The organism is Methylobacterium sp. Leaf91 (genome assembly GCF_001422815.1).
Taxonomy (GTDB): domain Bacteria; phylum Pseudomonadota; class Alphaproteobacteria; order Rhizobiales; family Beijerinckiaceae; genus Methylobacterium.
The window spans coordinates 112,980-168,814 of sequence record NZ_LMMP01000003.1 but is presented as its reverse complement, the minus strand read 5'-3'; the positions used below and the strand labels follow the sequence as shown (position 1 = coordinate 168,814).

Annotated in this window: 52 protein-coding genes and 1 pseudogene (1 of these 53 only partly in view); 19 read left to right on the top strand and 34 right to left on the bottom strand. The window is 66.8% G+C overall.

The features are described 5' to 3' along the window. Nucleotides 1–257: 257 nt before the first annotated feature. Entirely contained in the window at nt 258–791 is a 534-nt protein-coding gene (locus ASF32_RS04310; protein WP_056424505.1) for a MucR family transcriptional regulator, read from the bottom strand. Between the two features lie 253 nt (nt 792–1,044). Here ASF32_RS04310 and ASF32_RS24325 point away from each other — a divergent pair, with 253 nt between their 5' ends. Then, entirely contained in the window at nt 1,045–1,296 is a 252-nt protein-coding gene (locus ASF32_RS24325) for a DUF4113 domain-containing protein (protein ID WP_348271045.1), read from the top strand. Here the strand turns inward: ASF32_RS24325 and ASF32_RS04305 are convergent. From ASF32_RS04305 to ASF32_RS26300, 3 genes and pseudogenes are all read right to left on the bottom strand, one after another. Then, nucleotides 1,200–1,580 carry a hypothetical protein gene (locus ASF32_RS04305; protein ID WP_056423993.1) on the bottom strand — a complete coding sequence of 127 codons (381 nt, stop codon included), beginning with the start codon at nt 1,578–1,580 and terminating at the stop codon, nt 1,200–1,202. The genes ASF32_RS24325 and ASF32_RS04305 overlap by 97 nt on opposite strands. Nucleotides 1,581–2,073: 493 nt before the next feature. Next, on the bottom strand, nt 2,074–3,762 hold the full coding sequence (locus ASF32_RS04300) for an MCP four helix bundle domain-containing protein (protein WP_056423990.1): 1,689 nt from the start codon (nt 3,760–3,762) through the stop codon (nt 2,074–2,076). 194 nt (nt 3,763–3,956) lie between these two features. Continuing rightward, nucleotides 3,957–4,212 (bottom strand): annotated as a pseudogene (locus ASF32_RS26300) (transcriptional regulator); the annotation flags it as partial. 709 nt (nt 4,213–4,921) lie between these two features. Here ASF32_RS26300 and ASF32_RS04290 point away from each other — a divergent pair. From ASF32_RS04290 to ruvX, 4 genes are all read left to right on the top strand, one after another. Further along, entirely contained in the window at nt 4,922–6,322 is a 1,401-nt protein-coding gene (locus ASF32_RS04290; protein WP_210166855.1) for an amino acid permease, read from the top strand. A gap of 101 nt (nt 6,323–6,423) precedes the next feature. Continuing rightward, entirely contained in the window at nt 6,424–7,302 is an 879-nt protein-coding gene (locus ASF32_RS04285; RefSeq protein WP_082470448.1) for a transporter, read from the top strand. A gap of 177 nt (nt 7,303–7,479) precedes the next feature. Then, complete coding sequence (locus ASF32_RS04280; protein WP_056423985.1) at nt 7,480–8,019, top strand: SMI1/KNR4 family protein; 540 nt, start codon at nt 7,480–7,482, stop codon at nt 8,017–8,019. Continuing rightward, nucleotides 8,016–8,516 carry a Holliday junction resolvase RuvX gene (gene ruvX, locus ASF32_RS04275; protein WP_018043477.1) on the top strand — a complete coding sequence of 167 codons (501 nt, stop codon included), beginning with the start codon at nt 8,016–8,018 and terminating at the stop codon, nt 8,514–8,516. Before ASF32_RS04280 ends, ruvX begins: the two co-directional genes overlap by 4 nt. Before the next feature lie 13 nt (nt 8,517–8,529). Here ruvX and ASF32_RS04270 read toward each other — a convergent pair whose 3' ends face one another. Further along, nucleotides 8,530–8,730, bottom strand: coding sequence for a hypothetical protein (locus ASF32_RS04270; protein ID WP_056423983.1), 201 nt, complete (start codon nt 8,728–8,730; stop codon nt 8,530–8,532). Nucleotides 8,731–8,748: 18 nt separating this feature from the next. Then, on the bottom strand, nt 8,749–9,810 hold the full coding sequence (locus ASF32_RS04265; protein WP_056424498.1) for a hydantoinase/oxoprolinase family protein: 1,062 nt from the start codon (nt 9,808–9,810) through the stop codon (nt 8,749–8,751). Between the two features lie 27 nt (nt 9,811–9,837). Here ASF32_RS04265 and ASF32_RS04260 point away from each other — a divergent pair, with 27 nt between their 5' ends. Beyond that, nucleotides 9,838–10,521: a HisA/HisF-related TIM barrel protein gene (locus ASF32_RS04260; protein WP_056423982.1), complete on the top strand. Its 684-nt coding sequence runs from the start codon at nt 9,838–9,840 to the stop codon at nt 10,519–10,521. Nucleotides 10,522–10,674: 153 nt separating this feature from the next. Here the strand turns inward: ASF32_RS04260 and fae are convergent, their stop codons facing one another. The 7 genes from fae to ASF32_RS04225 form a co-directional block, all read right to left on the bottom strand. Then, complete coding sequence (gene fae / locus ASF32_RS04255; protein ID WP_018043473.1) at nt 10,675–11,187, bottom strand: formaldehyde-activating enzyme; 513 nt, start codon at nt 11,185–11,187, stop codon at nt 10,675–10,677. A 259-nt stretch (nt 11,188–11,446) separates the two neighbouring features. Then, on the bottom strand, nt 11,447–12,292 hold the full coding sequence (locus ASF32_RS04250) for a triphosphoribosyl-dephospho-CoA synthase (protein ID WP_056423980.1): 846 nt from the start codon (nt 12,290–12,292) through the stop codon (nt 11,447–11,449). Further along, nucleotides 12,289–13,203: a RimK family alpha-L-glutamate ligase gene (locus ASF32_RS04245; RefSeq protein ID WP_056423978.1), complete on the bottom strand. Its 915-nt coding sequence runs from the start codon at nt 13,201–13,203 to the stop codon at nt 12,289–12,291. The genes ASF32_RS04250 and ASF32_RS04245 overlap by 4 nt, the downstream gene beginning before the upstream one ends. 164 nt (nt 13,204–13,367) lie before the next feature. Beyond that, nucleotides 13,368–14,354, bottom strand: a complete 987-nt coding sequence (gene mch / locus ASF32_RS04240) for a methenyltetrahydromethanopterin cyclohydrolase (protein WP_056423976.1) — start codon at nt 14,352–14,354, stop codon at nt 13,368–13,370. Next, nucleotides 14,351–15,520, bottom strand: coding sequence for an ATP-grasp domain-containing protein (locus ASF32_RS04235; RefSeq protein ID WP_056423974.1), 1,170 nt, complete (start codon nt 15,518–15,520; stop codon nt 14,351–14,353). The genes mch and ASF32_RS04235 overlap by 4 nt, the downstream gene beginning before the upstream one ends. 194 nt (nt 15,521–15,714) lie before the next feature. Next, on the bottom strand, nt 15,715–16,608 hold the full coding sequence (locus tag ASF32_RS04230) for an NAD(P)-dependent methylenetetrahydromethanopterin dehydrogenase (RefSeq protein WP_056423972.1): 894 nt from the start codon (nt 16,606–16,608) through the stop codon (nt 15,715–15,717). Between the two features lie 125 nt (nt 16,609–16,733). After that, complete coding sequence (locus tag ASF32_RS04225; RefSeq protein WP_056423969.1) at nt 16,734–17,720, bottom strand: beta-ribofuranosylaminobenzene 5'-phosphate synthase family protein; 987 nt, start codon at nt 17,718–17,720, stop codon at nt 16,734–16,736. Nucleotides 17,721–18,050: 330 nt separating this feature from the next. On the opposite strand from ASF32_RS04225, the gene ASF32_RS04220 reads away from it, so the two are divergent. From ASF32_RS04220 to ASF32_RS04195, 5 genes are all read left to right on the top strand, one after another. After that, nucleotides 18,051–19,130: a hypothetical protein gene (locus ASF32_RS04220; protein ID WP_056423967.1), complete on the top strand. Its 1,080-nt coding sequence runs from the start codon at nt 18,051–18,053 to the stop codon at nt 19,128–19,130. Next, complete coding sequence (locus ASF32_RS04215) at nt 19,124–20,767, top strand: formylmethanofuran dehydrogenase subunit A (protein WP_056423966.1); 1,644 nt, start codon at nt 19,124–19,126, stop codon at nt 20,765–20,767. The genes ASF32_RS04220 and ASF32_RS04215 overlap by 7 nt, the downstream gene beginning before the upstream one ends. A 52-nt stretch (nt 20,768–20,819) precedes the next feature. Then, on the top strand, nt 20,820–21,776 hold the full coding sequence (gene fhcD, locus ASF32_RS04210; protein WP_056423964.1) for a formylmethanofuran--tetrahydromethanopterin N-formyltransferase: 957 nt from the start codon (nt 20,820–20,822) through the stop codon (nt 21,774–21,776). Further along, nucleotides 21,773–22,570, top strand: a complete 798-nt coding sequence (locus ASF32_RS04205; protein WP_056423962.1) for a formylmethanofuran dehydrogenase subunit C — start codon at nt 21,773–21,775, stop codon at nt 22,568–22,570. Before fhcD ends, ASF32_RS04205 begins: the two co-directional genes overlap by 4 nt. Nucleotides 22,571–23,275: 705 nt before the next feature. After that, nucleotides 23,276–24,106 (top strand): porin family protein, encoded by an 831-nt coding sequence (locus tag ASF32_RS04195; RefSeq protein WP_056423958.1) that lies wholly within the window; start codon nt 23,276–23,278, stop codon nt 24,104–24,106. Nucleotides 24,107–24,292: 186 nt separating this feature from the next. Here the strand turns inward: ASF32_RS04195 and parE are convergent, their stop codons facing one another. Together parE and ASF32_RS04185 are read right to left on the bottom strand one after the other, a co-directional pair. Beyond that, nucleotides 24,293–26,383, bottom strand: a complete 2,091-nt coding sequence (parE, locus tag ASF32_RS04190; RefSeq protein WP_244483590.1) for a DNA topoisomerase IV subunit B — start codon at nt 26,381–26,383, stop codon at nt 24,293–24,295. A gap of 298 nt (nt 26,384–26,681) precedes the next feature. Continuing rightward, a complete protein-coding gene (locus ASF32_RS04185; protein ID WP_056423957.1) occupies nt 26,682–28,670 on the bottom strand; it encodes a PhoX family phosphatase in 1,989 nt (662 codons plus the stop codon). A gap of 136 nt (nt 28,671–28,806) precedes the next feature. Here ASF32_RS04185 and ASF32_RS25100 point away from each other — a divergent pair, with 136 nt between their 5' ends. Then, nucleotides 28,807–29,004, top strand: coding sequence for a hypothetical protein (locus ASF32_RS25100; RefSeq protein WP_056423954.1), 198 nt, complete (start codon nt 28,807–28,809; stop codon nt 29,002–29,004). Between the two features lie 172 nt (nt 29,005–29,176). Here the strand turns inward: ASF32_RS25100 and ASF32_RS04175 are convergent, their stop codons facing one another. The 5 genes from ASF32_RS04175 to ASF32_RS04155 form a co-directional block, all read right to left on the bottom strand. Beyond that, nucleotides 29,177–29,887 (bottom strand): di-trans,poly-cis-decaprenylcistransferase, encoded by a 711-nt coding sequence (locus ASF32_RS04175; protein WP_056423952.1) that lies wholly within the window; start codon nt 29,885–29,887, stop codon nt 29,177–29,179. 38 nt (nt 29,888–29,925) lie between these two features. Next, nucleotides 29,926–30,306: a transcriptional regulator gene (locus tag ASF32_RS04170; RefSeq protein WP_056423950.1), complete on the bottom strand. Its 381-nt coding sequence runs from the start codon at nt 30,304–30,306 to the stop codon at nt 29,926–29,928. Then, a complete protein-coding gene (locus ASF32_RS04165; protein WP_056423949.1) occupies nt 30,299–30,910 on the bottom strand; it encodes a hypothetical protein in 612 nt (203 codons plus the stop codon). The genes ASF32_RS04170 and ASF32_RS04165 overlap by 8 nt, the downstream gene beginning before the upstream one ends. A 99-nt stretch (nt 30,911–31,009) precedes the next feature. Further along, nucleotides 31,010–31,738 (bottom strand): aspartate/glutamate racemase family protein, encoded by a 729-nt coding sequence (locus tag ASF32_RS04160; RefSeq protein ID WP_056423946.1) that lies wholly within the window; start codon nt 31,736–31,738, stop codon nt 31,010–31,012. A gap of 17 nt (nt 31,739–31,755) precedes the next feature. Next, nucleotides 31,756–33,258 carry an NCS1 family nucleobase:cation symporter-1 gene (locus ASF32_RS04155; RefSeq protein WP_056424493.1) on the bottom strand — a complete coding sequence of 501 codons (1,503 nt, stop codon included), beginning with the start codon at nt 33,256–33,258 and terminating at the stop codon, nt 31,756–31,758. 319 nt (nt 33,259–33,577) lie between these two features. Between ASF32_RS04155 and ASF32_RS04150 the strand changes: the two genes are divergently transcribed. Further along, on the top strand, nt 33,578–35,212 hold the full coding sequence (locus tag ASF32_RS04150; RefSeq protein ID WP_056423944.1) for a DEAD/DEAH box helicase: 1,635 nt from the start codon (nt 33,578–33,580) through the stop codon (nt 35,210–35,212). Nucleotides 35,213–35,329: 117 nt separating this feature from the next. Continuing rightward, complete coding sequence (locus tag ASF32_RS04145) at nt 35,330–36,397, top strand: GGDEF domain-containing protein (RefSeq protein WP_056423942.1); 1,068 nt, start codon at nt 35,330–35,332, stop codon at nt 36,395–36,397. 51 nt (nt 36,398–36,448) lie between these two features. On the opposite strand, the gene ASF32_RS04140 is transcribed toward ASF32_RS04145, so the two are convergent. After that, nucleotides 36,449–36,826 carry an iron-sulfur cluster assembly accessory protein gene (locus ASF32_RS04140; RefSeq protein ID WP_056423941.1) on the bottom strand — a complete coding sequence of 126 codons (378 nt, stop codon included), beginning with the start codon at nt 36,824–36,826 and terminating at the stop codon, nt 36,449–36,451. Between the two features lie 178 nt (nt 36,827–37,004). On the opposite strand from ASF32_RS04140, the gene ASF32_RS04135 reads away from it, so the two are divergent. Then, the gene (locus tag ASF32_RS04135) at nt 37,005–37,586 is read left to right on the top strand and encodes a Uma2 family endonuclease (protein ID WP_156467677.1); all 582 of its coding nucleotides are present in this window, start codon (nt 37,005–37,007) and stop codon (nt 37,584–37,586) included. Between the two features lie 6 nt (nt 37,587–37,592). Here ASF32_RS04135 and ASF32_RS04130 read toward each other — a convergent pair whose 3' ends face one another. From ASF32_RS04130 to ASF32_RS04105, 6 genes are all read right to left on the bottom strand, one after another. Beyond that, complete coding sequence (locus tag ASF32_RS04130) at nt 37,593–37,973, bottom strand: SUF system Fe-S cluster assembly protein (RefSeq protein WP_056423936.1); 381 nt, start codon at nt 37,971–37,973, stop codon at nt 37,593–37,595. A 113-nt stretch (nt 37,974–38,086) separates the two neighbouring features. Beyond that, complete coding sequence (locus ASF32_RS04125) at nt 38,087–39,331, bottom strand: cysteine desulfurase (protein ID WP_056423934.1); 1,245 nt, start codon at nt 39,329–39,331, stop codon at nt 38,087–38,089. A gap of 76 nt (nt 39,332–39,407) precedes the next feature. Further along, nucleotides 39,408–40,730 carry a Fe-S cluster assembly protein SufD gene (sufD, locus tag ASF32_RS04120; RefSeq protein WP_056423931.1) on the bottom strand — a complete coding sequence of 441 codons (1,323 nt, stop codon included), beginning with the start codon at nt 40,728–40,730 and terminating at the stop codon, nt 39,408–39,410. Nucleotides 40,731–40,732: 2 nt separating this feature from the next. Next, on the bottom strand, nt 40,733–41,485 hold the full coding sequence (gene sufC / locus ASF32_RS04115) for a Fe-S cluster assembly ATPase SufC (protein WP_056423930.1): 753 nt from the start codon (nt 41,483–41,485) through the stop codon (nt 40,733–40,735). A 195-nt stretch (nt 41,486–41,680) separates the two neighbouring features. Beyond that, on the bottom strand, nt 41,681–43,150 hold the full coding sequence (sufB, locus tag ASF32_RS04110) for a Fe-S cluster assembly protein SufB (RefSeq protein ID WP_056423928.1): 1,470 nt from the start codon (nt 43,148–43,150) through the stop codon (nt 41,681–41,683). 74 nt (nt 43,151–43,224) lie between these two features. Then, entirely contained in the window at nt 43,225–44,385 is a 1,161-nt protein-coding gene (locus ASF32_RS04105) for a cysteine desulfurase family protein (RefSeq protein ID WP_056423926.1), read from the bottom strand. Between the two features lie 265 nt (nt 44,386–44,650). Between ASF32_RS04105 and ASF32_RS04100 the strand changes: the two genes are divergently transcribed. After that, a complete protein-coding gene (locus tag ASF32_RS04100) occupies nt 44,651–45,307 on the top strand; it encodes an alpha/beta hydrolase (RefSeq protein WP_056423924.1) in 657 nt (218 codons plus the stop codon). A 133-nt stretch (nt 45,308–45,440) separates the two neighbouring features. Here the strand turns inward: ASF32_RS04100 and ASF32_RS04095 are convergent, their stop codons facing one another. The 4 genes from ASF32_RS04095 to ASF32_RS04080 form a co-directional block, all read right to left on the bottom strand. Beyond that, nucleotides 45,441–45,719, bottom strand: coding sequence for a virulence factor (locus ASF32_RS04095; RefSeq protein ID WP_056423922.1), 279 nt, complete (start codon nt 45,717–45,719; stop codon nt 45,441–45,443). Beyond that, nucleotides 45,719–45,931: a DUF5397 family protein gene (locus ASF32_RS04090; RefSeq protein WP_056423920.1), complete on the bottom strand. Its 213-nt coding sequence runs from the start codon at nt 45,929–45,931 to the stop codon at nt 45,719–45,721. Before ASF32_RS04090 ends, ASF32_RS04095 begins: the two co-directional genes overlap by 1 nt. Before the next feature lie 54 nt (nt 45,932–45,985). After that, nucleotides 45,986–50,104: a Pls/PosA family non-ribosomal peptide synthetase gene (locus ASF32_RS04085; RefSeq protein WP_082470446.1), complete on the bottom strand. Its 4,119-nt coding sequence runs from the start codon at nt 50,102–50,104 to the stop codon at nt 45,986–45,988. A 153-nt stretch (nt 50,105–50,257) separates the two neighbouring features. Next, nucleotides 50,258–50,842 carry a histidine phosphatase family protein gene (locus ASF32_RS04080; RefSeq protein WP_056423919.1) on the bottom strand — a complete coding sequence of 195 codons (585 nt, stop codon included), beginning with the start codon at nt 50,840–50,842 and terminating at the stop codon, nt 50,258–50,260. Between the two features lie 182 nt (nt 50,843–51,024). Here ASF32_RS04080 and ASF32_RS04075 point away from each other — a divergent pair, with 182 nt between their 5' ends. After that, nucleotides 51,025–52,014 (top strand): polyphosphate kinase 2 family protein, encoded by a 990-nt coding sequence (locus tag ASF32_RS04075; RefSeq protein ID WP_156467676.1) that lies wholly within the window; start codon nt 51,025–51,027, stop codon nt 52,012–52,014. 24 nt (nt 52,015–52,038) lie between these two features. Here the strand turns inward: ASF32_RS04075 and ASF32_RS25095 are convergent, their stop codons facing one another. Then, complete coding sequence (locus ASF32_RS25095) at nt 52,039–52,569, bottom strand: XRE family transcriptional regulator (RefSeq protein WP_056423917.1); 531 nt, start codon at nt 52,567–52,569, stop codon at nt 52,039–52,041. A gap of 136 nt (nt 52,570–52,705) precedes the next feature. On the opposite strand from ASF32_RS25095, the gene ASF32_RS04065 reads away from it, so the two are divergent. Continuing rightward, nucleotides 52,706–53,404 (top strand): MOSC domain-containing protein, encoded by a 699-nt coding sequence (locus tag ASF32_RS04065; RefSeq protein ID WP_056423915.1) that lies wholly within the window; start codon nt 52,706–52,708, stop codon nt 53,402–53,404. Between the two features lie 72 nt (nt 53,405–53,476). Next, a complete protein-coding gene (locus ASF32_RS04060) occupies nt 53,477–54,631 on the top strand; it encodes an AAA family ATPase (protein ID WP_056424482.1) in 1,155 nt (384 codons plus the stop codon). Nucleotides 54,632–54,654: 23 nt separating this feature from the next. Here the strand turns inward: ASF32_RS04060 and ASF32_RS04055 are convergent, their stop codons facing one another. Next, nucleotides 54,655–55,695: a hypothetical protein gene (locus tag ASF32_RS04055; protein WP_056423913.1), complete on the bottom strand. Its 1,041-nt coding sequence runs from the start codon at nt 55,693–55,695 to the stop codon at nt 54,655–54,657. A gap of 94 nt (nt 55,696–55,789) precedes the next feature. Then, nucleotides 55,790–55,835: the 3' end of an enoyl-ACP reductase FabI gene (gene fabI / locus ASF32_RS04050; protein WP_056423911.1), read on the bottom strand. 800 nt of this gene lie beyond the right edge of the window; 46 of the gene's 846 nt are visible here — the last part of the coding sequence; the start codon falls outside the window, past its right edge; its stop codon occupies nt 55,790–55,792.

Genomic DNA, 55,835 nt, shown 5'->3' with positions numbered 1-55,835 from the left:
GATCTCGATAGTGTATGGGTGGATCGACGTCTCGTTCATCTTCGCACCATGCCACGGCCGCGTGACTGCTCCTAGGCCGGATTAATTCCGTCAGATTTTAAAACTTAGATACTGCGCGCGGATTGCGCCACTGCTGTCGTAACCGACCAGCGGAACCAGCCCGTGTTGCCCTACGACCCGCCTCAACCGTCATTCGGAGGAGCGACGGGTCGGGTACGCGCCGCGAACGTTGGCCCGACCCGCTTTTATGGCCTGGGTTATTTGGCAGTGCCAGTCTTGCGAGGCCGAGCGGCCTTCTTGGGCTTTTCTGGGACGGGGGTAGCCTTTTCAACGACGGCCTCTTCCGGCGCGACAGCCTTCGCCTTGGCCGCACCATTACGCTGCTGCCCGAGACCGAGTTGCTTGGCCAGGGCAGACCTTGCAGCCGAGTAGCCGGCTGAGGTCATCGGGTAATCGGCAGGCAGGCCATGCTTCGCGCGATAAGTCTCCGGGGTCAGACCGCGGAGCGTTAGATGCCGCTTCATCGTCCTGTAGGGCTTGCCATCCTCGAAGCTGATGAGGTGGTCTGGCGTGATCGACTTCTTGATCTGAGCCGGCGTTGCCTTCTGGATTTTGTCCGCCTCCAGCGCGCTAGATCCACCGCTGGAAAGGCCGCTGATGGCGGCGTGCACGCTGCTCAGCAAGTCGGCCAATGATCCGACTGGAACCGAGTTGTTGGAGACGTAGGCGGCGACGATGTCGGCTGCGAGTTCGATGTAGTTTGCCTGAAAATCTCGGGTGCTGTCAGCCATAGCATTCTCTCTGAGGACCGTAGACGCCCCATAGAGTAAGCTTGGTACGAAACACAACACTTCCAACGAACAGAACTCACGTAGCTTGTTGGATAGCGGCTCCCTGAAGCGATCAACTCCGGTCAGAGCTGCGGAAATCGACATGGCACGGCGCTTCAGCAAGGCCGGCGTCATCGCGACCGCTTTTGCGCTGCCGGAAGAGGGCTCTCGCGCCCTTATCGATTAGCTCCACCGCGAGCGCAGCGCTCCACTGATGACGGCGATGGACGAGTGCAATCGGCGCTTCGGTCGCGGTGCTATCGTGCCGGCCCAGGCGGGCCTGGAAAAGAAGCGGACGTGGTCGACGAAGTTCGAGATGCGTTGCCCGCGTTACACGACGCGAGTGTCAGAATTGCCGACAGCCAGGGCCTACCGCCTCTTCGCCCAGATCGGCACCGCGCCAATCGGCCGGCCGGGCACGTTCCGAAAATACCGCGTCCGCGCGAAGCGGATGAAGTCGGGATGAACCTCAGTCACGAGGTCGCCACTCAGGACCATGGCCCCGCAGAAGTCGGAGCGGATCACGCCCAGGTCAGGATGGACGCCAAAAAGCTGCAACGTCGTCCAGCCAAGCCGGCCGGCCTCGTCGGCATACTTGTCGAGGAAGTCCAGGGACGCCGCGTGAACTGCCTGCCAGCTGACGGGCGTTAGGCCTGGGCAGGGCACCACGCTTGGCTTCATGTGGAGGAAGGCTTCACGCCAAGCCTGGGGCGAGTTCGGTTCGATCTTGGAGGCTGGGGATGCTGACATGAGGCCCGGCGGCTGTGATGGGCCGGACGGGATAGGGGAGCGTGACGCGAGTCGCTATGACTAGGGAGCCACATGCAGTGATGGGGCGGTGGAAGCCCGGCCGGATTACTCCGCGCCGGGCTTTTTTGTTCACGACGCCAGGAACGCATCATCCTGGAAGCACGTAACGTACGGGAACGACTGTCTGTGAAATCAAGGACTTAGCCTAAAGAAATCCTTAACTACGGAGGGCATGAACGCGTTGCAATTGCCAAAGCGGGTTACCACCCGTTGCCGGTTCGTCTTGCGGTGGCCTGTCGACGGAACGACGATGCGGTTCGGGGCCGGTGCGGTTACAAACCGCAGCGCAGGTGGTGCTGGTCGAGGCGATGCCTCCTCTTCGTCCGGCAGTTCGGATGGCCACCTGATGCAGAGGTGGACTTGAAGTCCGCCTGGGTACCCCGCTCTCCGGGTGGGGCTCCGGAACGTCGCCCCACCCTCGTGATCGGTTGCGTCAGGCCGCGCGCACGGTGGCCAGGAACCTGTCGACCTCGGCGTTCAGGTGTTCGGATTGACGCGACAGATCCGAAGCGGCGCCGAGAACCTGGCTTGCTGCCGCTCCTGTCTCTTCGGCCGCTCCCGCCACGCCCGAGATGTTGCTCGTCACCTCGCTCGTGCCCATCGCGGCCTGGGCCACATTGCGCACGATCTCCTGGGTCGCCGCTCCTTGTTCTTCGACCGCGGCCGCAATCGTCGTCGCGACGCCGCTGATGTCCTGGATGCGTGCGGCGATGCTGCCGATCGCCGACACGGCACGGTCAGTGGAGCCCTGGATCTGGTTGATGTGCTCCCCGATCTCCTGCGTAGCCCGCGCCGTCTGGTTGGCCAGTTCCTTGACCTCGGCCGCCACGACCGCGAACCCTCGCCCCGCCTCGCCGGCTCGTGCTGCTTCGATGGTGGCGTTGAGCGCCAGCAGGTTGGTCTGGCCGGCGATCGAGGTGATCATCGTCACGACGTCGCCGATGCGGGACACCGCCGTGTTCAGTTGCTGGACCAGTTCCGCGGTCTCGGCCGCTTCCTGAACGGCACTCTGCGCCATCGTGGCGGAGGTGCTCACCTGGCGCCCGATCTCGAGAACAGACGAGCCGAGTTCCTCGGCCGCCGCCGCGACGGTGTTGACGTTGGAGGCGGCCTCTTCCGCCGCCGCCGCGACGCTCGTGGTCTGGTTGGCGGTCTGGGTCGCGGTGCCGGCCATGCTCTGCGCGGTTGCCTGCAGCTCGGTGGCCGAACTCGTGACCATGGAGATGATGCCCCCGACCGCGTCCTCGAAACGGTCGGCCATGGCCTTCATGGCCGCCTTGCGCTGTGCCTCCGCCCCGGCCCGCGCCAGGACCGTCTCCTCCTCGAGGGCCCGCATCCTGATCAACCCGTCCTTGAACACCTGCACCGCGTCGGCGATGGTGCCGATCTCGGTCCGGGCGCCCTGATGCGGGATCGTCACCGAAAGGTCGCCGGCCGCGAGGGCCTGCATCGGCTGAACCACCGATCCGATGCCGCGCGTGACCCCGCGAACGATCAATGCCGCCGAGAGCGCTGAGATGACGAGGCTGAGCGCGATGGCACCGATCCCCCAGGCACGCGTCGTCTCGAACACGGCCTTGCTGTCCGTCTCGGCGGCGCTGGCCCCTTCGTTATTCATCGCGACCAGCTTATCGAGAGCCGCCGAGGCCGCGCGGCGCGGAATGATGCCTTTCTGCTCATAGAGGTCGTAGGCCTGTGCCTTCTGACCGGCGCGCGAGAGATCGAGAATGGACCGGCGCACCGCCTCGAAGTTTCCGGCTTCACGGGTGAACGTTTCGTAAAGGGTCTTCTCCTCCGGTGAGGCGATCATCGGTTCGTAGGCGGCCTTCTTCTCGTCGAGCTTCTTGCCGAAACGCTCCATATCCTTCTCGATACTGGCGACCAGTGCCGGGTCGGTGGCCTGCGTGTGCCGGAGAACGAGCGCGCTCGTCCGCGCTGTGAGTGTATCGATCTCACCGAGAATACGTACGCTCGGCAGCCAGTTGGTCTCGATCTTGAGCGCCTGCTCGCGCATGCGTTGTGTCCCGAGCAGGCCAAGCACGCCCAGCCCGACGGTAAGGAGGGTCAGGATCAAGAAGGCCGCAACCAGCTTCGTGCGGATGGAAAGATTTTGGAAAGACACGATGATCTCCGAACGCTGCCACTCAAGAATCCATAGGCAGCCGTGCAGGGATCATTATTGGGAATCGTTAAACGAACACCTATTGGTGTTGCGAATACCAAGCGGCGCTCGACATCCCTGAGCCAATAGGCGGGGGCCGTAGCAGGAGCGCTATACCTATGGCCTTGCGGATGCCGTCCGCGTGCCGCCCAACCTTACCGTGGAGATCGATCGGCTTCGTGACTGGGAACATCGGCGGCATCGCCGCTCGGTTTCGCTGCGCTCATCCGGATGGGCCGGCTTCCGAGCGACGTCCCCGACACCCCCGTCGACGACAATGGGCTCGATCTCCAGGCCCGTCGTATCGTCGACGAAGCGAGCGAGATCGACGCCGCGGTTCCGCTGCGCCCAGGCTCCCATCATCAGGACGGGGAGGAAGTCGCGCCCTGCTGCCGTCAGCACATATTCCTCATGCCAACGGCGTCCCCGCATGAGCCGCCCGGCACATTCAATCCAAACGGATTCGAACGAGGGTGCCGGCTCGACACGAATCGTCGGATGAGCGAGGCGGCAAGCAACTGCATGTTCGCCCCGGCGATGCCGTCGCCGAGGCCGGGCGATACGCGGCCCGTCGGATTGTCTTGACGCTCCGTCTCATGGGACGGTCGGCACAGCTTCCCAGCCTCTGCCAATAAGAGCGCATTCCCACGACGCGGAAACCGGCTCGTCGAAACAAGACGCGTCACGACAACAACCGGGAGTCGTATCCGGCCAGACCATATCCGGTCGGATATGACTCTTCTGGTGAGAACCAGACGACCTGTGCTGCCAGATAGAGCTCAGACTCCGTCCTGTAAGTCATGGATGGTCTTTGTGCGGTGGCGATTTAATCGGGAAAAGCTGCCGTTCTGAGATTCGGTGTGTCTGAATATTCAGAGATCGAATGCCGTGTTTGTCGTTTCTATCAAAGCTGTGGGCTGCTAGACACTTACCAGCACTGTGACCGCGCCAATTTCTCAATTGTTGAGGGACGCTTTTTCGCTTAACGCCAAAGCATGCGGTGGGGGCAAATCATCGCTGCGAGGGGCGGCAGGTGATCATGGAACAGTTTCCGCATGGGCTGCGTGGGGAAGAAACCTCCGCAGAGCTTGGGGGCTACCGCCAGGAACTGAAGCGAACTTTGGGTTCGTTTCAAGTCTTCGCCGTTTCCTTTGCCTTCATTTCGGTAGCCGTCGGGATCTTCGGTACCTTCGACGACGTCCTTCGCAGTGCAGGCCCGGTCGGGATCTGGCTCTGGGCGATCGTGGCGATCGGGCAGACCTTCGTCGCCCTCGTCATCGCACAGTTCGCGGCCCGCATTCCCCTGACGGGCTCGTCCTATCAATGGGCGTCGCGCCTCGCCAATCCGGCAATCGGCTGGTGGTTCGGTCTCTTGAGCTTCTGTTACCTCGGCATCGGCGTGGTGGCGGTGGACAACGCACTCGCCAGTCAGGCGCTCATGCCCTTGCTCGGCATGGCGCCCGACGAGCAGACGGCCCGGTGGATCACCTTGGCGATCCTGCTGGTCCAGGCCGTGCTGACCATCGTGTCCACGCGCCTCGTCGGCCTGATCAACGGGACCGCCGTCGGCATCGAGGTGATGATCGTCATCCTGCTCGTGATCCTTCTACCGATCGCGATCGCAATGAACGGGATGGGCTCCTTCGCCAACTTGACCTCCCGCGGGACGGCCGCCGCCGACCCCGATTATTTCAAGGTCGGCGGGGGCCTGATGCTCGCCATGCTGATGGGCCTCTCCACCCTCGTGGGCTTCGACGCCGCGGCCAATGTCGCCGAGGAGGCCAAGGACCCGTTTCGCAGCGTTCCTCGCGCCATCGTCGGATCCGTCGTCGCTGCGGGTGTGCTGGGGCTGCTTTTCCTGATCGCGCTCACCGTCGCCATTCCGGATGTCCAGCGGATCACCCTGAGCGACTCGCCGGTGGCCGAGATCCTGCACGACCAGTTCGGCTCCATGATGAAGACGATCATGATGGCCGCGGTGACATTCGCCTTCTTCGCCTGCGGAATGGTCGTGATGGCGACCGCGGCACGGCTGGTCTACGCGATGTCGCGGGACGGCCGCTTTCCCGCGTCGGGTCTGATGAGCCAGGTCCACCCGCGGACGCAGACGCCGATTCCGGCGACGATCCTGGTCCTCGTCGGGGGCATACTTCTCATGCTTGCGCTTCCGGGCGAGGCGCTTCTGCAATTGATCACGGCATCCACGATCCTGCCGATCCTCAGCTACGGCGTCACGGTCATTCTCTATCTGGCCGTGCGAAAGAAGCTCGACCGACGGGTCGGCGCCTTCGACCTGGGCGCTTTCGAGGTACCCGTCGCCGTCATCGCCCTCGTCTGGCTGATGGGCGCGCTGTTCGTGCTGGTCACGCCCGATGCAGCTTTGGTCCCCGACTTGATCGTGGTGGGGCTGCTCGTCACGGGCGGCGTCTATTTTCTCTACCTTCTCAGGTTCAATCGCACGGTCCTTCAGGTCGAACCGCCCACGGCCACTCTGCCCACGGTCTCGCTGCCCACATCGTGACGCCACAACCGACCGACCGAGATGTGCGTCCGGCGACTCTTTCGCTTCGGGACAACCAGAAAGTGAGCGCCGTGGCAAAGTCAGCGACCAGAATCAGGACCATGCACGTGCTGGCTGCGTTGCTGGCCTCCATCACGGCGACCTTCCTCACCGCTCCGGCACGGGCGGATGAAGGGGGAGCGAACCTGTATCTGGCCGGCTCCTTCGCCAGCATGGCGGCGGTGCCGGGCATGCCGGGATGGTCGACGAGCCTGACCTACTACCACTCGACCGCAAGAGTTCAGAACGTCTCCGAGAGGGCGGACCTCGCTTATGCGGGCATCACCTATTCCCTCCCAACGCCGGTGCTCGACGGGCAATTGTCCCTCAGCCTGTTCGGCGCATTCGGCGGGATGGCCGTCGACATCACCGATGTGAGGAACGATTCCCGGGTTGGAATCATGGACCTGACGCCAGCCGCTTCGATGCGCTGGAGCGCCGGAAATCACAACTACCTCGTCTATACCCTCACGAACGTCCCGTCCGGCACCTACAACTCATCACGCCTGGCCAATTTCGGCATCGGGCATTGGGGCCAGGACGCCGGTTTCGGCTACACCTATTACGATAAGGACTTGGGCTACGAACTCTCGGCCGTCGCCGGCATGACGTATAATTTCGAGAATACCAAGACACAGTATCAGAACGGTATCGACGCACATATCGACTTCTCGGCGTCGAAGTTCATCGGCGACCAATACCAGCTCGGGCTGGTCGGCTACGTCTATCAGCAGGTGACCGGCGATCGCGGACGCGGCGCTACATTTGGCCCGTTCAAGGGCAGGGTCTTCGCGGCGGGACCCCAGGTCGGCTACCTGTTTCCGGTAGGCGACGCCCAAGGGTACCTCAATCTCAAATTCTACCGCGAGTTCGAAGCGGAGAACCGCCCGGCCGGATGGAATCTGTGGCTGACCATCGCGATCTCGCCTCGGGGCGCATGAGAGGACGCGCTGGGTTCCTGGTCGCGGCCCGGGCAAGGCATGGCGTCGAGCTAGGGAACGGGATCGAGCGAACCCAGCGGCGTCACGTCGAGGAATCCTTCGTGGACGTCTGGCGCATTTACGTCCCACGCGGCTATTCCCTCCGGAGTAGGGTCTAGCGCGTCGAGGACAGACATCATGTGGCAGACGGTGTTCACCGAATTCACTGCCGGGCCGAAAGCCGATCCGGCCGATCTCGACCGTGCCGAGGCCGAACTCGGTTTCCCGCTGCCGGAAAGCTACCGCAGCTTCTGCCTCGAATGCGGCGCAGGGCTCGCCTGCGGTTCCATCCGCATCGCGGTTCCGAGTTCCACCGAGAGCGCGGACCTCGTGACCCGCTCGGAACTGATCGCGCACAGCATCGCCTCCGTGATCGAGATGCGGGAGGGCCATCGTTTCGATATCGAGGGGGACGATCCGAGCGTGGTCGAGCGCGCCTGTTTCTTCGGTGAGACCGAAGCGGGCGAGTTCCTGTTCTGGGACGTGGCCGTCGGCGCCGACGAGGCCGGGCTCCGGGAATACGAGATCTGGGTGATGGGTGCCGATCTCGAATCGGTGCGGTTCGGGGGGAGCGACCTTCCCGACCTCATGCGACGGGTTCAGGGCCCCGCCGTGCGCGGCATTCTCGGCATGGGCGCGGAGCCCCTGCCCTCCACTTTCCTGGGCCAGGTCTCGTGACGGAAGACGAGGTCCGGGCGTTCGTCGCGGCGTCTGCAGGCGGCCGACGCCTCATCGGGATCGACCTCGGCACCAAGACGATCGGGCTCGCCCTCTCGGATGTGGGCCGGCAGATCGCCTCGCCGCTCGAGACCATCCGCCGGGTGAAGTTCACCCCCGACGTCGCGCGCCTGCGCCTCCTGTGCGAGGCTCACCAGGTCGGCGGCCTCGTCATGGGGCTGCCCCTCAACATGGACGGTAGCGAAGGGCCGCGCGTCCAGGCCACGCGCTCCTTCGTGCGCAACATGAAGCCCCTGCTCGACCTGCCGGTGCTCTTCTGCGACGAGCGCCTGTCCACGGCGGCAGTGACGCGGGCCCTGATCGCGGCGGATGCCTCTCGGGCCAAGCGCGGCGAGGTCGTCGATATGCTGGCGGCCGCCTACATCCTCCAAGGCTGCCTCGACCAGATCCGGGGGCTGCTAGGGGACGAGGAGCGCGAGGAGCGCGACGCCTACTGAGGGGAGCGGCGCTTCACGCCGCCGCCGGCGGCTCGTCGTCTCCGGGCTCAGCCGGCGAATTGAGGATGTCCTCCAACTCGTCCACCAGCATGTCGATCTGGTCCTGGCTCGCCAGCACCTTGAGGGTCTGGCCACTCTCGGTGGCGAGGGCGAGCTCGATTCCCGCGCCGGAGCGCGTGGCGAGGATACGGGCGAGTTTGTGCGTGGCGCTCATGCGGGTCTCCCGTTCGGTTCAGTGTTGGATGGTTTCGGCGGCCAGCAAGGCCACCGCCACGGCCGGGCCGCAGGTGGAGGCCCAGTCGGCGCCCTCCTCCGCGAGCGACGGCGCGATGAGGTCGGTGAGCGCCACTGCCGGGCGTCCCAGGCGCCGGGCCAGCCGCTCTGCCAGGAATCGCCCCGCCCCGCAGACGATCAGAGGTGCATCCGCCGCGATGTCGGGGCGCGAGAGCAGGATCGCCGCCGCATCGTGGAGGGGACGGAGCTGACATTCGGCGAAATGCGCCGCGAGAGCGCGCCAATCCGCTGAGCCTCCCTCCGCATGGTCGCGGCCGATCATACGGGCGAGGCGGATCTCGGTCTCTGGGATCGATTTGCCCTTCATGTCGGCGCTGTGCTGCTGGTCGGCCCCCTCGGGCAGATCGCCGGTGAGACGGTAGACGTCGGCCGTGGTGGCGAAGGTCTCGGCCATCAGGCCCGTGCGTCGGCCCTTGAACGGCGCGGAGGCGGTGAAGGCGAGGACGGGCGTGCGCACCACGCCGGAATAGACCAGCTCGCCCGTCTCCAGGCGCTCGGCGTCGCTGTAACCGGTGGCGGCGGGGTGGCCGTCCACGATGGGGATCAGGTCGGCCGTGGTGGAGCCGATATCGACGAGGAGCGCGTTCGCCGCGTGGCGGCCAGCCAGGGCCGCCGTGGCGTGCCAGTTCGCCGAGGCCACGTCGATGGCGGCGCCCCTCGCCTCGCCGGGCGCGAGGAGCCCGGCCCGGCCACCATAAATCCGCACCGAACCGGCAAGATTCGCGCTCGCCCAGGCAGAGAGCTGCGCCACGCCATCGGTGCGGTCGGAGAAGCAGTCGGTGAGTTCTCCCGTCATGGTGACGACGTGTTCGGCCTCGCCGCGCGCCCAATCCGGCAGCTGCGAAAACGTCTCGTCGAGGGCGGGAAGGCCGCGCCAGAGACGGCAGGGCGCCTGCACCACCGCCTCGACCCGGCCGCCCCGAACCAGGGCCGCCTTGACATGGACCCCTCCGAGATCCCAGCCGATCACCGGGTTGTGCGTGGATGCGGCAGATGTCACGGGCAAGTCCGTACAGGGAGGAACGCGATGAAGGACGGGTTTCGGATCGTTCCGGTGATCGACCTGCGCCACGGAGAGGTGGTGCGGGCCAGGGCCGGGGATCGCGACTCCTATGCCCCGATCGTGACGCCCTTGGCAAAGGGATCGTCGCCCGGGGAGGTCGCGCGGGGTCTCGCGGACGCGATTGCCGCGCGCATCCTCTATGTCGCCGATCTCGATGCGATCATCGATGGCAGGCCTCCGGATCTCGGCAGTCTCACGAAGGTCGCTCTCGCCTGTCCGGGCGTACAGCTTTGGGTCGATGCGGGATTCTCAGGGGCCGCCGGCGTCGATGCGTTCCTGGCGGAGGGGTTGGGCCGCCCGGTGATCGGTAGCGAGAGCCAGCACGATGCCGGCTTGGTGCAGGCGCTGGGCGACCGCGCGGTCTTCTCCCTCGACAGCCGGGGGGCCGAGAGGATGGGGCCGGCGGAACTCCATGACGAGCCGGCGCACTGGCCTTCCGAGGTCATCGTGATGACCCTGAGCCGTGTCGGCGCGGGGACCGGGCCGGATCTCGACCGCCTGTCCGAGATCCGCAGGGTCAGCCCCGCGACGCGGCTCTACGCGGCGGGCGGCGTGCGCGGACCGGGGGATGTCGCCGCGCTGGAGGAGATCGGCGTCACGGGCGCCCTGGTGGCCACCGCGATCCACGACGGGACGCTGCGGCGGTAGAGGGGCGATCCAAGAGTGTCGAGCCCATAAAAAAACGAGGCGGCCGGAGCCGCCTCGTTTCATGTTTCATCGTCCGAGGAAGATGGAAGCCAGTCGCTGGAGCAGGCCCCGCGGTGCGGGCGGAGGCGCGCTCTGCCCAGGACTGTCCCCGATCTAAGCGTTCGACGCGAAGGGGTGCGAAGCGGAGTTGCGCTGCTCGGTGGCGTAGGCAGCGGTGGGCTCGCCCTTGACGGCGCGCTGGATCGACAGCTTCACGGCGTCGTAGTTGTACTTCTGGATCTTGGCGTCGTCGGCAGCTTCCCAGTGAATGAACACGCCGACCAGGATGAACAGGTCGTCGGCTTCGTCAGCGGGGATGATGCCTTCGGCAACGGCGTCCTGCACGGCCTTGGCAACGCCGTACTGGGCGGGGCCGAACATCTGGACGGCCTGACGGGCGTCGTTGATGGTGACCTTGTTGAACATCAGGGTGTTCGGCTTGCAGGGCAGGTTCGGCGCGATGACCGCGAGCAGGCTGGTGAAGCCGTGCTTGTTGTTCACGAGGCCGTTGCAGAAAGCCGTCTCGGCCGGCGAACCGCGCGGTCCGATGATGAGATCGATGTGGGCGACCTCGTTGCCATCGCCGACGAGAGCCTCGCCGACCAGAACTTTGTTGATCTTCGCCATGTGGGGTTTCTCCCAGGAGTCTTGAAAAAGCATGACCGCCCCGTAGTTTGGCGCGGCCGAAAGCCATCCTTGTTCACGGCGTCCAGTCCCATGAGGACCGGACCGGTTTGCCCGGATCGCGGCGCGGACCCTACTCTGGGGTCTCTGCCGGAACAACCCTGCAGGGGGGGCGGATTCGAGCAAAATCTTTGTCTAACGGGGGGTTGAACGCGCCGTTTCATGAATTATGGCGCACTCCGCCGGCACCGGGTGGCCGGTGTCACGGTTGTTCCATCCCGGCCGCCAGCAATCGGTCGGCGAAGAGGGTGGCCACCGTCATGTCCGCGCTGGTGCCCGGATTGAGGTTCTGGCCCTTCCACGAGCGGTCCCGTGCCAAGAGCTCGGTGACGGGGTGCGTGGCGAGATCGAGAGAGAGAAGCTCCGCCGCCTCGGCGCGCAGGGCGTCGGCGCGGTCTGGCCCGTGCTTGCGCGCGACATGGCTGTCGGGGACGGCCGCGAGGTAGCCGAGGAAGACCGCGGTCGTGCTCCAGGGGGGCGTGAGACCCTTGCCGCGCGCCGCCGCCAATGCGGGCAGGCCGATGCCGAAGATGTCGGCGAAATCGGTGACGTAGGCGCGGGCGATCCGATCGCGCGGGGCCGCTTCCGCCATGGCAGCGACGAGGCTGGCGGGCGCCACCGATTCGGTTACGTCGTGCCGCTCGACTCGGCCGAGGCCGCCCGGATTGGCGGCGCGAATCGCCGCGAAGACGTCGGTCGCATCGGCAGCGTCGAGATCATCGAGAGCGTGCGAGAGCGCCGCGCGCAAGGGGCCGCCGTTCTCGGCCGCGCGCGCCAGGGGCGCGCAGAGGAGCAGGATGCCGAGATTGGTATTCTGGCCCACCGCGCCGAGGGTCGCCTCCATGGCGGTGCGGACGCGCCGGCCGATCCGCGCGCCGGGTTCCGCGAGATGGGGAGCGGAAATTTCGGCGCTCGTGACGAAATCGGCCACCGCCATGCGGTGGCCGTCGCCGAAAACATGAACGTTTCCGGGTTTCAGGGCATCGAGCTCGGCCAAGCAGCACGCCTGGTAGGCCGTGGCGATCGCCTCCGGCGAAAGCCCACTCATCCCGATGCCGCGAGGAGCCGGGGGGGCCTCGCTGCCCGTACGGCGTTGAGGAAGCCTCGGGCTACGGCGGCCGCGACGTCGACCTCGGTGACCTGCTGCAGGCCCGACCAGGCCGGCATGGAATTGACTTCGAGGACGAGGTATCCGCCCTCCCCGTCTTCCACAAGGTCGATACCGGTATAGTCGACGCCGATGGCGGCGGCGGCCCGCTCGGCGAGCTCGGCAGCCTTCTCCGGCATCGCCCAGGGCAATGGCCGGCCCCCGCGATGGACGTTGGTGATCCAGCCGTCGCCTTCGCGGATCATGGCGGCGATGGCCCGGCCCTCGCAGACGAAGACGCGGTAATCGCGCCAGAGGCCGTCGTTCCGCGCGATGTAGCGCTGGAGATAGTAGACCCGCGACACGGCCTCCTCGGCGGGCAGGTCTTCCGGCCGTTCGATGAGCTGCAAACCCTCGCCCTGTGAGCCGAAGAGCGGTTTGAGCACCAGTGGCCGGCCCGGTCCCGCCTCGCGGGCGACGCAGGCGGCGGCGGCCTCGCGGCTGGAGAAGACGAAGGTGTCGGGAGTGGGCAGGCCCGCCCTGGCGACGAGGAGGCTCGTCATGGCCTTGTCCACCGAGCGCTCGATGGCACCGGGGGAATTCCAGACCGTGACTCCGGATGCGACGAGGGCGTGGAGCACGCCGAGCCGCATGGTGGTGGCCTCGAAGGTACCCCCGGCGATGGTGCGCAGGAGGACGCCGTCGGGCAACCCGTCGGAGAAGCCCGGTACCCGGAGCGGCTCACCCGCGCCGGTGACCACCGCCACGTCGGCGAGCGAAAACAGCACCGGCTCGGCGCCGAGATGTTCCAGGGCGGCCCTCAATCGGGCCTTGTGCCAGTTGCCGTTATCGGCCGCGAGCCCGATGCGCATGTTGTTCGCAACCTCGACGTCGATCCCTCTCCCCCTTGCGGGAGAGGGTGGCCCGCGAAGCGGGTCGGGAGAGGGGAGCGCCGGTTCCGGACAGGGCTTCCCCTCTCCCGGTCGCTCCGCGACCACCCTCCCCCGCGGAGGGGGGGAGGGTTGCGTGATGGGCCTCAGCTGAAGGAGGCTTCCACCAGTTCCGGCATCAGCCGGCCACCGCGGAAGCTCTTGCCGGTGGTCACCGAGGTGACGATGACCTCAGCCGGGCTGAAGAGCGCGCCGTCGATCTTGTAGAAATCGCCGTTCACCCGGCCGAAGATCTCGGCGAAGGGCGCCCCGTGATCGGCGGAGGTGGTGGAGGGAAGCTGCTCGGCCAGCTGCTTGGCATCCGCCTCGTCGGCCTCGACGAAGAGCTGCACCCGGCCGCCATAGATGATGGCGTCGTTGGTGCGGCCCATGGCCTGGATGAAGTCGGGATGCTGCGGCGAGAGCGGGGCCGAGCCGATGCCGTCGACGATCTTGTGCAGGTCGAAGCCCACGGTATGGGCCTTGTGCAGGGCGACTTCGAGGACGCGGGCGACGACCTGTGTCGAGCCGGCCAGCGACTGGGTCGGTGCGTAGATGAAGGTCAGGGCCTCGGCCGACAGGCCGCAGGCCTCGGCGACCTTGGCGATGACGGAGGCGGGCGGTCCGCCGGCGGCTTCGAGCACCAGGGCGGTCCGGCTGGCCGTGTCACGGTAGCCGAGCTCGTTATAGAGGTCTTCCACCACCGAGACGGCGCGGCCGGGGCCGGAACCCAGGGCGAAGAAACCGGAATCCCCGGTCTCGTCGGCAAGCGACCAGCCGGCATACTGGCTGCCGAGGCAGGCCAGAACCGGATCGGCGGAATGCACCACGACGGAATAGGGCCAGGACGCGATCGGTCCTGTGGGAACGATCGAGACGGTGCCGAGGCCGCCGAGGCAGATCTCGGCGATGCGCCGTCCGGCCTCGATGGAGCCGCGCACGGTGGCGCCGGCATCGACCATGCGCGCGCCGTTCTCGGTGGTGACGGCAAGGCGCAGGGCCTCGGCGTCCGCTACCAGCTTCTCCACGAGGGGAGCGGACAGGGCGTTCAGGCTCGGCGTAGTCCGGAGCGTGGCGGGGGGATGGGTGGTCATCGGGCTTCCTCCGTCGGGGCGAGCAGGGTCCGCAGAGTGGCGGCCCGGACACGCAATAGGTCTCGGGTGGCGGCCGAGTCCGGACCTTGGGCGAACACGGTGCATAACGGTGCATCGCGTGCCACGGGGGCGCCGGATTGTGGGCGGTCGCGAACGAAATCCGGCCAGTCGAGGGGCGGCATCGGCGCGTAGCCGGCTGCCGCGTACCAGATTTCCGTGGCCGCCGCATCCACCGGTGCTGGTTCGATTCGCGGCAAAACGCCGAGGCTCGCGTCGATATGCGCGGTCAGCAGTGGCGTGTCGCGTCGGTCCAGGATGTCCAGCGTGGCTCCTGGGCGCGGGTTGATCTCGGTGAGCCACCATCCCGCCTCGGAGACGAGGAGGTCGGCGCTGGCGAGGCCGCGAAGCCCCGTCGCGGCGACGAGGCTACCAATCGCCGCCGTGATCGCGTCGAGGGCGGGGGCGGCCAGGAAAGGCGGCTCGTGGGCCGCCCGTTCCAGCGCACCGGCATAGCGGAAGGGGCGTAAGGCAGACGGCGCGCTCCATTGCTCGGTCACCGCCAGGATCGCCACCTCGCGCCCGTCGGCCAGGAAGGCGACCGCATGGGCTGTTCCATCGACGCGTCTCTGGAAGTAGGCGCCGGGTGGGGCCCGGCCCATGCCCGCGGGGCGGATATGGCTGCCGCCGGACCCGCCGGCACGCTTGACCAGCCAGCCCGATCGGTCAGCCAGAAGGTCCCGTGTCACTTCGGGATGGGGAATCGCGTGCCGCGCGCAGAGGGCGGCGAAGGCGAACGGATCCTTCAGGGCCCGGACCGAGCGGGGCGTGGCCCCCAGCAGCCTGTGGCTCCGGCCCAGTTCCTCCATCAGGTCCGGGGCGGTCTCGAAGCCGCTGCCGAGAACCAGTCCGATCGGTGGCTTGTCCGTCTTGGCGGCCAGGGCATCGAGCTCGGCCAGAACACCCTCCCCCGTCAGCCCTTCGCCGAAACGGCCCTCGGCGGGGCGATAGCCTTCGGTGAGGGCGCGGGTGTCGGCATCGCCGAAGAGGTCGAGGACATAGGGGCGCAGGCCCGCCCTGCGCGCGGCCTGCGCCAGGGCGCGCCCGGACTGGGCGGCGATGAGAAGTGCGTCACCCTGGGACGGACGCCGTTCGGATGATGCTGCCATTGCGGCGATCGCTTTGGATCACTCCTACGCTGCTCCCACCACCCTGCCTCATCCTGAGGCGACGAGCGAAGCGAAGGCCTCGAAGGAGGCTTCCAGTTTGCTCGGCGGGAGCTGGAGACCTCCTTCGAGGCCCGCTTTCGCGGACACCTCAGGATGAGGTCATGGGTAGGATCGAGCGAGCAGATGAGTGCCCGTCAGCCCGCCACCTCGACGGCGACCTTGTAGGCGTCGCGGAAATCGAGGCAGAGGGGCTCGTCGGCAGCGAGAATCTGGCGGAACAGGCGCGATTGGGTCTGGTACTTGACGTTGCCGACCGCGAGCGCGCCGATGCCGATACCCTTGCCCGTGGGCAGCGCCACGTCCTTGGCGTTCACGTCGATTCCAGCGATGCCGGCGGGCGGTACTGCGTTCACGTCGGAGGCGACGAGGAGCTTCGGCGCCGATTCGAGATCCTGGGCGGACAAAATCGGAATGCCGGCCGGGCCGGCCGAGAGGATCACGTCGGCCTCGGCGATGGCGGCGCGGCGCGCATCGCCGGTCGAGCCGTCCACGGCGCCGACATCGATGCCGAATCGCCATTTCATCGTGAAGGCGATCTTGCTGACACGCTCCTCGCCATCATGCCCGACGAGGACGGTCTTGGCGCCTTCCAGCGCGCCGATCACCGCCGCCACATAAGCCACGACGCCGGCTCCGCCGAAGATGACGATGCGCTTGCCCTTCAGGTCGGTGCCGAACTTCGCCTTGAGGGCGCGGGTCACCTCGGCGACCATGGCGGCACCGGTGGTGAAGGACCCGGCCGGATCGGCCACGATGTGATTGGCGAAGGGCGGTACCAGGGCTTTCTTCGCCCGGTCCATCATGTCGAGGGCGTCCTCGGCATTCTTACCGCCGATGAAGATGCTGGTGCGCGTACCGTCCTGGGGCGAGCGGGAGAAGATCGAATCCTGCACCAGGGAGGTCACGTCCGGCAGGGTTACGTCCGTATAGGTCGCGATCGTCTCGAAGCCAGCATCCACAGCCATGTTCACGTCGAACGGGCTCATATGCTTGAGGGGCGTCAGCATATGCAGAATCGAACGGGCCATCGTCTGTCTCCTCCGCAAGTGTCCGACTCCCTCGCGGGGTCGCCTCTCGCATGGTTTCTTTCACGTCTACATCCAGAACCGGCCTGGGCCGGCATGGTCAAGCGTCGCTTATGCACCAGGTTCCCTTAAAGTCGCGTGACCGAGGCGCCGCTGTTGCGTCCGCGCGCGATCACGAAGCGCAGGGAACCGGGACGTTCGAGGTCGGCCTTGAGCGCCTGGGCCTCGGCCTCCGACGCCAGGAGGGCGAAGCCGGTCGGCCCCCATGAACTCTGGCCGTAGCCGGCCACCCCCCTGGCGGCGATCGCCGCCAGGGCCTCCGCCACGGCGGGGCTCGCATAGCGCCCTCCCTGATGCGGCGCGAAGTGGTCGCCGATCAACCGCTGGATGGTGGTGATGCCAGCCCCGAACCCTTCCGGCTCCGCCGTGGCGACGGAGGGCAGCACTTGCATCAGTACGATGCGGCAAATCTCGGCCGCCTGCGCCTCCGGAAAGCGCGGCAGGTCACGGAAAGCCTCGACCTCACGGGTGCCATGCACTCCCGTCATGCCCTCGTCGAGGATGAGCAGCACCCGCCACGCTTCAGGATAGGCGAGACGCGCGATCAGGGGCGGCGGGCCATTGCTGGCGTCTCGGCCCCCGTCGACGATCAGCCCGCCTTGGGTGAAGGCGGCGAGGCCCACGCCGGACCGGTTGCCACGGTCGAGGGCATCGGCGAAGGCGTCGGGTGAAAAGGGACGGCCGTCGAGGGCGGCCAGCGCCGCGGCGACACTCAGCGCGAGCTGCGTGCCCGAGCCGAAACCGGCATGGGCGGGGATCGCCTGGTCCACCTGTAGGGCGGCGTGCCCTGCGATGCCGAGATGGCGCGCCGCCGCCTCGGCATAGCCCCTGGCGCGCCCGGCCTCGAGCCCGTCCACCCGGAGCCCCGCCGCCGGCCTCGCGGTGAGATCGATGGAGGGGGCGTCGACCGCGAGGCCGATGCTCCCGAAGCGCCGGCCGAGGCCGCCATGAAGATCGAGAAACCCGAAATGCAGGCGCGCGGGTGCGTGCACCCGGACTGCGCCGCGTGTCGCCGCTTCCTGGCTGAGAGGCCGTTCGTCGGCGATCCGGTCCACGGCGAGCTCCTTTATCGTGACACGCTCCCGTCCCGGCGCGTGTCAGCCGCATCCTCGTCCCGTCGGTCGGTGGCGGGAGCAAAACCGCGCTCGAGACGACGGCCCGGTTGCCGGCTTCTCCCACGGAGGGCCGACCGCTCGCAAGCACCGCCCGCCATCGCGATCGCCATTGCCTCCATGCGATTGCCCCGAAGCGGCGAGCGTGGGGGGTTGCTTGCGACGTCTCCGCGATGCAAACGTGCCGGCCCACTAGGAATGGACTGGCGCAGTCCCGCCGTGCGCGACGCTGAACACAGCGCGTGCCGGGCCCTCGTTCTCCAAGGTGAAGGCATGGCTGCCTGGGTAAAGGGTGGTGCGGTGGACGTGAGCGCGGCGGTGGAGGCCGCCGCGACGCTCCTCGCCACAGCGAAGACCCCGATCGTCACGGGGTTGAGTGCGGATACGAGCGCAGTGAGGGCGGCCTATCATCTGGCCGGACTGATCGGCGCCTCCGTCGATCCCGCCGGTGGCGACGGACTCTATGCGGAGCTCGGTCCTCTCAGTCAGTTCGGTAACCTCAACACGACGCCGGCCGAGGCGATCGGCCGGGCCGATGCCGTACTGGTCGTCGGCCTTCGGCCGTGGGACCGCCCGATCGTGCAGGAGATCGCCTCCTCCGCGCCGGTGCGCGGCCGCGCCGCCGGCTCGGAGCGGACGCTGCTCTCCCTCGGCGGTCCCGGCAACGGAGCCACCCGGCACGTGGCCTATCCCGCCGATACCGGCGGGCTCGCCGTCTCGGTGGCGCATCTGCGCGCTTACGTGAAGGGCAACCTCTCCGGCGAAGCGGCCTTTGCCGACCTCGCCCGTCGCCTCACGACCGCGCAATACGGCGTCGTTCTCTACGATGCGGCCGAGCTCGGTGAGCTCGGCGTGGAGATGCTGCAGGGTCTGGTCCGCGACCTCAACGACCTGACGCGTTTCTTCGCGCTCTCCATCTCCGACGGGTTCCAGGGGCGTGCCGTGACCCAGCTCGCCTCCTGGACCACCGGCCAGCCGCCGCGGGTCGGTTTCGGACGCGACCTGCCCGAGCACGATCCCTGGCGGTTCGATAGCGCGCGCCAGGTGGCCGCCGGTGAAGTCGATGCCGCCCTGTGGCTCGCCGCCATCCCTGCTCCACGCCCGGACTGGCTCGGCAGCCTGCCGACCATCGCCATTGTCGGCGAGGGCAGCCCCGAGGCCACGGGCGACGTCGCCGACATCGTCATCGCGGTGGGAGTGCCCGGCGAGACCGCCGGCGGCGCCCTGTGGAACGAGCGTCGCGCGGCGATCACTTATTCGCCCCCCGTCGGCCAACCGGCCGACCTCACGGCGGCCGGCGTACTCGCCGCCATCCAAGATCGCCTCACGCAGAAGAAGGGCGTCTCATGCTGATCCTGATCCAGGGCGGCCGGGTCGTCGATCCTACCGCCGGCCGCGACGGTATCGGTGATGTCTGGATCGAGGACGGCCATGTCGTCGCCGCCTCCGAGCGCAAGCCCGACCGGACCATCGATGCTTCCGGCTGCGTCGTGATGGCGGGAGGCGTCGAGGTGCATTCGCATATCGCCGGCGGCAACGTGGTGATGAGCCGCCTGCTGCTGCCCGATCTCTATGCCAGCGAGGCCGCGCCAGAAGGCCATCCCTTCGCTCATGCCGGCGGTTCCGCCGCCTGGATCGGCGCCAATTACGCGCGGATGGGCTACACCGTCGCCGTCGAGCCGGCGATGCCGCCGACCAACGCGCTCGCGACGCAGCTCGAACTCGCCGACATCCCGCTGCTCGACCGCGGCGCCCTTACGGTGATGGGCAACGACGACCAGCTCCTCGAATTGCTGCGCCAGCGCGAGGGCAAGGCTGCGGTGCGGGACCTCGTCGCCCTCTCGGTGGCGACCTCGCGTGGCCTCGGCGTCAAGTGCATCAATGCGGGAGGCGCCTCGGCCTTCAAGGACGGGATGCTCAATCTCAGCCTCGACGAGGAGATCCCAGTCTACGGGCTCACCACCCGCAAGATCATGAACGCCCTCCTCGACGCGGTGGAGGAGATCGGTGTCCCGCATCCGCTCCACGTCCATGCCAACAATCTCGGCATTCCCGGCGCCGACGATTCGTTCGTGGCGACGATGGAAGCGGCGGAGGGCCGACGCATCCACTTCGCCCATGCGCAATTCTATGCCTATGGCGCGGCCGATCCTGCCAACCCGGCCACCGGCGGCTTCCGCTCTGCGGCCGAGCGAATCACGGAGGCGATGGAGCGGCACCCCAACGCCACGTTCGACGTGGGTCAGGTCGCCTTCGGCCAGACCGTGACGATCTCGCTGGACGTGATCCGCCAGTTCGCCGGCCGCAAGGGCGCGAACCCGAAGAAGTGGATCATCACGGCGGGCGACGCGGAAGGCGGCGGCATCGTGCCGTTCCTGTACAAGCCGCGCGGCCCGGTCAGCTCCCTGCAATGGGCGATCGGCCTCGAATTGATGCTGCTGTCGGGCGATCCGGAGCGCACCATCCTCACCACCGACCATCCCAATGGCGGCCCCTTCACCGAATATCCGCGGATCATCCATCTGCTGATGGACAAGGAGGAGCGCGACCGTGAGATCGCCGGCCTGCACAAGGTCATCGCCGAGCGGTCCGGCCTGTGCGGAATCGAGCGGGAATATTCCTTCTCCGAGATCGCCCAGCTGACGCGGTCCGGCCCGGCCAAGCTCCTCGGCCTCGCCGATCGCGGCCATCTCCGTGAGGGCGCCCGCGCCGATGTCGCAATCTACCGGGACGACAAGAACCGGACCGCGATGTTCGCCCGTGCCCGACTCGTCCTGAAGGACGGCGAGGTCATCGTCGAGGATGGCGAGATCGTGAACTGGCGTTCGGGCCGGACGTTGGAGCTCGTCGTCGAATCCGACAAGGCGATGGTGACGCGCGCCGACGCCTATCTCGACGCTCGCTTCGGCACCGGCCTCGACAGCTTCACCGTGCCGGACGCGGCCTTCCCCGCGGGAGACGTGTTCGAGGACGTGGCATGTCGCGCATGAAGATCCTGCAGGGCTCGAAGACGATGCGTCGCGTGAGGATGGGTGACTGACCATGGCTGACCTCACCCTCAACGGCATTCCGGTGATCGACACCTTCGCCGAGGCGTTCGACGTCGCCGGTACGGCGCTGATCATCACCAACGACACCGCCAAATGGGCGATGATCGCCGCCGTGACCATGACCGGGTTCGCTACCTCGGTGATCGGCTGCGGCGCCGAGGCCGGGATCGATTGCGAGCTCTCGCCGGAGGAGACTCCGGACGGCCGCCCCGGCGTGCGCGTGCTGCTGTTCGGCTTCGAGCCGAACGGCCTCAAGGACCAACTCCTCAAGCGCGTCGGCCAGTGCATCCTCACCTGTCCTGGCACCGCCTGCTATGCGGGCGTCGACGGGCCTCACAAGATCAAGCTCGGCGGCGCGATCCGGTATTTCGGTGACGGGTTCGCGGTGGCCAAGCGTCTGACCGACCCCGGCTCCGGCAAGGCGCGGCGCTACTGGCGCGTGCCGGTGATGGACGGCGAGTTCCTGTGTGAGGATTTCGTCCGCGCAGTGGACGGCGCGGTGGGCGGCGGCAACCTGCTGTTCCTCGGCCGCAACCATGCCGAGACCCTCAAGGTCGCGGAGATCGCGGTGGATGCCGCTCGCTCGGTGGCGGACGTGATCCTGCCGTTCCCTGGCGGCATCGTCCGTTCCGGCTCCAAGGTCGGAGCACGGACGAAAGGCATGATGGCCTCCACCAACGACGCCTATTGCCCGACCCTCAAAGGCCGGGCCGGCTCCGAACTCGCGGCGGAGGTCGGCGTGGTGCTGGAGATCGTCATCGACGGGCTCACCTCGCGCTCGGTGGCCGAATCCATGCGCGCGGCGCTCCACGCCTCCACCGAGGCGGGTGCCGCGCACGGGCTCGTGGCGGTGACGGCGGGCAATTACGGCGGCAATCTCGGCCGCCACCATTATCACCTGAAGGACCTGCTCTCGAAGGAGCCGGCGAGCGAGGCTGGAGCGGCATGAGCACCCTCACCCTGCGCCAGGAGCCGCCGGAGCGGCTCGATTTTCTCCATGTGAATCCGCTCTCGCTGAGCGGCCTCTCCGAGGCCGAAGCGGCCAGGCTCCCCATCGGCACCAGCCGACGCGGCCTGACGCTGGGCGACGTCTTCGCGATCAGCCTCGACGGCTCCGACAGCCTGACCATCGAGGGCGGGTCATCCCGCTTCGACAGTGTCGGTGCCTCGCTCAGCGGCGGTTCGATCCGGGTCGTCGGCGATGTCGGCCAGCGCCTCGGCGCAGGCATGGCATCGGGCGCGGTGACGGTCACGGGATCGGCCGGCCCCTATGCTGGATCGGGTGCCAAGGGCGGCACGATCACCATCGAAGGGGATGCCGGCGATCATGCGGGCGGCGCAGTCTATGCCGCCAAGGCCGGACTCGACGGCGCCACGCTGGTGATCCGAGGCTCGGCCGGCGATTATCTCGGCGACCGCATGCGGCGCGGGCTGATCCTGGTCGGATCCGCCGGGGCTCATGCCGGATCGCGGATGATCGCAGGCACGATCGCGGCCCTCTCGGTGGGTGACCATCCGGGCTACGGCATGCGGCGTGGGACGATCCTCGCAGGCGGACACGGTGCCCTGAGCCCGAGTTTCGTCGAGACGGGAACGCACGATCTCGTGTTCTTGCGCCTGCTCGCCCGATCCCTGCGCGCCCTCAGCCCCGCCCATGCCGACCTCGCCGCGGGTGCGCTCAAGCGCTATTCCGGCGATCTCGCCACCCTCGGCAAGGGTGAACTCTGGGTTACGGCCGCCTGAGAAACCGGGCGAGTCCCTTGCCGGCGGCGCTCTGCGCCGTCGGCGGAGCCATCACGTATCCGTTAGCCCGGTGCGATCCTGCTGATCGACCGTTGATCGCCCCGCCCTCATTCTCCGGGGCTCTGGACGCATAGGCCACGGCGCTGGCCAGGAAGCCCGGATCGCTCAGATCATGGCTCGCAAGGTTCGTTTCCTCGGAGACGAGACGCCGGATCGGTACGATCGCTCCGTTCGAGATATGCCGGCTAGGCGTCGCCGCGACCCGAAAACCGGTTTCTACGGTACGAGTCTCAAGATCGCCGGACCTGCGCGACACCCAATCCTGCATTTACTTGCCAGGCCCCGCTCCCATGCAGGAGCTGCGTCGTCCCCTTGAAAGCCGGACACCGTTCTCGCGAACATCACAGTGATCATTGTTGCTGATCTGAATGATGCAGAATTATTCTGATTAACAAATGGTTGTAGAAGGTGCGGAGCGGATGTCGCACCGGTGGATCTGGATCATCGGTCGCTCTGAAGGAGAAATACCCTCAGGTGCGCCAGAACACGTGGCTGATTCCCAATTCCTCACCTGAGTCTAACCTTTACCCTTCGTTGACGGCTGCTGCTGTATTCGATGGATGTTGTTGCAGGAATGCGACAGACCTCACGCCCGACCAAGCCTACAAGCGCTCAGGCTTAATGCCCATCAGGACCAGACACACAATGAAAAGACTGCTTCTCGCTACGACCGTTCTCGCCGGCCTGACTGCTGTCGCTTCGGCCGCCGACCTTCCCCGTCGCGCCGCTCCGCCGGTCTTCGTTCCGGTCCCGGTCTTCACGTGGACGGGCTTCTACGCCGGTATCAACGCCGGTTACGCTTTCGACGCCGGCAAGGAAGGCCCCAACTCCTTCCCGGTGGCGAGCCGCTTCACCGCCGCTGGCACCCCGCAGGTCGCCACGTTCAGCAAGGACAGCCAGGACGGCTTCTCCGGCGGCGCGCAGATCGGTTACAACTATCAGTTCACCCCGGGTTCGGGCGTGGTCGTCGGTATCGAAGCCGACGCCCAGTACCTCGATTTCGGCGCCAAGCGTCGTGACTCGGGCGTCGTTGCCGCTCCCGGCTTCGCCATCAACGACCCGCGTGGCCTCTCCAGCCTCGACTTCTTCGGTACCGTCCGCGGTCGCCTCGGCTACGCTTTCGACCGCACCCTCGTGTACGGCACCGGCGGCTTCGCTTACGGCGCTGGCAGCACCGACCGTAGCTTCGGCGGCTTCCAGGGCAACGACGACTTCCGCACCGGCTACGCCGTCGGCGGTGGTATCGAATACGCTCTCCCCACCGACTCGTTCTTCAACTTCTTCCGCGCTTCTGCTGTGACGCTGAAGGTCGAAGGCCTGTACGTGAACCTCGATCGCGGCACCCGCAACCAGGGCGCCTTCATCATCAACACCGCTGCCAACAACGCTGTCGTGCAGTCGATCAGCAGCGGTCGTCGCGACGACGAGTTCGCCGTCGTCCGCGCCGGCCTGAACTACAAGTTCGGCACCTACTAGGATCGTCCATAATCTCCGCGCAGTCCTTCTCGAGGGCTGCGCGGCTCAGGATCGTCCAAACGAAAAACCCGGCCTCGCGGCCGGGTTTTTTGCGTTGGTATGGGTTCGTCGCACAGTGACGGGGAAGCGGTGTTTCCCCTGTCTCATGCCAGACCTCGATCAGCCCGCCTCAACCCGCACTCGGCATCAGATGTCGAGCACGGCCTCGTCGGCGAAGGCGGCGCGTTCGGAGATGAAGGCGAAGCGGGCTTCGGGCTTGTTGCCCATCAGCCGCTCCACGGCGTCGCCCGTGGAGACGCGCGCCTCGTCGAGGACCGCGACGCGCAGAAGGGTGCGCTTCTTCGGGTCCATGGTCGTCTCCTTCAACTGCGCCGGCATCATCTCGCCGAGCCCCTTGAAGCGGCTGATCTCGACCTTGGCACCCTTGAACGTGGTCTTGATGACCCGCTCCTTATCGGCATCGTCACGGGCATAGGCCGTCTTCGCGCCGTGCTGGAGGCGGTAGAGCGGCGGGATCGCGAGGTAGAGATGGCCCTTGTCGATGAGCTTGGGCATCTGGCGATAGAAGAAGGTGATCAGCAGGGATGCGATATGGGCGCCGTCGACATCGGCGTCGGTCATGATGATGACCTTCTCGTAGCGAAGATCCTCGCCCTTGTAACTGTTGCCTGTGCCGCAACCGAGCGCCTGGGTCAGGTCGGAGATGAGCTGGTTGGCGCCCATCTTGTCGCGACTGGCCGAGGCCACGTTGAGGATCTTGCCGCGCAGGGGCAGGATCGCCTGGCTGGCGCGGTCGCGCGCCTGCTTGGCCGAGCCACCGGCGGAATCACCCTCGACGATGAAGATTTCCGAGCCGGCCGTACCGGCCTTCGAGCAATCGGCGAGCTTGCCCGGCAGACGTAGCTTGCGGGTCGCGGATTTGCGCGCGACCTCTTTCTCCTGGCGTCGGCGCAGGCGCTCCTCGGCCCGGTCGATCACCCAGTCGAGAAGTTTGTTGGCCTGGGCCGGGGAGGCGGCGAGCCAATGGTCGAACGCGTCGCGGATCGCCGTCTCGACAATCCTCGAGGCTTCCACTGTGGCGAGCTTGTCCTTGGTCTGGCCCTGGAATTCCGGCTCGCGGATGAAGACGGAGAGCATCGAGGCGCAGGTCGCCATGACGTCATCCGTTGTGACGGAGGTCATGCGCTTAGCCTGGCCGACGCGTTCGGCATGTTCGCGCAGCGCCCGCAGCAGGGCGACGCGCAGGCCGCTTTCATGCGTGCCACCCTCGGCGGTGGGGATGGTGTTGCAATAGGAGTGCGAGACCCCGTCCTCCACCACCATCCAGGCGACGGCCCATTCGAGGGAGCCATGGCCACCGGGCTTCGTCATCTTGCCGGCGAAAACCGCATCGGTGACGAGTTCCTTGCCCTCGAGATCGCGGGCGAGATAATCGCGCAGGCCGCCGGGGAAGCGGTGCACGGTCTCTGCCGGGACGTCGTCCATCCCCTCGATCAGGGACGGCGCGCAACGCCAGCGGATTTCGACGCCGCCGAACAGGTAGGCCTTTGACCGGGCCATCTTGAACAGCCGGCGCGGATCGAATTTCAGAGCTCCGAAGATCTCGGCATCGGGATGGAAGCGCACCCGGGTGCCGCGACGGTTCTGCACCCGGCCGACCTCCACCAGAGGCCCCTGCACGTGGCCGCGCGAGAATGTCTGGCGGTACAGGGTCTGGCTGCGGGCGACCTCGACTTCGAGGCTGTCCGAGAGGGCATTGACCACGGAGATGCCGACGCCATGAAGGCCGCCCGAGGTCTCGTAGACCTTCGAGTCGAATTTTCCGCCGGCGTGCAGCGTCGTCATGATCACTTCGAGGGCGGATTTGCCGGGGAATTTCGGATGCGGGTCCACCGGGATACCGCGTCCATTATCGGTGATGACGAGGTGGCCCGTCGCCTCCAGTTCCACCTCGATGTAGCTGGCATGGCCGGCCACAGCCTCGTCCATGGAATTGTCGATCACCTCGGCGAAGAGATGGTGCAGGGCGCGTTCGTCGGTGCCGCCGATATACATGCCCGGCCGGCGCCGGACGGGCTCCAGCCCCTCCAGCACTTCGATCGACGAGGCGTCGTAGCCGGCCTCGGCTGTTTCGATGGGCGCCTTGTCGAGGGGCGCCCGGGCGGCCGAGGAAGCCTTGGCACCGCGAACCGGCGCCTGGCCGCCTGCGAACAGATCGCTCGGCCGGCCGACGGCGGGGGCCGCAACGGCCTGGCGTGAGGTCTCGCGCTGAGTCATGTGCCAACCATACAGGAACGAAACGGAAACGTGAAGCGCCGCCATGAGGGCGCGGGAGGTCTCTCCCCGTGTTCCTGCACAGCTTGCGCCGATTCCCTTAACGCTGTGTCGTCGGGATTTCGGAGGGACCGGCGCGGTCGCTGCGCCCTGCCCTTTCCCGGGTCGTTATCCGTACCCCTGCTGGCACTCTGAAGGAGTTGCGGCGCAATGGGGGCAAGTTCCACGACGCCGGTTCGACAGGGCCGCCATTCAGCGGCGACGGAGGGGGATCCAGTGTCCAGCTGGAAAGATCGAGCGGTCAGCTTCCGACCCGGCCGCCCCCGCGCTTCGTGATGGCGACGATGGCCGGGCGGGGCGGCATCGCATCGTCGAAATCCGGCCACCGGGTCGAAGGTGCCTCGAACGTGGCGGGGGCGGCCTTCGGATCCTCCTCGTCGGCCTCGCCGGGATGCTGGACGGCGACGAAGAACGTGGTGTCGTCCGGTGTGAAGTAGGGGCCGCACATCTCCGCGCCGTTGGGCACCCGGAAGAAGTGCTTGCCGGTTCCCCGTCCCTGCCCGTCCGTCTCCATGGCCCAGATTCCGTCGTTCCGGCCCGTCTTCGATGGCGAGTTCCCGTCGGTGGCGACCCAGAGCCGACCCTGTCCGTCGACCGAGCAATTGTCCGGCATGCCGAACCAGCCGTCCTTCGTCGTCGCGGAGGAGAAGGTGGCGCCGACCGTAGCGATGGAGGGATCGCCGCATTTGACGAGGATCTCCCAGGCGAAGCCCGGTGCCGCATGGTCGCCCTCGTCGGGAGTCAGTTCCACGATGTGGCCGAAGCGGTTGTCGGGCCTCGGATTGGCGGCGTTCACCTCGTCGGGTTTGCGTTTCACGTTGTTGGTGAGCATGACATAGACCTTGCCGGTCTTCGGATTGGCCTCGACGTCTTCCGGGCGATCCATCTTGGTGGCGCCGAGGAGGTCGGCGGCACGCCGTGCCTCGATGACCACGTCGGCCTGGGAGCGGAACCCGTTCTCCGTCGTTAGGGGGCCTTGTCCGAAGACCAGCGGCATCCAGGCGCCGCGTCCGTCGGCATCGAACCGGGCGACGTGGAGCGTGCCGGAATCCAGGATATCGCGGTTGGCCTGCCGGTCGGCGAGATTTACGGCCGCGTCCGTCACGAACTTGTAGACGTAGTCGAAACGCTCGTCGTCGCCCTGGTAGACCACGTAGCGGCCGCTCTTCGAGACGATGCCGGCGGCGCCTTCGTGCTTGAACCGGCCCATGGCGGTGCGCTTCGTCGGGACGGAGGCGGGATCGAACGGGTCGATCTCCACGACCCAGCCGAAGCGGTTCGGCTCGTTCGGCTCTTTGGACAGGTCGAACCGCTCGTGGAAGCGGCCCCAGGCATAGGCATTGCCCGGTAGGCCGAGGCGCTTGTGATTGGCCGCCTCCCCCGAGCCCTCGGCGAGTGTGCCTCGGAAGTAGTAGTTGATGTTCTCCTCGCAGGTGAGCCACGTCCCCCAGGGGGTGGTTCCGCCGGCGCAGTTGTTGATCATGCCCTTCACCGTACGGCCCACAGGATCGGCCGTCGTCTTCAGCCGGTCGGAGCCTGCGGCGGGACCGGACAAAGTCATCACCGTCTCCGCGGTGATGCGCCGGGCGTGAGGCGAGTTCGGCACCACGGCCCATTTGCCGTCCGTTCGCTTCACCTCGATCACCGATCCGCCATGGGCGGCCATCTCGATATCGACGAGCTCGCGGTTCATGCCCTTGAACGCGACGGTCTTGATATCCTGGCGGCCGAGGCCGGGGAACATCAGCTCCTCGTTGGTGTATTCGTGATTGACCACGAGAAGTCCGTGCGCCGCCGGATCGGCGGCGCCGGGCATCGGGAAATAACCGACGAAGTCGTTATTGTAGCCGAATTGCCGGGCCTGGGCCTCCGCCGACTGGTTCCGCGGATCGAAAGCAGGCGCGCCAGGCAGGACTGGATCGCCCCAGCGGATCAGGATGTCGGCATCGTGCCCCTCGGCCACGTGATGGTGGGTGTCCGAACCCGCTTCGATCTCCTTGAACGGGAACGGCGTCGCCCGTCCCTGCGCCGCCGCAGCCGGAGCGGCCGCGAGCGCGCGGGGCGTCACCACCGCCGCGATGGCGCCGACCCCGAGGAGACCGCGCAGCAGATCGCGCCGGTCGAACCGCGCGGCGACCACATCGCCGAACGTGGCGTTGCCGCTCGTATTCGTGCCTCCATCCTCGCCGTCTTCGGCGGCCTGCGAGCGGGTGCGCAGCGGCTCGGTCATGGTGGAACTCGTCCTGTGACTAGGTGGCAGATCCTAGGAGCCGGACATGGCGGGGCGATGACGGGTCGGGTCGGGTCGGGAACCAATCTCTGGTTTGTGCGTTTCCGCACATAGAACCGATCGGTGGGAGAGCGACATGGCGCCGTCTGCAGCCTTGAGAATGGTGCGCCACGACGATCTCATCCGCGCGTCGCAGGCTGCGGGTCGTGCCTTCTCGCCCATCGAGGACGGAGCCGACGATGGATCGACGGCATCCTCCAAATTTCTTGCTCTCTCGGCGGTGTCTCTTGCGGGCTTCCTAGCGAGCTTCGGAGCCTTCCTCTTTTTCGTCTGAGGGCAGCGCAGCCCTAAAGGTCGAGGGAGCCGTCTGCTCGCCGACGAAGCTATGCCTGGCTCAAGCCGACCGAACCATCATATCGCAAGGAAAACAGCCTGCCGAAGGGTGAGAGGGTAGTCTTTGACCCGACCGTTCAGCCTCCTGCCTCGCCAATCGTCGGCTCAGCTTTTCAGGCCGCCACGGACCCGGTAGCCAGCCCTCCGAAGCGGCGGTCGCGATTGCGGTAGGCGGCGAGAGCGTCTTCGAGGTCTCCGGCATCGAAATCAGGCCAATGGCGGCGGGTGAAGTGAAGTTCGGCGTAGGCGCTCTCCCAGAGCAGGAAATCGGAAAGCCGCTGCTCGCCGCTGGTGCGGATCACGAGATCGACCTCGGGGACACAGGCATCGCCCGTCACCAGGGTCGAGAAGGTGGTGCGGGTCATCCCGGGATTGCTGGCGCTGGCGAGCGCGGCGGCGAGAATGGCATCGCGGGCGGAGTAATCGACGGCGATCCGCAGATGCAGGGCTTTCCCCTCGAGTGTTACGGCCTCGGCTCGGCCGATGGCGGCGGCGAGTCCCTCGGGCAAGCGGTCGCGCCGGCCGATCACGCTGAGACGTACGCCGCTTTCGACCAAACGGGCGATCTCGTTGCGCAGGTAGAGCCGGAGCAGCCCCATCAGGGCGGAGACCTCCGCCTCCGGACGTCTCCAGTTGTCGCAAGAGAAGGCATAAAGGGTGAGGGTGCCGATGGCTTGTTTCGGCGCCGCCTCCACGACCCGGCGGATCGCCTCGACGCCTTCCTTGTGACCGAGCGCGCGGGGCAGTCCGCGCCCCGAGGCCCAGCGTCCGTTGCCATCCATGATGATGCCCACATGCAGTCCGGGCGTCTGTTCGCTTTGCATCGCAGAGTTCCTTGGCAAAAAAAGACGGAGTCCAGGCGTCAGGCCGGACGCGCGACGAGGGGGAGGCCCGCGCTCTCGGCCGCCATCTCGGCGGCCTTGGCGGCGTCCCGCACCACCTGTTCGAGGACGGCGAGGTAATCGAGGAAGCGAGTCCGGCCGGTCGGCGTCAGATGGCAGGTCGTCAGCGGGCGGGTGCCACCATGGCTCTTGCCCTGCCCTTTCCTGATCTCGACGAAGCCGGCCTCCTGCAACACTTGGAGGTGACGGTTGAGATTACCGTCCGTGAGGCCGCAGAGTTGCTTAAGGTCGCCGAAGGCCAGCCCCTTCGGAGCCGCCATCAGCGAGGTGAGGAGGCCGAGCCGGGCCTTCTCGTGAATGACCCGGTCGAGGCCGTCATACGCGAAGGGAGCATCACGCATCACTGTCCTCCCGGGCACGGTAGAGGATCATGGCCATCAGAAACTGGCCGACGGCGAAGGGCAGTCCCATGGTCCAGGGCGAGAGGATGTGGTCGGCGCTCGCCAGCATGAGCACGGCGAGGCCCGCCACCATGTACCAGGCGCCGGGCAGCGCGACGCCTTTCGGCAGGGACCGCACCGAGGCGAAGAGCCCGAGGCTCACCAGCATCTGCCACAGCCCCGGCAGCATCCACAGGGATTCCGGCGAAACCTGTACCAGGACCAGGGCGAGGCAGGCGCCCGCCGCGCCGGCGGGCAGGAACTGCTCCACCGCGTTCACGATCGCCGTGTCGGTGAGCCCCGCATGGTCGCGACGCGAACGGGCTCGCATCTCGGCGCCGATCAGGCCGGCGGAGGCCAGGGCGGTGACGATCCAGCCGCCTAGGAACAGTAGCGGCTGTTCGGTCGGGTCGTCGAGCCAGACATGCTGCGCCAGGGTGGTGCCGAGGGCGAGGACGCCCGTGGCCGCGATGGCGGAGGGTCCGAACCCGCAGAAGGCGTCGCCGCGGGCGAGTTGCGTGCGGATCGCCACGATATCGGCGAGGGCTCTATCGAGATCGGACATCCGATGCTCCCGGATCAACTTTGTATCGCAAAGTAAGCTGATCCTGCGCCTGTCCGCAAGTGCCGTCAGGCACGTGGAATCAGCGGGTGCGGAGCTCTGTCACTCCTGTGCCAGCCGCTCGGCCAGGGCCGGCGACAGGCCGATGCTCTCGATGGACGGCGCCGGCTGGCCCGGCGGCAAGCCGCAGATCGCGGCGGCGAGGACCGCACGGGTCCCTACTTCCACCGAGCATAGGACGGGCACCGGCACATGCGGCTGGATGCGTTCGGCGAGGCCGGCAAGCGCCGCTCCGCCGAGGATCACCACATCCGCCCCGTCGCGGATGGCGCAGGTGGTGCAGGCGGCGGCCAGATCCGCCAGGGCCGCCTCGGGGTCCCGTGCGATGCGGTCTCCCGTGGGGGCGATGGTGCGGATGGCGGCGAGTTTGTCGGAGAGGCCGATCCCCGCCACGAACTCCTCCAGCATCGGTCCCCACAGGGCGCCCCCGGTGACGATGGCGAAGCGCCCTCCCCGTGCCGTGGCGGCGAGGCACGAGGCCTCGGCCATGCCGACCACCGGCAGCGGGGATATCTCGCGCAGGCCTCCGAGTCCCGGATCTCCGAAACAGGCGAGGTAGACCGCGTCGCAACCCTCGGCGTGCTCGGCCAGCGCGTCGAGGGCGGCATGGGCCGCGATCGCCGACGCGGCCCGGCTGGTGATGTAGCGGGCACCGAAGCGCCCGGTGACCGCCACGATCTCGACGGCGTCGCCCGCCACTCGCCGCGCATGCGCGGCGACCAGGTCGGTGACGGATTCGGTCGTGTTGGGGTTGATCAGCAGGATGCGCAAAGGGAATCGGTCTCCGGTCAGGCCTTGGCCGCGGCGGCCCTCTTACGCATCAGGACGACATAGATCGAGAAGCCCAGGGCCACGCCGATGAACCAGCTGAAATTCGCCACGCTTCCCAGGGCCGGGATGACGGCGCAGAGCACCGGCACCAGGGCGGAGGGAATGACGCTGTAGATCGCGGCGCGATTGTATCCGCCATCGTACCAGTAAGTTCCGGTCGGGCTCATCGTGTAGAGGTCGTCCACCACGACATGCTGCTTCCGCACGATGAAGAAGTCGGCGATCAGGATGCCGAAGAGCGGACCGATGAAGGCGCCGAGGATGTCGAGCGTGTAATGGATCACGGCCGGGTTGTTGTAGAGGTTCCACGGAGTGATGAAGATCGAGGCGACGGCCGCGATCATCCCGCCCATGCGCCAGCTGATATGCTGCGGAGCCACGTTCGAGAAATCGAAGGCCGGGGAGACGAAGTTCGCCACGATGTTGATGCCGATCGTCGCCGTCATGAAGGTGAAGGCGCCGAGCACCACCGCGTAGGTGTTGTCGATCTTACTCACCGTCTCCACCGGATCGATGATGAGGTGGCCGAAGACTGGCAAGGTCGAAGAGGTGGTGATGACGGTGAGCAGCGAGAAACCGATGAAGTTCACCGGCAGGCCCCAGAAATTACCGGCCTTCACCGCGGGAAATGACTTCCCGTAGCGTGAGAAGTCACCGAAATTCAGCATCGGCCCGGAGAAGTACGAGACGACCAGGGCGACCGCATTGAGCATCACCGGCAGGGCGTCCCAGCCCCGGTACTTCACCTCGCCCAGCGTGAGGCCGACATTCGCCACGCCGGCCTTGGCCACGAGGTAGACCGCCAGGGCGATCATCACGACGTAGACGGCGGGGCCGGCCCAATCGATGAATTTGCGGATCGCCTCCATGCCGCGCCAGAACACGAGGGCCTGGATCACCCAAAGGGCCATGAAGGCCACCCAGCCGAGGCTCGACAGGCCGGCGAAGCCGAACTGCGCCACGTCGGCATAGGGCTTCAGCTCAGGATAGAAGCGCAAGGCGACGATCATGAAGGCGCTGGAGGCGAGGTAGGTCTGGATGCCGTACCAGGCGACCGCGATGAGGCCCCGGATGATGGCGGGGATGTTGGCGCCCTTCACGCCGAAGGAGGCCCGGCAGATCACCGGATAGGGCGTGCCCGTGACCTGACTCGGCTTGGCCACGAGGTTGCAGAAAAATTGCACGATGAGGATGCCGACGAGCAGCGAGACCAGCACTTGCCAGCTCACGAGGCCGAGGGAGAAAAGACTGCCCGCCGTGATGTAGCCGCCGACGCTGTGGACGTCCGACATCCAGAAGGCGAAGAAGTTGTAGGTGCCCCAACTCTGTTTCCTGAGCGGGGCCAGATCCTCGTTGGTGAGGCGGTCGTCGTAGCCGGGTTTGATCACCACATCCGCATGGGAATCGGGAACGGCACCTCCGGACGCGGCCGGCTCGGTGATCGAGGCGCTATGTGACATGAGTTCGTCCCCCTTCGTGTGAGGGCCGAAGCCCATGTCCTACCGGCGCTCGCTCAAGCAGGGCGTGTGCCAGCTTGACAGTACCCCCGACTCTTCGGCTTCTCGTTCGCAGGACGCCGTATGCACCGGATAAACGACGGTGCTTTGCCCGTGGTCGATTGACAAGACACCTCAAGGCTCTAAGTGTCCCGCAACGCGTGTGCGCGGCTGGTCCTGTATTCGAACGACCCTTTTCGAACGGACCGCGGAGCCTAGCCCACGACGATCTTCTCCGCGCGGATCGTTACGAGTTCCTGCGCGCAACGGTTCACATCAGCATATGTCTTTTGCCGACCTCGGATTGAGCGACAAGGTCCTCCAGGCCGTCACGGCCGCGGGCTACACGGACCCGACACCGATCCAGGCTCAAGCCATCCCGCACGTTCTGGCGCGCCGTGACGTCCTTGGTATCGCCCAGACAGGGACGGGTAAGACCGCCGCCTTCACCTTGCCGATGCTCACCCTGCTCGAGAATGGACGGGCACGGGCGCGCATGCCGCGCACGCTGATCCTTGAGCCGACCCGCGAACTCGCTGCCCAGGTGGTCGAGAATTTCGACCGCTACGGCGTCAACCACAAGCTCAACGTGGCCCTGATCATCGGGGGCGTGTCCTTCGCCGAGCAGGATGCCAAGCTGATGCGCGGCGCCGACGTTCTGATCGCGACACCCGGCCGCCTGCTCGACCATTTCGAGCGCGGCAAGCTGCTGCTCACCGGGGTCGAGCTCCTGGTCATCGACGAGGCGGACCGGATGCTCGACATGGGCTTCATTCCCGATATCGAGCGCATCGTGAAGATGGTGCCGTTCACGCGCCAGACCCTGTTCTTCTCCGCGACGATGCCGCCCGAGATCGAGCGGCTGGCTGACGTGTTCCTGCATAACCCGCAGCGGATCGAAGTGGCGCGCCCCGCCTCCACCGCGACGACGATCGTGCAGAAATTGGTCGCCGCAGGGTCGGAGGGGCACGAGAAGCGCGATCTCCTGCGCCGTCTCATCCGCGGTGAGGCCGAACTCAACAACGGCATCATCTTCTGCAACCGCAAGCGCGACGTGGCGCTGCTGCAGAAGTCGCTGGCGAGCCACGGTTTCAACGTCGCGGCCCTTCACGGCGATATGGATCAGCGCGCGCGCACGGTCGCCCTCGATGGATTCCGCTCCGGTGAAGTTCCGCTGCTGGTTGCGAGCGACGTCGCGGCTCGCGGCCTCGACATTCCCGCGGTGAGCCACGTCTTCAATTTCGACGTGCCGCATCACCCGGAAGACTACGTGCACCGGATCGGGCGTACGGGCCGTGCCGGTCGCGCCGGGCATGCCTTCACCCTGGTCACCCGCTCCGACGAACGGTCGGTGACCGCGATCGAGAGCCTGATCGGTCAGCCGATCCCCTGGGCTGAGGGCGATCTCGGCACCCTGGCCGAGCCCTCGCCGGTGGTGGTCGAGGAAGAGACCCGCACACGTCATCGCGGACGCAGCGGGGACTCCGCTCGGCGCTCACGCGGTGGCGAGGGCGGAAGATCCGAGGGAAGCAAGTCCGAAAGCGGCAAGCCCGAAAGCGGCAAGTCCGAGAATGGTAAGTCGGAAGGCGGCAAGTCGGAAGGCCGGCGCTCATCACGCGAGCGCCAGCCCTCGCGGCGTTCCGAGCCCGCACAGGTCGATGCTGTGGCCGAGTCCCCCACGCCCGAGGCAATCGTCCAGGTTCCGCGCCGGCGCGAGCCTTCTCGTCCGCCGCAAGAGGCTCGCAACCCTGATCCACGCGGTCAAGATTCCCGCCGAGGCTCGTCGGACCGCGGCCGCGACGAACGCCGTCCGTCACCCCGTCGCAGAGACGATGACGATGGCGATACGCCGCTCGGTCTTGGCGAGCATGTGCCAGCCTTCCTCCTGCGCCCGGCCGTGATCAAAAAGTCGACCTAACGCGCCGAGCCACAAATTGTTCCCTGCCCTTTTAACTGCATCTCCACCATCAGTGGGGTAACGGGGACATCTCGTCATTCAGCATCCTGAATGCCGGTTCGGGAAGCAGGCGGGTTGATGAGCCACGGAAGCTACGGTGACAGGGAGCGAACCTTCGCACTGTCCGACCGCGCCAACGTGCTGATGCGGGATTACGGCTCCTCGGCGACCCCCCAGGCCTATTCCGTCTGGTATGCCTACGTGTCCGGCACCCAGCCGCTGATGAACGACGCGATCAAGAGGCTGACCACGGAGAATGGCAGCCTCTCCGATTCCGATGTGGATTCCCTCTACGAGACGTATGTCGACAGTCGCCGTCTCGTCGCCGCCACCGAGCGGATGAACGCGAACATGCTGGCCGAAATCGAGGGCATCATGGAGGTGATGGACCTCTCCCTCGGATCGACCGCGCAGTATGGCGCGTCACTTCAGGCGTTATCGCGCGATCTCGACGTCTCGGACCAGAACCGCGCCCGCGTCCGTGAGATCGTTACGACACTCGTGGCGACGACCCGGGAGATCACCGCCAATAACCGCACGCTCGAAGCACGCATGCGCGAGAGCCGCAGCGAGATCGAGACCCTGCGCGAGACGCTGGAGGCGACGCGGCTGGAGAGCCTCACCGATCCCCTCACCGGGCTGTCTAACCGCAAGCATTTCGAGGAGAGTCTGCGCAAGATGGTCGAGGCCGCGGCGAACCAAGCGCTTCCCTGTAGCCTGATCGTCATCGACGTCGATTTCTTCAAGCGCTTCAACGACGTCTATGGCCACCTCACGGGCGATCAAGTGCTGCGCCTCGTCGCCATCGTCATGCGCGAGCACCTGAAGGCTCGCGTCACCCTCGCGCGTTTCGGCGGCGAGGAGTTCGGTATTCTCCTGCCCGAAACCGACCGGAACGCGGCCGTCGCCATCGGAGAGAAGGTCCGTGCAAGCGTGATGGGGCGTGAGCTGGTGAAGCGGACCACGGGAGAGTCCCTCGGCAAGGTGACGATCTCCCTCGGGGTCGCGACCTCGCGACCGGGGGACACCGCCGTGTCGCTCCTCGAACGCGCCGACCAATGCATGTTCATGGCCAAGCGCGACGGCCGCAACCGGACCGTGGACGATTCCCGCGTTGCCTTGGACGTGCTCACCGCCGTCGCATGAAGGCCGAGCCGGTTCTGCCGGCCGGACCCTCGCGTCCCGGCGAGCTCGGCCTCAGGCCGAGGCGCGCAGCACTTCGGGATTGGCCGGCGTGATCGCGACGGATTCGCCGCAGCCGCAAGACGAGGTCTGGTTCGGGTTGTTGAACACGAACTGGGACGACAGCTTGGTCGTCTTGAAGTCCATCTCGGTGCCGAGGAGGAACAAGACCGCCTTCGGGTCGACGAAGACCGTCACCCCGCGATCCTCCACCATGTCCTCGCCGGGGTTGCGCCCTTCCGCATATTCCATCGTGTAGGACATGCCGGCGCAGCCGCCGTTCTTGACGCCGACGCGGAGGCCCGCGATCGGCTTGTCCGCATCCGCGATGATGGCCTTGATCCGGTCCGCCGCCGCATCCGTCAGCGACAGGACCTTGAAATTCTTGAGCATGAGATCTCTCCGGCAGCCGGGTTCAAGGCCCGGGCGGTTGAGGATGGCAGTACGCCGTTAAGATAAGGATGGCGAAGGCTGCGGTCCACTGCCGTGGGACGCAGCAAGGCCTGCATGGGTATGATATCGTTCGCACTGCGAGGCTGAGGGAGCGATGGCGGACGCGGGGCGGAGGACCATGACCCCGGAAGAGTTCTTCGATTGGCAAAGCGGTCAGGACGAACTCTGCGAACTCGTCGACGGCCACCCGGTGCCGCGGCACCGGGTGATGACGGGGGCGAGCATGCAGCACGACCGGGCGACGGTGAACATCATCGTCAGCTTCGGCAATCAGCTCCGCGGCAAGCCATGCCGTCCGATGACAGCCGATATTGCCATCCGCACCAGCATCAAAGGTTTGCGTCGTCCAGACGTGATGGTCGAGTGCGCGACGCTGGTGACCGATACCTACGAAGTGCGGGAGCCGAAGCTCGTGGTCGAGGCGGCTTCGCCCTCAACCACCTCCATCGATCAGACCCGCAAGATGGAAGAATACAAGCGGCATCCGACCCTCGCCTACATCCTCCTCGTCGAGCCCCTGAAGCCGCAGGCTTTGCTCTTCGCGCGTGAGAGGGACGCCTGGGAGATAGAGACCTTCGAAGGTCTGGAGGCCGTCATCGCCCTCCCGGCGATCGGTGCCGCATTGGCACTGGCAGACATCTCTGACAGGCTGAGCTTCCCGCGGCGCCGGGATCTCGCCGCCGAAGAGCCGCCCCTCTGAACCGCGCTACCACATATCGAGGGCGACGCGGGCCTCGTCGGACATCCGGCTCTGGTCCCACGGCGGATCGAACACCATCGTGACGCTGCAGGACTGGATACCCGGCACGGCGGCGACCGCCGTCTCGACCCAGCCCGGCATCTCGCCGGCCACCGGACAGCCGGGGGCCGTCAGGGTCATGTCGATGGCGACCGTGCGGTCATCGGCGATGTCGACTTTATAGATCAGGCCGAGCTCGTAGATGTCCGCCGGGATCTCGGGATCGTAGACGCTCTTCAAAGCGGCGACGATATCGTCGGTCAGGCGGTCGAGTTCCTCCGGCGGGATCGCCGAGGCGCTGGCGATGGCGGGGGTATTGGCCCCTCCGGTGATGGCTGCGTCGCTCATGGTGTCGTCCTCATGGTGAGTGCCGCGGATCGATCGTCTCCGACTCGCGACGACCGCCGCAGGCGCGGCGGCGCGCAATCGCACTCGCGGCGGCTTCGCCGCCGGATCTCGTCTCAGGTGAACATCATCTCGGCCTTGGCCAAGGCCTCGGCAAGCGCATCCACTTCGTCACGGGTATTATACAGGCCGAACGACGCGCGACAGGTGGAGGTCGCGCCGAATCGCGTCAGCAACGGCATGGCGCAATGAGTGCCGGCCCGGATGGCGACGCCGTAGCGGTCGATCACCGTGGCGATGTCGTGGGCATGGGCCCCCTTCATCTCGAAGGCGATGACGCCGCCCTTGCCCTTGGCGGTGCCGATCATCCGCAGTGAGTTCATCGCGCCGAGGCGCTCCTGGGCATAGGCCAGGAGGGACGCTTCGTGCGCCGCGATCCGGTCGCGCCCGACCCCCATCATGAATTCCAGCGCCGCACCGAGGCCCACCGCCTCAATGATCGCGGGGGTTCCGGCCTCGAAGCGATGCGGCGGATCGTTATAGGTGATCGCGTCCTGGCTCACCGTGCGGATCATCTCGCCGCCACCCTGATAGGGGGGCAGGCGCTCCAGCCATTCCTTCTTGCCGTAGAGCACGCCGATACCAGTGGGGCCGTAGACCTTGTGACCGGTGAAGACGAAGAAGTCGCAATCGAGCGCCTTCACGTCGATGGGTTGGTGGACCGCGCTCTGCGCCCCGTCGAGGAGCACCGGCACCCCGTGCGCATGGGCGATGCGGACGATCTCGGCCGCCGGCGTCACCGTGCCGAGTACGTTCGACATCTGGGTGATCGCCACCATCCTGGTGCGGGGGGTGAACAGCTTCTCGTACTCCTCGACGAGGAAGTTGCCCTCGTCGTCCACCGGCGCCCATTTGATCACCGCACCGCGCCGCTCGCGCAGAAAGTGCCAGGGCACGATGTTGGAATGGTGCTCCATGATCGAGAGGATGATCTCGTCCCCCTCCCCGATCTGGCCGAGCAGCCCCATGGAGGAGGCCACGAGGTTGTAGGCCTCGGTGGCGTTGCGGGTGAAGATGATCTCGTCGGTGGAGTCGGCGTTGAGGAATTGCCGCGTGGTCTCGCGCGCGCCTTCGAACCCTTCGGTCGCGGCATTCGCCATGAAATGCAGGCCGCGATGGACGTTGGCGTAGCCGGTCTCCATGCAATTCACCATGGCGTCGATGACCGCGCGCGGCTTCTGCGACGAGGCCGCGTTGTCGAGATAGACCAGCGGCCGGCCGTAGACTTTTTGGGCCAGGATGGGGAACTCGGCCCGGATCGCCTGGACGTCGTAGGGGGTGTTCGGGACGGGTGCGTTCATGGCGATACCTGTTGGGTGTCCGGCGCGCGCAACCCTTCCCCCCGATGCGAGGGGGAAGGGGCCTGTCGGAATGCGATCAGCCGCGCGCCGCGAGCCACGCCTCGACGGTTCCGACCAGAGCTTCGCGCGCTCCCTCGTGGCTGACCGACTCGATGGCCGCCCCGAGGAAGGCCTGGACCAGCAGGCTCTCGGCCTGGGCCTTGGGCAGCCCGCGCTGCATCAGGTAGAACAGCAGATCTTCATCGAGCGCGCCGCAGGTGGCACCGTGACCGCAGGCGACGTCGTCGGCGAAGATCTCGAGCTCGGGCTTGTTCATCATCTGGCCCTCGTCGGACAGGATGAGACAGGCCGACATCATCTTGCCGTCGGTCTGCTGGGCCGCCTGCTGGACGATGATCTTGCCTTGGAACACGCCCGTGGCCTCGCCATCCACCACGGTCTTGAACAGCTCGCGGCTGACGCCGCCGGTGGCGGCATGGTCGGCCAGGAAGGTGGTGTCCGCGAGTTGCTTGCCGTTGAGCATGGCCGCGCCGTTCACCACCGCGCGGGCATCGGCCCCGGCGAAGTTCAGGTAGACCTGATGCCGGGAGAGCACCGCGCCCACCACGACGTTCACGGTTTCCACCGCGGCCTCGGCCCCGAGCTTCACGGATAGCGTCGACAAGGCCACGGCGTCGCGGCCCTCCGCGTTCAGGCGCGCATGCCGGAAGGTGGCGTTGTCGGCCACCACCACGTCCATGGCATCGTTGGGCTGGTATGAGATACCGTCCGGCCCCTCATGGCTCTCCAACACGAGCGCTTCCGCGCCCTCGCCCAGCGTTACGAGCACGCGGGTGGCGGTCGAGTAGGCTTCCGTGCCGGTGCCGATGAAGCGCAGGTGCAGCGGCGTCTCGACCTTGGCGCCGGCCTCCACGCTGATCAACGCGCCATCCGCCAGGAAGGCGGTGTTGAGCTGGTAGATCGGGTTCTCAGAGGCCTGACGAACGGGCGTCAGTTTCTCCAGAAGCGCGTTCCCGACGGTCAGCGCCTCGTTGAGCGGAGTCACGGTGATGCCGGCCGGGATACGGCCGAGATCCGACTGGTCTGCGATCAGGTGGCCGTTCACGAAGGTGAGGCGCACGGCCTCGATCCCGGCAAAGCCCTTCGCCTCTTCGACCGCCGCCTTGGCGGTGTCGGATGAGGGCATCTCGGCCGGGTGAGCGGCATCGCGGAACGCCGAGCGCAGATCGGTGTATTTGAACGCCTCGACCCGGCGGGTCGGCAGGCCCACCGCCTCGAAATAGCGAAAGGCCTCCTCGCGAGCGATGGACACGCCCGTGGGGTATTTCATCTTCGTGGCTTCGAAGAGTTTCGACAGTGCGGTCTCGGCCGCCGTGCGGAGCGGGGTGATGTCGGCCATGATCAGGCGGCCTCGCCCGTGCGGTACTCGGCGTAGCCGGAAGCCTCGAGCGCCTTGGCGAGGTCCTTGTCGCCCGACTTCACGATCTGGCCCTGCGACATCACGTGGACCACGTCCGGCACGATGTAGTCGAGCAGGCGCTGGTAGTGGGTGATGACGAGGAACGAGCGGCCCTGCGCGCGCAGCGCGTTCACGCCGCCGGAGACGATGCGAAGGGCGTCGATGTCAAGGCCGGAATCGGTCTCGTCGAGCACGCAGAATTTCGGCTCCAGTAGAGCCATCTGCAGGATCTCCATGCGCTTCTTCTCGCCGCCGGAGAAGCCGACGTTGAGGGCGCGCTTGAGCATCTCCTTGTTGATCTCAAGCTTCTCCGCCGCGCCGTTCACCTTGCGGATGAAGTCGGGGGTGGAGAGTTCGCCCTCGCCGCGCGCCCGGCGCTGGGCGTTGAGCGTCGCCTTGAGGAAGGTCATGGTGCCGACGCCCGGGATTTCCAGCGGGTACTGGAAGGCCAGGAACACACCGGAAGCGGCGCGCTCGTCGGGGCTCATCTCGAGGATGTTCACGCCGTCGAGCAGGATCTCGCCGTCGAGGACCTCATAATCCTCCTTGCCGGCGATGACGTAGGACAGCGTCGACTTGCCGGAGCCGTTGGGGCCCATGATGGCGGCGACTTCGCCGTCCTTCACGGTGAGGTTGAGACCGTTGAGGATCTGCTTGTCCTCGATGGCGACGGTCAGGTTCTTGATTTCGATCATTGCAGCAAAGTCCGTTCTAAAACTTGAAACGCGGAGCGACCCTTTCCCATCCGAGGAGAGGGGCGTGCCTACGGAGCGGGCGGATCGGTACGAAGTCCCGCAAGAGGGGGCGACCCCTCCGGGTCGCGCGCACCCCTCATCCGGCCCGCTTCGCGGGCCACCTTCTCCCGCAGAGGGGAGAAGGGAAAAACCGCCCTACCCCACCGAGCCTTCGAGGCTGATCGAGATCAGCTTCTGGGCCTCCACGGCGAACTCCATCGGCAGCTGCTGCAGCACGTCGCGGACGAAGCCGTTGACGATGAGGGCGGTCGCCTCCTCGTTGGAGAGGCCGCGCTGCTGGCAATAGAACATCTGGTCTTCCGAGATCTTCGAGGTGGTGGCCTCGTGCTCGAACTGCGCGGAAGAATTCTTCGACTCGATATACGGCACGGTGTGCGCGCCGCACTGGTCGCCGATGAGCAGCGAATCGCAGTTGGTGAAGTTGCGCGCGCCCGTCGCCTTCCGGTGCGCCGAGACGAGGCCGCGGTAGGTGTTCTGCGAACGCCCGGCGGAAATCCCCTTCGAGATGATCCGGCTCGTCGTGTTCTTGCCGAGATGGATCATCTTAGTGCCGGAATCGACCTGCTGCATGCCGTTCGACACCGCGATCGAGTAGAACTCGCCGCGGGAATTGTCGCCGCGCAGGATGCAGGATGGGTACTTCCAGGTGATGGCCGAGCCGGTCTCGACCTGGGTCCACGAGATCTTCGAGTTGGCGCCCCGGCAGTCGCCACGCTTGGTGACGAAGTTGTAGATGCCGCCCTTGCCCTCGTTGTCGCCCGGATACCAGTTCTGGACCGTCGAGTACTTGATCTCGGCGTCATCGAGAGCGACGAGTTCGACCACAGCGGCATGGAGCTGGTTGTCATCGCGCTTCGGGGCGGTGCAGCCCTCGAGATACGAGACGTATGAGCCCTTGTCGGCGATGATCAGCGTGCGCTCGAACTGCCCCGTGTCGCGCTCGTTGATGCGGAAATAGGTCGACAGCTCCATCGGGCAGCGCACGCCCGGCGGGATGTAGACGAACGAGCCGTCGGAGAAGACCGCGGAGTTCAGAGTCGCGAAGAAGTTGTCGGTCACGGGCACGACCGAGCCGAGATACTTCCGCACCAGGTCCGGGTATTCGCGGATGGCTTCCGAGATCGGCATGAAGATCACGCCGGCCTTCGACAATTCGGCCTTGAAGGTGGTGGCCACCGAGACCGAGTCGAACACCGCGTCGACGGCGACCCGGCGCTCGGGGGCGATGCCCTCCAGCACCTCGACCTCGCGCAGGGGAATGCCGAGCTTCTCGTAGGTCTTCAGGATTTCGGGGTCGATCTCGTCGAGAGACATCGCCGCCGGGCGCTTGGGCGCCGCGTAGTAGTAGATGTCTTTATAATCGACCTTGTCATAGGAGACCCGCGCCCAGTCGGGCTCCTGCATGGTCTGCCAGCGCTTGTAGGCGTCGAGGCGCCAGGCCAGCATCCATTCGGGCTCGTCCTTCTTGGCCGAGATGAAGCGGATCACGTCCTCGGAGATGCCCTTGGCGGACTTCTCCATCTCGATCGTGGTCTCGAACCCGTACTTGTACTGGTCGAGGTCGATCGAGCGGACCCGGTCGATGGTTTCCTGCACTGCAGGCATTGCACGTCTCCTGACCTACACCGGCGTCAAGGGCCGGGGTTTTCGCGAGAGGATGGCTTGGGATGGGCGGCGCTTCAGGCCGCCTGCCCTCGCCGTTGATATAGGGTCCCCACCAGCCGTTCGAAGGCCGTGAGGAAGCGTGAGCGGTCGCTTTCCGCGCTGTTCCAGCCGAAACTGACGCGGAGCGCCCCCGCAGCCAGCGCGGGGCTCACGCCCATGGCGGCCAGGACCGTCGAGCGGGCGACCTTGCCCGACGAGCAAGCCGACCCGGACGAGAGGGCGATTCCGGCGAGATCCAGCGCCATCAGCGCCGTTGCCGCATTGAGTCCCGGCACGGCGAAGCACAGGGTATTGGGGAGCCTTGGCGCACCGCTCCCGAAGACGACGGCATCCGGGGCGATGCGACGAAGGGCGGCTTCCGTCCCGTTTCGGAGGTCGGCATCGATGCCGGCCAGATGCACCCGAGCGATCCGCGCCGCTTCGCCGAGGCCGACGAGACCCGGCAGGTTCTCGGTTCCGCAGCGCTGCCGCGATTCCTGGCCGCCGCCCCGGATGAAAGCCCGATCCAGCGCGACGCCTTCGGCGAGCACGATCGCGCCGGTGCCCTTCGGCGCGGCGAATTTATGTCCGGACAGGGTGAGGGCATCGAGGCCGAGCCTCGCAAAATCGAGAGGGATCTTCCCCACCGCCTGCACTGCGTCGCTATGGACGAGGGCACGGCCATGCGCTTTGGCCAGGGCGACGATCTCGGCGAGGGGCTGGACCACGCCGGTCTCGTTGTTGGCCGCATGGACGGAGACCAGCACCGATTCGTCGCGCGCTCGCTCCAGGGCCTGCTTCAGTGCGGCCAAGTCGATCAGGCCGGAGGGGTGAACCGGTACGATCTCCACCGATCCGGGCGCGAAGCGGTGTCCCGCCCCGACGCAGGCATGCTCGGTGGCGCTCATCAGGAGACGTGTCGGCGCCGCGGCTCCGGTCCTGATCAGAGCGCCCGACAGGACTGCATTCGCCGCCTCGGTGCCGCCGCTGGTGAAGATGACGCGGCTCTGGCCAGCGCCGATCAGGGCGGCGACCTGGTCGCGCGCGGCCTCCAACGCAGCCTTGGCGGCACGGCCCTCGTGATGGATCGACGAGGGGTTGCCGGGCAGTTCCAGCGCGCGCGCGACCGCTACCGCCACCTCCGGACGAACCGGAGATGTCGCGTTGTGATCGAGATAGGCGCGCGAAATAGTCATGCGTTGGTCAAGGCCCGAACCCACATTTCCTTGCTTTTGCCCCCCGTCATCATGCTAAGGCCCCGGCACCACACGTCTTCGCCAAGCGCCGAGCCTCGAGGGGCGACCGATCCCAAGTCTCTGGAAACGAGTCAGTTTAGAATTATTCTAATCACCTAGAATTATTCTAAGAGCGTTTTTAAGAGTGCGGCGCTCCGAGTCAAGGCGCGTTGGCCGACAGGATGGGTTGCTTTCAGCGAGCGGCGCCAGGAGTTTTGGAAAGACCATGCCCGAAGTCATCTTCACCGGACCCGCCGGCCGTCTCGAGGGGCGCTACCAGGCACCCAAGAAGAAGGGCGCGCCGATCGCGATCGTGCTGCATCCGCATCCCCAGTTTGGGGGGACGATGAACAATCAGATCGTGTACAATCTTTTCTATACCTTCGCCAATCGCGGCTTCGCGGCGCTCCGCTTCAATTTCCGCGGCGTCGGCCGCAGCCAGGGCAACTTCGACCATGGCACGGGTGAATTGTCCGATGCGGCCTCGGCGCTCGACTGGGTGCAGTCGGTCAATCCCGAGGCGCGGGCCTGCTGGATCGCCGGCGTCTCGTTCGGCTCGTGGATCGGCATGCAGCTTCTCATGCGCCGCCCCGAAATCGAGGGCTTCATCTCAATCGCGGCCATGGCCAACCGCTACGACTTCACCTTCCTGGCCCCCTGCCCGTCCTCCGGCCTGTTCGTGCACGGCTCCGAGGACCGCGTGGCTCCGGCCCGCGAGGTGATGCCGGTCATCGAGAAGGTGAAGGTGCAGAAGGGCGTCATCATCGAGCATCAGGTGGTCGAGGGCGCCAACCACTTCTTCGACGGCAAGGTCGACGAGCTGACCCAGACGGTCGACACCTATCTCGACAAGAGGCTCGGCCCGAAAGAGCAGGTAGGGTGAGACAAACGGACGGGATCGATCCGTCGCCAGCGATTCTTCTTTAAAAAAGCCGGCGTGGCGCCAAGCTCCGCCGGCTTTTTTCGATCGGAGGAACGTCATGCCCGGCAATCGGCCGAGACATGCCGGGCTTCGCCTAACCCTTGATCAAGGCGGTGAAATTCGACCATTGCTCGACACGGAAGGCCCTGATGTCGCGCACGGATAGGGGAAACCAGCTCAGCCCCTTCAGGGCCGTGATGGCCGAGAACAGCTTAGCCAGATCCTCGTCCTTGCTGGTGTAGAGACTTCCTTGCACCCAGTCGAAACCATGCCCGGAAAGCGTGGTGCGGATGTCAGTATAGGCTTGCGACACGCCTTTGGGATGATGGATCTGAGCCTCTGCGACCACGAGATCGAACGCAATGGCGAACATCAGCGCTCTCTGGGATCGTCCAAGACGTCAGCGAGTCGATAATTGATCTCCTCGCTGGTCTCCAGCACGCGCACGCGCACGATCCGATCGCCATCCGCAGGCGTATCGCCCACACTGACGATCTCGTAGACGGGACCGACCTGGCCGAACCGCCGCCACGTCCCGACGAGGCCCTGCAGGTTTGGAAGTGAAACAGGTGCCATATTGTTCATGGCGTCATCCTACAGGTTTTTGCGGACCGTCCAACGGGAAGAGCAGGCCCCGAGTCAGGCCCCCGCCGTCTTTGCGTGAATCACCGGCACTGCCGGCGCGCCTTCCCATTCCGAATGGCTCGGGATCGATTCGCCCTTCATGACGATGGTGAGCGGGCGCAGGCGGGCGTAATCGCCGACCTTGGTGTCGTAGAGGACCGTCGAGAAGGCCCCTACCGATACGCCCTTGCCCACCACCACGCGGCCGACCTTCATGATCCGGTCCTCGTAGAGATGCGTCTGCAGGGCCGAGGTCCGGTTGATCACCGAATAGTCGCCGATGGTGACGCAGTCGAACTCGGTGATGTCGGTGGTGAGCATGCAGACGCCAGAGCCGATCTTCGCGCCGAACAGGCGCAGCATCCAGGGCAGGAACGGCGTGCCGACCAGGTGCTCCAGCAGAACCTTGCCGGCCAAGCCCCAGTACAGCACGGCCACCGCCTCGGTGCGCATGGCCCACCATGACCACATCGGCTGCATGCCGGGCTGGTAGGCCCCCATGAGCAGCCATTTCACCCCGATCACCGTGAAGGACTGGATGAAGGCGATGGCGACGCTGACGGCGACGAAGCTGACGGCGAGGCCGGTCCAGTCCTGAGCCAGGATGGCGGGGTAGAAGTAGAAGTCGATGGCCGAGATCGCGAGGGTGATGAACAGCATCGGCGAGAACGAGGTGGAGAAGGCCTCGAAGATGCCGCGCCGGAGCTTCGGCCCGATGCCGGGCTCGTAGGTCTGCGCGTTGGAGCCGAGATCGACCTTCTGGCGCGAGGGGAGTTTGATGGGCGGCGAGCCGAACCAGGTATCCCCCGGCGCCATCAGGTCGTTGGCGGGCGGCTTCGACTTGATGCCCACCAGCATGTCGTCGGGGATCACGGCGCCCGGTGGCACTACCGCGTCGTTGCCGACGAAGACGCGGGCCCCGGTGCTCACGGGATGCATGTGCATCCAGCCCCGGCGGATCTCCTCCTCGCCGAACACGACCTCGTCGGCGATGAAGTTGCGCGCGCCGACATCCGCCAGATCGTAGCGTCCGGCGAGGTTGGTGGAGATCTCCGCCCCCTGCCCCATCCGCGCGCCCATCAGCCGGTACCAGGCCCGCATGTAGACGGTGGCGAAGAGTGAGGAGAGTGTCTCCAGCGTCACCTCGGCGGCGAGCGCCACGGCCCATTTGCGCAGGTAGAATCCGCTATGCACCGAGTAGGTGCCGGACGAGACCCGCGGCAGCACCAGCCAGCGGATGCCGGCGATGAGGAGCACCGTGCCCGCCGTCATCAGCATGGCGGTGGGCCAGGTCAGCAGCGGCAGATACCAGTGGTAGTCGACATCGGTGATGTCGCTGAGTGAATCGCTGAGCTGGTCGAAGATGTAGAACGCGGGGAAGATCGGCAGCAGACCCACGGCCGGGATGGCGGCGAGCAGGAAGGCGTAGACGGCGAGGAAGCCGGCGCGCCGGCGGGGCGAGGCCCGGGCGGCCTCGGGCAGGACGGAAGGGTCGGCCATGCCGACCTTGCGGCCGGGTGAGCCGTCCCATTGCTCGGCGCGTTCCACCACCGTGCCGGTGGGGATCGTGGTGAGATCGGCGATCTCGGCAAAATCGCCGATCGTCGTGTCCGGGCCGATGACGCAGGACGTGCCGATGGCCACATCGGCGCCGATGCTGACGGTGCCGATGATGAGTTCGTCGCCCACCACTTCGGCATTGGCGATGACGAGGCGGCCGCCGAGGGAGGCCCCTTCTCCGACGCTGAGCAGGTCGGGCGCGCCGACCTCGATATCGGAGATGAGGGCATCGGCACCGATCTTCGCGCCGAGGAGTCGCAGGTAGATGGCGATGGCGGGCGAACCCTGGAGCCATTTCACGTGGACGAGCGGGGTCAGCCGCTGCGTCAGCCACCAGCGGTAATAATAGACGCCCCAGAGCGGGTAGCGGCCGGGCTTGGTCCGCCCGAGGATCAGCCATTTGGCGCTGATCGCGATGCAGGCGGTGACGGCGTTGATGCCGATATAAACCAGCAGCAGCACAGCGATCTCGCCGAAGAAGCCGAGCGAGCCGCCTGTGAGCAGCAGGTAGGTGACAAAGATTCCGAGCCATTGCGACGTGGCGAGCGCGATGACGAATGGCAGGGCGATGGCCTGCGCGGTCCCGCAGAGGATGCGGCGCAGGAGCGGCGGCGCCACGAATCCGAGGTCGCGTACGGCCATCTGGGTGCCGACGCCGCCGGTGCGCTCGATCAGCGCCTCCGACATGGCCCGGAGGGTGCGCCGGGTATAGACGTCCTGCAGGGTGATGGCCGCGAGGGCGGGCGCCTCGCGCACGGCGCCGACGAACCGGGCCGCGAGTAGCGAGTGGCCGCCGAGATCGGCGAAGAAATCGGCCTCGAACGGGATCGGCTGGTTGCCGAAAACCTGCTTGGCGGCGGCCAGCATCGCCGCTTCGGTCTCGTTGTCGGGCAGCTCCTGCTCGCCCGACAGGTCGGCGACGGTGAGTGTGGCGATGCGCAAAGCCTTGCGATCGACCTTGCCCGAGGTCAGGCGCGGCAGCACCTCCACCACCTCGAAATGCCCCGGCACCATGTAGGGCGGCATCTGTTCGGCGAGGGTGTGGCGCAGGGCGGCCTTGTCGAATTCCGTTCCCCGCTCGGGGATCAGGAAGGCGACGAGGCGGTCGACGCCATCGTCCTGGCGTAGGACCACCGCCGCCTGGTTGATGCCTGCCTGCGCCTGGATGCGGGATTCGATCTCGCCGAGCTCCACCCGGAATCCGCGGATCTTGACCTGGTCGTCGATGCGGCCGTGGAAGACGATCCGCCCCTGCGCATCGAGGGAGACCGCGTCGCCCGACCGGTAGAGCACCGGGTCGGTCCCGTCGGAGGGGAACGGGTTGGCGACGAATTTCTCCGCCGTCAGCTCGGGCCGCTGGAGATAGCCGGCCGCCACGCCGGGGCCGCCGATGAGAAGTTCGCCCTGCTGGCCGGGGCCGAGCAGGTCCAGGCTCTCGCTGGCCACATAGACGGAATAATTCGGGATCGGCCCGCCGATGGTGACGGGCTCGCCCGGCCGCATCTCGGCGGCGGTGGCGACCACAGTGGCCTCGGTCGGACCGTAGGTGTTGAACAGCTTCCGCGATCCCGTGGCCCAGCGGGCGACCAGGGGCTCCGGCAAGGCCTCGCCGCCCAGCAGCACGAGGCGGACGCTCGGCAGCGTCTGTGACAGCATGGCGAGCAGCGTCGGCACCGTGTCGAGCACGGTGACGCGGTTCCGTGTCAGGATGTCGGGCAGCGCCTCGACATCGCCCATCATCGCCGGGCTGGCGACGAACAGCGTCGCGCCGACCAGATAGGGAACCCAGATCTCCTCCATGGAGAGATCGAACGCCACCGAGGCGCCCTGGAACACCACGTCGTCGGGCCGCATCCCGTAGAGCGCGTTCCCCGAGCGCAGGAAGTGACAGATGTTGGCGTGGCTGATGACGATGCCTTTCGGCACCCCGGTCGAGCCGGACGTGTAGATCAGGTAGGCGGGATGCGCGGGGGTCAGGCCGGCACCGCGCGGGTCGGGACGGGGCGCATCCGACGGCACTTCGGCGAGAAGCGCCTCCGGGGTCAGGGCCGGCTTGGCCGCCGGCGCCTGGGGCGCGAGGGCGGGCGAGACCAGGAGCAGCTTCGCCTCCGCATCGTCTAGGCAGACGGCGACGCGATCGGCCGGTGCCTCGGCGTCGAAGGGCAGCCAGGCCGCTCCCGACATCGTGATCCCGATCTGGCTGATCAGCAGGTCGGGTCCCCGCGCCATCCAGAGTCCGACGACGTCGCCGGGGCCGATTCCGCGATGCGCGAGGCCACGGGCGATGGCGCCCGCGCGAGCCTCGACCTCGGCATAGGAAAAGGCGGGATGACGGCCGGCCGCGTCCCGGCTCGCGCCGTCGATGATGGCGGGATGGTCCGGGCGCAGGCGGGCGCTGTCGGAAAAGATCTCTCCCAGAACCTCGTCCCGGATGAGGTCCGGGCGGCTCTCCCCGCGTAGTACGGCCTTACGCTCCGGCGCTCCGCCGCCGCTATGCGACCCGGTCTCGCCCCATTCGGCCTTGTCCACAAACGACTCCGCCCGAGGCCGGGTCGTCTCGGCGAGACTGCTCATCCGATGCTCCGCTGCCGGCCCCGCCGCTGCGAGGCCGTCCTTTTGACCGGGTTAGGCGCCCGGATCGTGCCGAAAACGCGGCGCCCCGATGTGGTCGCGCCCTCTAGCACGTTTGCCGAGCCGCCTAGAACTGGTCTTCACGGAGAAAGCACGTCAGGCCCAGTGCCAGCGGGCCCGGCCCAGGACGAGGACGCTGCCCTGGCGGATCGCCATCCGGGGTGCTTCGCGGATGCTGGCATAGCCCAGGATCACCAGAATCGCGCGGGCGACGCCGCCATGAGCGACGATGACCGCCGGCCGCTGCAACTCGGCGATCGCCGGTCTCACCCGTTCCACCAGCATGGCATAGCTTTCGCCATGCTCGCCGGGCGGGCGGTAGCCCCAACGGTCGCGGTCCCGCGCCAGGGCGCTGCCGCTGTCACGCCGACGGATCTCGGCCCAGGTCGAGCCTTCCCAGGTGCCGAAGTTGATTTCCTTCAGCCGAGCATCGACGGCGTAGTCCTGCGGTCCGAGGTCGAGGCGGGCCCGGAGGACTTCCATCGTCTGCCGTGTGCGCTGGAGCGGGCTCGCGACGAACCGGGCCTCGCTGAGGCTGTCGCCCGCTACGGCTTTCAGGCGCTCGGCCACGCTTTCCGCCTGGCCCAGGCCCGTGGCATTGAGGGGCACGTCGCGCTGGCCCTGGAGTCGGCCGGCCGCGTTCCAGTCGGTCTGGCCGTGCCGGATGAAATACACCGTCATGCGCGCCGGCCGGCCATGGCGGCGTGCCGCGCTGTCCCGGAACGGCCAAGGCCGCGGATCGTTGTCGCGCTCAAGGTTGCTCCACGCGTTACGGGCATCGGCGGGTCGCCTTCCCGGAGAGGCGGCTCGCCCATGCGGTGCCCGCTGCATCGATTGAATATCGTATAAGGTGAGTTGTGATCATGTCGAAGAAGCGCGGCAAGCGGCATTCGGGCCAATCGGACGACATGGGTCGACATAAACCCAAGCCGCCGGCCCGCCGGCCCGAATCGGACAAGCCGCCCTCCTCCGCCGCCTGGGCTCGTTCGGCGATGCGGTATCCCGACCGCGCGAGCCCGATCGACACGGCCTCCATCGCCTCCTGCGCCGCCGCGGGCATCGTCACGGTTCAGCCGGGCGAAGCATTGGATCTGGCCGCGATCGACGCCGATGCCGATGGCGGGCTCGACAAGGAGGCGTCCAAACAGGCGCTTCTCGTCGAGCATAACCGCATCCAGGCACTGCAGGAGCGGCTCTATGCCGAACATCGGCGCAGCCTCCTCGTGGTGCTTCAGGCCATCGATACCGGCGGCAAGGACGGCACCATCCGCTCGGTCTTCGAGGGGGTGAACCCGCAAGGGTGCCGGGTGTGGTCGTTCAAGGTTCCGAGCGCAGAGGAGCGCGATCACGACTTCCTCTGGCGCTACCACGCCAAGGTGCCGGGGCGCGGCATGATCGGCGTGTTCAACCGCAGCCATTACGAAGACGTGCTCGTGGTGCGGGTGAAATCCCTGGAGGCGGAGGACGTATGGCGGCCGCGCTACGACCTCATCAACGATTTCGAGCGGATGCTGACCCTGTCGGGCGTCACCGTGCTGAAGTTCTTCCTGCACATCTCGAAGGACGAGCAGAAGGAGCGCCTGGAGGCGCGGATCGCCGACCCCGAGAAGCATTGGAAATTCGATGCGGCCGACCTCGTCGAGCGCCAATCCTGGGACGCCTATCAGAGCGCCTTCACGGATGCCCTGAGCCGTTGCTCCACCCCGCACGCGCCCTGGCACGTGGTGCCGGCCAACCGCAAATGGTACCGCAACCTCCTCGTCGCCCGCACCATCGCCAACACCCTGGAGGCGATGGACCCGCGCTATCCGGACGCTCAGCCGGGCATCGCTGAGCTGACGGTGCCGGATTGAGGGGGACGATGCCGCTGCGTCGCCTCAGCCGGTGATGATCACCAGCACCGATGCCGGTGCGCTGCCGAGGCGGCGGAGGCGGTGCGGCAGGCCGCCATCGTAGGTGGCGCAGTCGCCGATACCGAGGACGACGCTGCGGTCCGCCACGACAAGTTCGACCTCCCCTGCCAGGACATAAGCGATCTCCTGGCCGCCATGGGTAGGACGATCCTCGGTGAGGAACGTCTCGCCCGGTTCGACCATGTACAGAGCGGCGGCCCGTCCCGCCTCGGCCGGCAGCAGAGCGTGAACCGCATAACCGGCGTCACGGGTCGTGATCCTGGCCCAGGCGCGCGCGACGATCACGTCGTCTGCGGCGGCCTTCTCCCCGAACAGTTCGGACATGCTCGCCCCGAGTCCCATCGCGATGGCCTCCAACGTGGCCGGGGATGGAGCCTTCTGACCGCGCTCGATGCGCGACAGGTGGCCCTTGTGGACCCCGACGCGGGCGGCGAGGGCATCGAGGGTGAGATGGCTGCGGCGTCGAAGCGCCCGGATGCGTTGTGCGACCGACATGCCCCCACATGACCGGCTTTCACCGGGTCGGCAACGCGATGCGCCGTTGACAAATCGAAGACCGCGGGACAACGAGGGCCTCATGAGACAACAAGTTGTCTCATGGTTTGTCGTAGGTGATTTCGGTGGGGTGACCATGCGTGTGATGATCGAGGCCGTGCTGGTGGGGCGGGTCGCGCCTCTGGCTTCGACCGGGAAGCCCAGTGGCATCGATAAGTCGGCCTCGGCCGGCCCTGTGCGGATCGGGTTCGAGGGGCTGGACGGCGACGAGCAGGCGGATCGTCGTAACCATGGCGGGCCGGAGAAGGCTGTCCATCACTATCCCCTCGATCATGCTCCGGCCTGGCGAGCCGACCTTCCCGGAGCGCCAGCCCTGGTCGAGCGGCCGGGTGCTTTCGGCGAAAATCTCTCGACCCACGGGCTCACCGAGGCCGACATCTGCATCGGTGACCTTTGGCGCGCCGGTACCGCCCTGCTCCAGGTAAGCCAGGCCCGTCAGCCGTGCTGGAAGCTGAACGCCCGGTTTGGCGTGACCGACATGGCCGTGCGCGTGCAGAAGACCGGGCGGACCGGCTGGTATTACCGCATCATCGAGACTGGCATGGTCGGGGCCGGAGACGATCTCGCGCTGGTGGAACGGGCGCACCCGGACTGGCCGCTGTCGCGGCTGCTGCGGGTCTTCTATGTCGACCGGCTCGATCGGGCGGCGCTGGCTGAGATCGCCGCCCTGCCATCCCTGTCGACGTCCTGGCGAACCCTTGCCGCACGACGCCTCGACAAGGGCCAGGTGGAAGATTGGAAACCCCGGCTGCAGGGAGATGCAAGCACCGCCTGACCCTCCCGAGCGCTTGCTCGCGATGGCCGCATGCGCTTCGACTGGCCCCGCATCTTCGGCGAAGGCGGCCCCATGCTCACCGTCCGTAACATCTCCTCCACCGGGTATCGGTCCCTCAGGCGTATTGGCTTCCCGGTGGAAGCTCTCTCCGTGTTCATCGGTGGCAACGGTGTCGGCAAGACCAACCTCTACCGGGCGCTCGAACGCCTGCAGGCCGCCGCCGCCGGCACGCTGGTGCGTGATCTCGCGGCGGAAGGCGGGATGGACTCGGTCGTCTGGGCCGGACCACGCAGCGGCAAGGGGCCGGTGCGGGTGGGATGGTCCGTCGAGCTCGGCGACGAGGCTGCGTCCGTCGCCTACGGATACGAGATCGAGGTCGGTCTGGTGCCCCAGTCGGAGGACGGCCCCAGGGGAGCCGCCTTCCGGCTCGAACCGCAGATCAAGCGGGAGCGGCTCACCGTCCTGTCGGGCCGGCGGCCGTCGGTCATGCTCGAGCGTGACGGGCCTTCCGGCTTCGTGCGCGGCGATGACGGCCGTAAGCGCTCGCTCGGCTCGAGTCTCCTCGCCACCGAAACCGCGCTCGCGGCACTTCAGGACGCGGTGGCGTTTCCCGAACTGCATCTCGTCCGGCATGCGCTACTGGATTGGCGCTTCCACCACGATTTCCGCACCGACGCGGCCTCGGCCCTGCGCCGACCCTGCCTCGCCGTCACCACGCCGACCCTGTCGTCGGACGGATCCGACCTCGCCGCCGTCTTCGCCACCCTCCGGCACATCCGCGAGGACACCGTCGATCTCGACGGGGCGGTGGCCGATGCCTTCCCCGGCGCGCGCCTCGTCATCCCGTCGCCCGGCCGCGAGGCGAGCTTCGGGATGGTCTTTCCCGACTACCCCAAGCGCGTGTTCGAGGCCGCCGAACTGTCGGACGGGACGCTTCGCTACCTCGCCCTCGCCGGGGCCCTCCTCGCCTACCGGCTCCCGCCCTTCATCGCCCTCAACGAGCCGGAGACGAGCCTCCACCCGGACCTGCTCGATCCCCTGGCACGAATGATCGTGACCGCGTCGCGTCGCACCCAGGTCTGGCTGGTGACCCATTCGGAGCGGCTGGCCGACGCCATCGGAAAGCAGGGCGGCGTGTCGCCCCGCCGGGTGGTCAAGCGGGAGGGGGCGACCTGGATCGAGGGGCTCAAGCTGTCGGGAGAGTTCGCGGAAGCCGACGACGCGTGACGGGGGCTCTCAAGCGCAGCTGGTCATGCCCTGTCGCCGTGGTCGGGCCGCCAGCGCCGGAGAGATCCCGGCAGCGTCCGTATCATCGCCCCGCCGATCCTGTCGGCATGGCGCTGGTAGAGGATACCGAGGCCGATCAGGCCTAGACCGATGAGCGACAACGCGAAGGGGAAGAGCAGCGAGTCCTTGAACACCCGGCTCGCCAGATCGCCGAGATAGAGCGCGACGCCGATGGCGCCGAACACTGCGTAGATCCGCCGCGAGAGGAAAATGGCGAGGCCGATGAGTGCGACGTTCATCAGGGCGTAGAGCGCCTTCGCCACCTCGCTGTCGGAGAATTGCCACGTCACCGCGCCCCAAAAGGTGAGGATGCCTGCAACATGGAGCCAGAACGCGTAATCCGTCCGCTTCTGGCGTAGGTCCACGGCCCAGGCGAAGGCGATGAGGCCGAATCCGAACCAGAGCGAGATCGTCCGGCGGGTTTCCCAGTCGAGATCCGGCCCCGTGGCCCAGAGGCCGATATCCATGGACAGGAACCATAGGGCCACCGCCGCGATCACCGTGATGAAACCGAAGCGCGTAGCACGCAGGGCGATGGCCGAGGTCAGGAGCGTCGCCGCTTCCATGGGCACCCAGCCGCCCTTGATCCAGGCGAAGACGTCGCGATAGGCGCCCGGCCGGCCCTGCTCGCCCCAACCCCAGCTCTCCTGCAGGCCGTAGACGGCGAGCGGCGTCATGGCGACGGCGCAGGCGATGAGGAGGCCGCCGGGGACCGGCAGATCGTGCGCGATGCGAAGGTGCCGCCCGGCGGCGACGAAGGCGGCGGCGTAGATCAGGGCGGTAGCGGTGAGGGCCGGTCCGCCCATCAGCCCGAAGGCTAGGGTCGAGAACAGGCCCATCGCCCCGATGACCACCAAGGCGCCGGCATACCAGAGCACATGGGTGAGATCGAAGGCCGCGCCGCGGCCCGGCTGCGCGGCGTAGAAGGCGGCGAGGGCGCGTGCCTGATCGAAGGTGATGATCCCGGCGGAGGCCGCGTCATCGAAGTCAGGGCGAGTCTTCACGATGACGGGGCCTCGGCGGAAAGCGGCCCCGGACCGGGTCGGTGTTCCGCCCTACTCGCCCGGGGCGGACGGCGCGAAGCGCTCGCGGCCCACCTCACTCCTTGCTGTCGAGCCTCAGGTCCGGGGCGTCCGGGTTCTTC

What these genes read in the sequence shown, in the direction of transcription:
- ASF32_RS04310 (WP_056424505.1), bottom strand. Translation starts at nt 791, where the DNA reads ATGGCTGACAGCACCCGAGATTTTCAGGCAAACTACATCGAACTCGCA.
- ASF32_RS24325 (WP_348271045.1), top strand. Translation starts at nt 1,045, where the DNA reads ATGACGGCGATGGACGAGTGCAATCGGCGCTTCGGTCGCGGTGCTATC.
- ASF32_RS04305 (WP_056423993.1), bottom strand. Translation starts at nt 1,580, where the DNA reads ATGTCAGCATCCCCAGCCTCCAAGATCGAACCGAACTCGCCCCAGGCT.
- ASF32_RS04285 (WP_082470448.1), top strand. Translation starts at nt 6,424, where the DNA reads ATGCACGTGCTGGCTGCGTTGCTGGCCTCCATCACGGCGACCTTCCTC.
- ASF32_RS04280 (WP_056423985.1), top strand. Translation starts at nt 7,480, where the DNA reads ATGTGGCAGACGGTGTTCACCGAATTCACTGCCGGGCCGAAAGCCGAT.
- ASF32_RS04270 (WP_056423983.1), bottom strand. Translation starts at nt 8,730, where the DNA reads ATGAGCGCCACGCACAAACTCGCCCGTATCCTCGCCACGCGCTCCGGC.
- ASF32_RS04260 (WP_056423982.1), top strand. Translation starts at nt 9,838, where the DNA reads ATGAAGGACGGGTTTCGGATCGTTCCGGTGATCGACCTGCGCCACGGA.
- fae (WP_018043473.1), bottom strand. Translation starts at nt 11,187, where the DNA reads ATGGCGAAGATCAACAAAGTTCTGGTCGGCGAGGCTCTCGTCGGCGAT.
- ASF32_RS04250 (WP_056423980.1), bottom strand. Translation starts at nt 12,292, where the DNA reads ATGAGTGGGCTTTCGCCGGAGGCGATCGCCACGGCCTACCAGGCGTGC.
- ASF32_RS04245 (WP_056423978.1), bottom strand. Translation starts at nt 13,203, where the DNA reads ATGCGCATCGGGCTCGCGGCCGATAACGGCAACTGGCACAAGGCCCGA.
- mch (WP_056423976.1), bottom strand. Translation starts at nt 14,354, where the DNA reads ATGACCACCCATCCCCCCGCCACGCTCCGGACTACGCCGAGCCTGAAC.
- ASF32_RS04235 (WP_056423974.1), bottom strand. Translation starts at nt 15,520, where the DNA reads ATGGCAGCATCATCCGAACGGCGTCCGTCCCAGGGTGACGCACTTCTC.
- ASF32_RS04230 (WP_056423972.1), bottom strand. Translation starts at nt 16,608, where the DNA reads ATGGCCCGTTCGATTCTGCATATGCTGACGCCCCTCAAGCATATGAGC.
- ASF32_RS04220 (WP_056423967.1), top strand. Translation starts at nt 18,051, where the DNA reads ATGGCTGCCTGGGTAAAGGGTGGTGCGGTGGACGTGAGCGCGGCGGTG.
- ASF32_RS04215 (WP_056423966.1), top strand. Translation starts at nt 19,124, where the DNA reads ATGCTGATCCTGATCCAGGGCGGCCGGGTCGTCGATCCTACCGCCGGC.
- fhcD (WP_056423964.1), top strand. Translation starts at nt 20,820, where the DNA reads ATGGCTGACCTCACCCTCAACGGCATTCCGGTGATCGACACCTTCGCC.
- ASF32_RS04205 (WP_056423962.1), top strand. Translation starts at nt 21,773, where the DNA reads ATGAGCACCCTCACCCTGCGCCAGGAGCCGCCGGAGCGGCTCGATTTT.
- ASF32_RS04195 (WP_056423958.1), top strand. Translation starts at nt 23,276, where the DNA reads ATGAAAAGACTGCTTCTCGCTACGACCGTTCTCGCCGGCCTGACTGCT.
- parE (WP_244483590.1), bottom strand. Translation starts at nt 26,383, where the DNA reads ATGACTCAGCGCGAGACCTCACGCCAGGCCGTTGCGGCCCCCGCCGTC.
- ASF32_RS04185 (WP_056423957.1), bottom strand. Translation starts at nt 28,670, where the DNA reads ATGACCGAGCCGCTGCGCACCCGCTCGCAGGCCGCCGAAGACGGCGAG.
- ASF32_RS25100 (WP_056423954.1), top strand. Translation starts at nt 28,807, where the DNA reads ATGGCGCCGTCTGCAGCCTTGAGAATGGTGCGCCACGACGATCTCATC.
- ASF32_RS04175 (WP_056423952.1), bottom strand. Translation starts at nt 29,887, where the DNA reads ATGCAAAGCGAACAGACGCCCGGACTGCATGTGGGCATCATCATGGAT.
- ASF32_RS04170 (WP_056423950.1), bottom strand. Translation starts at nt 30,306, where the DNA reads ATGCGTGATGCTCCCTTCGCGTATGACGGCCTCGACCGGGTCATTCAC.
- ASF32_RS04165 (WP_056423949.1), bottom strand. Translation starts at nt 30,910, where the DNA reads ATGTCCGATCTCGATAGAGCCCTCGCCGATATCGTGGCGATCCGCACG.
- ASF32_RS04155 (WP_056424493.1), bottom strand. Translation starts at nt 33,258, where the DNA reads ATGTCACATAGCGCCTCGATCACCGAGCCGGCCGCGTCCGGAGGTGCC.
- ASF32_RS04150 (WP_056423944.1), top strand. Translation starts at nt 33,578, where the DNA reads ATGTCTTTTGCCGACCTCGGATTGAGCGACAAGGTCCTCCAGGCCGTC.
- ASF32_RS04145 (WP_056423942.1), top strand. Translation starts at nt 35,330, where the DNA reads ATGAGCCACGGAAGCTACGGTGACAGGGAGCGAACCTTCGCACTGTCC.
- ASF32_RS04140 (WP_056423941.1), bottom strand. Translation starts at nt 36,826, where the DNA reads ATGCTCAAGAATTTCAAGGTCCTGTCGCTGACGGATGCGGCGGCGGAC.
- ASF32_RS04135 (WP_156467677.1), top strand. Translation starts at nt 37,005, where the DNA reads ATGACCCCGGAAGAGTTCTTCGATTGGCAAAGCGGTCAGGACGAACTC.
- ASF32_RS04130 (WP_056423936.1), bottom strand. Translation starts at nt 37,973, where the DNA reads ATGAGCGACGCAGCCATCACCGGAGGGGCCAATACCCCCGCCATCGCC.
- ASF32_RS04125 (WP_056423934.1), bottom strand. Translation starts at nt 39,331, where the DNA reads ATGAACGCACCCGTCCCGAACACCCCCTACGACGTCCAGGCGATCCGG.
- sufD (WP_056423931.1), bottom strand. Translation starts at nt 40,730, where the DNA reads ATGGCCGACATCACCCCGCTCCGCACGGCGGCCGAGACCGCACTGTCG.
- sufC (WP_056423930.1), bottom strand. Translation starts at nt 41,485, where the DNA reads ATGATCGAAATCAAGAACCTGACCGTCGCCATCGAGGACAAGCAGATC.
- sufB (WP_056423928.1), bottom strand. Translation starts at nt 43,150, where the DNA reads ATGCCTGCAGTGCAGGAAACCATCGACCGGGTCCGCTCGATCGACCTC.
- ASF32_RS04105 (WP_056423926.1), bottom strand. Translation starts at nt 44,385, where the DNA reads ATGACTATTTCGCGCGCCTATCTCGATCACAACGCGACATCTCCGGTT.
- ASF32_RS04100 (WP_056423924.1), top strand. Translation starts at nt 44,651, where the DNA reads ATGCCCGAAGTCATCTTCACCGGACCCGCCGGCCGTCTCGAGGGGCGC.
- ASF32_RS04095 (WP_056423922.1), bottom strand. Translation starts at nt 45,719, where the DNA reads ATGTTCGCCATTGCGTTCGATCTCGTGGTCGCAGAGGCTCAGATCCAT.
- ASF32_RS04090 (WP_056423920.1), bottom strand. Translation starts at nt 45,931, where the DNA reads ATGAACAATATGGCACCTGTTTCACTTCCAAACCTGCAGGGCCTCGTC.
- ASF32_RS04085 (WP_082470446.1), bottom strand. Translation starts at nt 50,104, where the DNA reads ATGAGCAGTCTCGCCGAGACGACCCGGCCTCGGGCGGAGTCGTTTGTG.
- ASF32_RS04080 (WP_056423919.1), bottom strand. Translation starts at nt 50,842, where the DNA reads ATGACGGTGTATTTCATCCGGCACGGCCAGACCGACTGGAACGCGGCC.
- ASF32_RS04075 (WP_156467676.1), top strand. Translation starts at nt 51,025, where the DNA reads ATGTCGAAGAAGCGCGGCAAGCGGCATTCGGGCCAATCGGACGACATG.
- ASF32_RS25095 (WP_056423917.1), bottom strand. Translation starts at nt 52,569, where the DNA reads ATGTCGGTCGCACAACGCATCCGGGCGCTTCGACGCCGCAGCCATCTC.
- ASF32_RS04065 (WP_056423915.1), top strand. Translation starts at nt 52,706, where the DNA reads ATGCGTGTGATGATCGAGGCCGTGCTGGTGGGGCGGGTCGCGCCTCTG.
- ASF32_RS04060 (WP_056424482.1), top strand. Translation starts at nt 53,477, where the DNA reads ATGCTCACCGTCCGTAACATCTCCTCCACCGGGTATCGGTCCCTCAGG.